Here is a 55,652-nt window from a genome sequence, read left to right as displayed (position 1 = left end):
ATGTCAATCACCGTTGTTTGTGTGTTTTCTTTTTTCTTCTTAAACAAAAAAGTGAGAAAACAGAAAATTCAATCAAAATTTATGCGACGGTAGTGGTAAGTTTTATATAAAATAAACTTTTTTTCCCCTTCCACACGTCTAGTAGTTGTATACAATTTGAAAATGTTAAAAAGGAGCTTCTTTGGACATGAAAACAAGAAATGCATTTCAACACGAAGAGGTGTTTGTCCAGTTTATTCGCGAACAGAAAGAACGTTTTTATTTGCTCGCGTATAGCTATACGAAAAATGAACAGGATGCACTTGATGTTGTACAAGACAGTATTCAAAAAGCAATGCTTTCTCTCGATCGACTAGAAAATGTCGAAAATATAAAAAGCTGGTTTTATAAAATCGTCGTACGTACATCTATAGATTTTTTACGTAAACATAAACGCTTACAGGTAACAGACGATGATACATTGCAATATTTAACACCTGCTCAAGAAGATGTCTATGAAAACGTCGATTTAGAGCATGCATTAGAGGAGCTACCTCAAATGTATCGTGAAGTTGTCATTTTACATTATTTCGAAGATTTAAAGCTCGCTGATGTTGCCAATATCCTTAACATTAAGCTGAGTACAGCCAAATCGCGCCTTTATAAAGCGTTAAAACTATTGAAAATTCAGTTGCAAGATGTGAAGGGAGAAACTGCACATGGATGAAAAACTAAAAGAATTAGAAAAGCAATATAATGAGGTACCCATTCCAAAGGAGCTTGATTTTGTGGTCGAGAACGCACTTAAAGAAGGTAAAAAGAAAAGAAAAAAACAAGCACCAAAATGGTTACTTGGTTCTGCGGCAGCTGCAATGCTTTTTACAGCTGGTTTAAATGTCAGTCCTGCAATGGCGCGTACACTTTCTGAAATTCCTGTTGTTGGTAGCGTCGTAAAGGTATTAACATGGACTGAATATGAAGTAGCAGAAGACACGTACGATGCTAATATTAAAGTACCTTCTATTGAAAACCTAGAAAATAAAGAATTAGCAAATACATTAAATGAAAAATACCGTTCAGAAGGTAAGGCTCTTTATGATGACTTTATTGCTGAAGTTGGTGATTTAAAGGCAAAAGGTGGCGGTCATTTAGGTGTAGATAGTGGCTATGAAATTAAAACAGATAATGACCAAATCTTATCGATTGGCCGTTATGTCGTTAATACAGTTGGATCTTCATCTACAGTAATGCACTACGATACAATTGATAAACAAAATGAAATTCTAATTACACTACCAATGCTGTTTAATGATGATCGTTATATTAATATAATCAGTGAGAACATTAAGGAACAAATGCGTGAACAGGCGGCATCCGATCAGGAAAAAGTGTATTGGGTAAAAGGAGGAGGCCTTTCTGACGATGAGCTTTTTGACGAATTTAAAGCTATTAAAGCGGATCAACAATTCTATATTTCTGATAAGGGTAAACTTGTTATTTCCTTCGATAAATATGAGGTAGCACCTGGCTATATGGGCGTAGTGGAATTCGAAATCCCAACAGATGTCCTTAAAAAGGATCTTGTAAGTATGGAATACATTCATTAAATAATCCTATATACGAGGTATTTGACGATTAATTCGTTAAATGCCTCGTTTTTTTATTCAATAGAAATTTCTTCAAATCTCCCTTTATGAAGAGTCTGTCATGCTTATAATCCTCTCACTTTTTGTCAAAGCTAAAATGTATCAATAAACGTTAGAGGGTATTCATATGAAGGGTTTAGGAGCAATCAGTATTTTACATGTTATTTTCTTATCCATGACTGTCATTGGCTTAAAAAACCACGTGACAATCATTCCAGTGCTACTGGATGTTGCCAAAAGAGATGGCTGGGTTTCTGTGATAATGGCCGCAGCTATTGTATTCTTCTGGCTATTTCTTTTAGTTTATATTCAAAAAAAGACGAATCAGGAACCTATTAGGGACTGGTTAAATGCAAAAATCGGAAAAATAGGCTCTACAATTGTCATTTATATTATAGCTATTTATTTACTCATTCTCGCTGCTTTTACGATGGTTGAAACATTGCAATGGGTAAACACTACTTTTTTACCTAAAACACCAGTCATAATATTATTACTTATTTATACAATTCTTTGTATTTTTCTTGTTACAACAAGTTTACAAACCATGGTTATTTTAAATGTTTTTGTCCTATTTGGCGTATTAGTCTTTGGTTTTTTTGTAGCCTTTGCAAATATACAGGTTAAAGAATACGAGTTATTACGTCCTTTTTTTGAGCATGGATTCAAACCAGTTATCCAAGGGATGCTTTACCCGGCATCAGGATTTATCGAACTAGTAATGCTTTTATTTTTACAGCATCAATTTAAAGAGCGCATTCGTTGGTATCATTTTGGCATTATGCTTGTCATTTTAATGGGGCTTACTTTAGGACCACTCATGGGCGCAATTGCAGAATTTGGTCCAACCGAAGCTGCAAAGCAAAGATATCCTGCCTACGAGGAATGGGGACTAGTATCAATCGGTCGCTATATAGAGCATCTTGACTTTTTCTCTATTTACCAATGGCTTACTGGAACATTTATACGAGTTAGCTTCATCTTATATGTTATGGCAGATTTATTGAAAATGACTGGGGACCCCAAGCAGATATGGAGAATGCTAGCCCCACCCTTTTTCATACTTTGCTTGCCATTAATTATGATGAATGAAAACATATTTTTAAAGGTGAAAGGGAACTATATATTAATATCTACTCTTATTTTCTTTTTTCTGATATCCATTTTTCTCGTACTAGTCGCTTTCTTATCAGATAAAGCATCTAAAAAGAATAAATCTGAAAAACAAGAAATGGAAAGTGGTGAATCATAATGCCTCAGCAGGAGAAGGCTATAGATCTAAACACCTTAAAAAAGTTATTTCAAAAATCAGCAGATATTCAATTCCAGGAATATACATTTAATCAACATAAGGTATATTTCTTTACCTGTGACGCGATGATAGATCAACAATTGCTCAATGAAGTCATTATCCGGCGAGTCCAATTTCTTTTCGATCATTTAACTGAATCATCCTTCGAAGAAAATATTACAATGCAACTTCATATCCCGACTCTTCAAAAAGTTAAAGACAAAGAAGAAGCCATCACCTTTGTATATACTGGCTTCCTATTGCTTTATTTTGAAGAAGAAGATCTTTTATATGCTAGTAATATTGCGAAAAAGCCTAATCGAAATCCTGAAGAGACGAGAATGGAGGTTCTCGTTAAGGGACCAAGGGATAACTTTATTGAAGATATTCGTGTCAACATTGCACTATTGCGAAAACGTTTACCTACAAATTCATTTTGTGTCGAAAAAGTGGAGTTAGGAAAACGCTCAAAAACAACCGTAGCTATTCTTTATTTTGATGATATTGTCGATATGGACATTTTACATGGTATTAAAAAGCAACTGGCAGCCATAGATACAGATATCGTCTTTAGTGGGGATGTATTAATGGAGCGTATCAATAAGAACTCCATGCTTTTCCCAAAATTCGATTATACTGGCCGGCCTGATTATGCCATTCAATCTCTTATTAGAGGGCGCTTCATTATTTTAGTTGATGGTGTAGCTTATGCTGTCGTAACACCGGTTAATTTATTTTTATTACTAAAATCGGCTGAGGATAATGAATATCCTGTCATTTTTAGTTCTGTTGAACGCTTATTAAGGATATTTGGGATTTTAATTGGTTTATTATTACCTGCATTTTGGCTATCCTTGACAACTTATCACCAAAACCAGTTACCATTGCAGCTTTTAGCAACAGTAGTCCAATCCAAAACGGGTCTACCACTCCCCTCTTCTCTAGAAATGCTACTCATGCTACTCATGTTTGAGCTGTTCCGTGAAGCTGGCTTACGACTACCATCCGTTATTGGCGGTACGATAAGTGTCGTTGGAGGGTTAATTATTGGGGACGCTGCCATCCGCGCTGGTGTAACAAGTCCTGAAATGATTGTTGTTATTGCGATTTCTACCATCGCGTCCTTTACACTTGTTAACCAATCTCTTGTCACAACCATGAGTATATTACGCGTTGCTTTTATTTTTGCTAGCGCATTTTTTGGTTTATTTGGATTTTTCATCTCTCTATACTTTACACTTTTGTACTTATGTAACATTCGAATCTACGGTTACTCTTACATGAATCTTGCAACAGATTTAAATTGGTCGACCATTAAAAAGTCTATTTTCCGGTTATCACAAAAGGAATATACGGAGCGCAATAAGGCACTAGCTCCTCAAGATAACACTCGTACATCTAAAAGGAATAAACAATGAAGAAAAAATTTATATTGCTATCAAGTTTAACTGTACTACTGCTTTCAGGATGTTGGGATATTTCTGAACCACAAAGAATGTACTACGTTCATGGCGTTGGCATAGATTATAAAGATGGTCAATACGAGGTCTATATACAAATTATTAACTTCGCAACTGTTGCAAAATCCGAAGTACCTAATCCACAAGCCGTACAATCAGAAGTAGGACGCGCTAAAGGAAAAACGATGGAAGAAGCCTTTTTTAAATTATATCGGTCTATCGATCAAAAATTATTCTGGGGACATTTGACGTACGTTCTTTTTTCTGAGGAGGCCTTAAAAAGTGAGAATGCCATCTCCGTTATTGACAGTTTATTACGGTATAGAGAAACCAGATATCAAATATGGGTCTACTGTACACAAAATCCAATTGATGAAGTCCTTCTGATAACGCCGATATTGAATAAAACCCTAACTGCATCAAAACTAAGTAATCCTTTAAATACAGAAGAACAAGAAACATTCGTAGAGCCCGTTAATTTAAGAAATTTAGTGATTGGCTTAAATGAACCAAGTCACGAAATTGGCATTCCTTACGTAACCATCAATAAAAACTGGGAAACAACAGATGCACCAGCATCGGATACTGACTTAATAGGGGTGGGTGTGCTTTCAAAGGATGGATTTAAAGGCTTTTTAAAGGATAAAGATGCAAGAGGCATGCAGTGGATGACTAATAAAACGAAAAGAGGCGAATTGACCTTTAATTTTGATGGTGACGATAATTACTTAACCGTTACAGCAAAAAAAATAAAAATAGATATCAAGCCAGTCGTTAAAGGTGATCAAGTAACATTTGATATAGATGTAAAACTAGAAGCGACCGTAAATGGCTTCAGAACTAAAGCTTCAGAAAAAGAAATTCGAAAAAAAATAGAAAAAGATGTAAAAAAAGAAATTAGAGAAACGTATAAAGCTGCATTAGAAAAAGACATTGATATCTATCGCCTTTCAGAACATCTATATCGAAAAAACGTGAAGGATTGGAAAAAATTACAAAAGAGTGGAAAGGTCGAATTAACTCCAGATTCTATTGGTAAATTAGATGTACAGGTAAGAGTAAATTCTGGACGTAAAACCTTTGCAGAGACAGTTAATGAATAGCCAAAGTAGTATTCCCTTTTTTGCTTCACTTAAATTTTGAAGTGGTAGATCAACTGCCCCTTTATGCAGGATAAAAAACATTAAAAAGCGCGAGAAATCAACGTTTCTAAAATTGATTTCTCGCGCTTTTCTGATGTTATTTTTGCTTTTTTTAAATTTACTTATGTCCCCTACCTCTATTTTTTACGTTAATTCTACATGCTCTTGCAAAGATCGTTCCCCTTGCCCCTTACGAAACTGTATATGATGGAGCTTAGCAAAAATGCCGTTTTGGGCAACAAGTTCATCATATGTTCCATCTTCTTCAATTCCATTTGGCGTAACTACTAGGACCCGGTCAGCATTACGAATTGTCGCAAGTCGATGCGCAATCACTAGGGTTGTTCGATTTTCAGCAAGTTCTGTTAATGATTGTTGAATAATCATTTCAGTTTCTGTATCTAAAGCAGAGGTTGCTTCATCTAAAATTAATATCGGTGGGTTTTTGAGGAACATCCGAGCAATGGCAATACGTTGCTTTTGTCCACCAGAAAGCTTTAAGCCACGTTCCCCTATTTGAGTTTCATAGCCTTCTGGAAGCTCTGCAATAAACGCCTCTAAATGTGCCTTTTTAGCTGCCTCTCGAATTTCTCCCTCACTAGCATCTAATTTTCCATAGGCGATATTTTCGCGAATCGTCCCGGTAAATAAGAAAACATCCTGCTGAACGATACCAATTTGTGAGCGTAATGAAGACTGTGTTATATCACGAATATCTATACCATCAATCGTAATAGCACCACTACTAACATCATAAAATCTTGGAATCAAGGAACAAATGGTAGTTTTCCCAGCTCCAGAAGGACCGACAAACGCAATAGTTTGTCCAGCACGAACATCGAACGAAATATCCGTTAAAACCGTTTTGGATGTATCATAATTAAAATGAACATTGGATGTATCATAATTAAAATGAACATTGTTAAATGAAATATCTCCGTAAAGGTTGGTAACAGCCTTGGCTCCTTCAGTATCTTGAATTTCAGGCTCCTGCTCGATTAATTCACGGAAACGTTTAAAACCTGCCATACCTTTTGGATAAAGTTCCAGTAATGCGCTAATTTTATCAATTGGTTTAATAAGAACGTTTGTATATAAAATAAAGCTTACTAATTCTCCAGGAGAAAGCTTGCTATTATAGCTTAGCCATGATCCAACTACAAGCACTACAAGCGTTAACAAACGGGTCATCATATAAATACTTGAATGCGTTCCTGCCATAATTTTATAAGCATACAATTTGGCAGAGCGGAAGAAGCCGTTTTGCTCCTGAAAACGTTCCATTTCAAACTCTTCATTTGTAAAGGATTTTACAACACGAACGCCAGATACACTATCTTCTACTCGACCATTCACATCGGCTATTTTCCCATACATTGTTTTCCATGCTTTGTTCATTTTTATATTGCTATAAGTAACAAGCCATGTTAAAAATGGCACCATGATTGCAGCAATTAACGCGAGTGTTGGATTGACATTAAACATAATAGCAAAGGCACCAACAAAAGTCATGAGGGCAATAAATAAATCCTCTGGCCCATGATGTGCAAACTCGCCTATATCAAATAAATCATTCGTGATGCGGCTCATAATATGGCCTGTTTTCGTATTATCAAAAAATCGGAATGATTGCCGCTGAACATGATTAAATAATTCCTGGCGCATATCAGTTTCGATATTAATACCAAGTTTATGTCCTAAATAATTGACGATAAAATTAAGCACTGTGCTAAGTGCATAGACAAGCAGTAATAACACACTTACTTTGACGATCATACCCCAGTCACCTGTAGGTAAAAGCTCGTCAATAAACCACTGCACAGCTAGCGGAAATGCAAGCTCTAGAATGGCCACTATGATGGCACTCGAAAAGTCGATGACAAACAATCGTTTATGTGGTTTGTAATATGAAAAAAACTTTCTATACATAACTGTCTCCTCTCTAAGTTGCTAAAAAATTTTCACTTATCTCCAATAATACCACTTGCTAGAACAATTCGAAAAAATATTGTTTCACCCTATCTTCACGTTTTCATTTGCAATTTATAATAAACATGCTATAATCCATGTATAAAGAATTGAATAGCTTTTGACAATTATGTCAAAGGGGAGTAGCTAGCAGATGTGAACGATACATCTGATTTCACATTCGTCATTACATGGTCATGTGCCATCGGGTGTGAAGGCATATCTTATCATACAAGATATTTTTCTGTGGAGTTAACAGTTAATTGCTTAGCGAGACCTTTGCCTATTTTTTAGGCAGAGGTCTTTTTATTTTGCCTAAAAATGCAAAGAATAGGTTAAAAGCAAGTCATTCATTTCTATCCCAAGAATAAAGGAGGAAATAAATTTGGAAGCAATTTTACTAGAATACGCATGGGTACTCGTCGTACTAATTGTTCTTGAAGGTTTATTGGCTGCTGATAATGCCGTCGTTATGGCAGTTATGGTGAAACATTTACCAAAGGCACAACAGCAAAAAGCACTATTATATGGTTTAGTGGGAGCATTTATTTTCCGCTTCGCTGCACTATTTCTTATTACAACACTTGTTAACTATTGGCAAATTCAGGCTCTAGGTGCTGCCTATTTATTATTCATGTCTACTAAGCATATTTATGATTCGCGGAAAGCCGCGCAAAATTCAGAAGAGATCCAAGAGTCTAAAAAGGAATCCGGCTTCTGGATGACCGTACTGAAAGTAGAATTTGCGGACATTGCCTTTGCAGTAGATTCAATCTTAGCAGCAGTCGCAATCGCAGTAACGCTGCCACATATCGGAAATTATGACATCGGTGGCATTAATGCAGGTCAATTCGCAGTGATGTTCCTAGGTGGTATTATCGGTGTTGTCATGATGCGATTTGCAGCTCGTTGGTTCGTGCGAATTCTCGATAAATTTCCATCCCTTGAAACTGCAGCCTTCCTCATCGTCGGCTGGGTTGGTGTAAAGCTTGCTGTTCTCACTTTAGCACATGAAAAACTAGGTGTTATTCCACACGAGTTCCCACACTCGACAATTTGGAAGTCTATTTTCTGGATAGTCTTAGTCGGTATCGCCCTTGGTGGTTATTTAGTTGGTGTAAAAAATAGCAAAAAAGATGCGAAATGATCTAAAAAATCGCCTGGATATACATCTTGGCGATTTTTTTAGTTCGATCATATTTGTACAATTTAAGATGGCAGTAATCCCCGACACTTTTGCCAAGGACAAGGCAGTGTCTGTGTAGCCAAATCCTAGGTTAGTTTCAGATATTGATGGCTTTAAATCTTTATTTAGTTTTTATCAATTTATTAATCAATCTTTTAGAAGAAATTTGGCGTTAAAAAATGAATTTGATTAAATCTTCTAATTGAGAACAAATATCAATCATTTTTTGCAACAATTACAATGAAAAATCATTTTTTTGTATGTCTGTCTTTCTTCGCTGTATACTATAAGAGAACCTAAGGTATTTACTGCAAAGGGAGGAAAACTTTTATGTTATCTGAAAAACTACACACAGCACTAAACGAACAAATGAATTTTGAATTTTACTCTGCACATGCCTATATGGCGATGGCCGCGTACTGTACAGATCAAGACTATGATGGCTTTGCCAACTTCTTTTTAGTACAGGCTGAAGAAGAACGCTTCCATGCCATGAAATTTTATAATTTCTTAAGTGATATGGGCTACCGCGCAACAATCCATGGCTTTGACAGCCCAGACAATCATTTCGAGTCTATTTTACATGCCTTCAAAACTGCCCTTTCACATGAAAAAGAAGTGACTCGTCGTATTTATAATCTATCGGATATTGCTTTAGATGAACGCGAGCACGCAACAATGGCATTTTTGAAATGGTTCATTGATGAGCAAGTAGAAGAAGAGTCAACATTCGATACATTAATTCGCAAAATTGAACGCATTGAAAATGACTCAAACGCTATCTTTATGCTTGATGCTGAATTAGCTACACGTTCATTTACACCTGATGCTGAAGCATAAAATTTAATATTAAATTGAGTCATTTTTTATTCCTCCTCAATGTCTTAGTCGTACTTAACATTTACCCAGGAAGAATAAAAATGACTCTTTTTTTACATATTATATGGACTTAATCAAAATGGCCACTATAGCTAAGAAACCCTATTTCTTCGTTTGGTTTTAAAAGTAATAGTTGATCTGTACCCTTTAAGTAAAATAACGGCGCTTCATCATTGACATATGGTTCTCCTAAATCTTTATACCATTTTTCATTCATTTGTATAGGAAAAAATTTAAACGAAATGTCTTCAATCTTATCGCTTATACCTATATAAGAACAATAATGCGTCTCTATATCTTTTCCTGTACTATCTTTCAGGTAATAAATATTACAGTCTATATCACCATATGCACTTTGGAACTGTTTCCTCTTAGCTGGGTTTCCTAACTTATTAACTACATCTTTTCTCGAATTACCTAAAGCAATCCCATTTACCATAAAAACATTCTTTTGTTTATCAATCTTAATCACAAATTTATCTTGCTCAAATAATTCCACCAATGATTTATTATACTTTTCAGCTATCTCTTGTGCTGAGTCCCCATTACTATTAACCGTATTGATATCCGCCTTTTTATTAATTAGTTCTTCAATAGTTTTTTTATCCCCATTTATTATCGCTAAATATAATGGTGTTTGACCTTTTTCATTAAGTCCATTTATATCTGTTCCCTTTTTTATTAATTCTGCTAGAAAAGTCAGATTATCTTTTTTATGATTAAGGAGAACATGGATTGCATTATTTCCAAATTTATCAACCTTATTAAGGTCTAGTCCTTTATCTATAAATATTTGAACTATCTCTTTATTTTGAGTAAGAATAGCCGTTTCGTAAGTATTTTGACCGCCTATATTCACTCTCTTTAAATCAATGTCCAGGTTCAATAATTCCTTGATTAATGCTGTATTGTTTAATTGCTGTAATAAGGCAACTTGTACAATATTGTTTCCTTCATTATCCACTTCCTGAATACCTACTTTAATTTCATTAATAAGGTATTCAATCATTTCTCTATTCCCTTTTCTCATTGCAGAATACAGAACGGTATGTCCCATCTCATTCTTTACGTCCATATCAACTCCGAATTTGTGAAGTTCTTTTAGTATTTCATATTGTTCATTGTTGATGGCAATATGCGCAAGAGTGTCCTTTTCTTTTCCAACTTTGATTCTTCCCATTCCTTTATTCATTAAAGAAATAGCTAATTTTTTATTTGGTAATTTGATGGCTTCACTTATTGAATTTTCGCCATCCTTGTTTACAAAATTAACATTGGCCCCGTTTTCAATCAAAAAATTTATATCATTGATATTTTGGCTTTTTACTGCTTCAATTAAAGAGTTATCCTTATCTTTTAATAAAAGATAATTTTCCCATGAAAATGTAAACTTTGTTATAAAGCCATAACCTGCAATAGCAATAAGCAATAAGAGACTGATCAACATAGAACTATATTTAAAGATCTTCTTTACTTTTTTCTTATATATTTCATGTTGACGTTCTTTTTCTAATAGCTCTTTCTTTTTATTCTCTTCCAACTGTTTTTCATATAATTTGATATGTTCATTAATCGTTTTTTCATTACTATAAATTGAAAGAACATGATCTTTTTCTCTTTTGCACCGCTTACATGTTTCCATATTCTCTAAGTTAAGACGTCCACATACACATGTCCATTTATCATTCATTATTTGTGAATAATATTTTGCATCTTTTCCTTCATTTGTTTTTACAAACGCTAATTGCCTTGGGTTATTAATTTCTTTTAGTTCTACTTTTTCTAGCTCTGTTTCAGTTTTAGTCCATGTAGTTTCATCACTAAAAAGTACTTTCTCAATGACTATATCGATGTTTCTTGCATGTGGAAAATTATCTAATGGAATTTTTTCATTGTCACCAAATGCTTGGTTAGGGCCTATTGATTCAGTTAGATGAAATTTATATTCAAAGCTATTTGATTCCCACCCAACTGGCTCACCAAATTGATCAAAACAATAAATAGTAGTATTAAAGCCTTTAATTCTTTTTTCTGAAATATTATTAAATCTAAATGAACAATAAACCTTGCCAGTATTTTTACTTCTATACAGCTGATACTCAAGCAATTCAATTGGACAATTAATATCAACTAACATACGATTCCTCCGATTAATTTAACAACTCAAATTCTTCTTCTTGAGGCTTTCTATTAACCTTTAAACTTATATCTTGGAGTAAAGAAATAATTTTCGCTATTGCTAGGAAGAATACCCCTGTTAATACTATAGATATTACCGATACTAAAGTCGTAGTAAGATGAGAAGTATAAATATCTTTTAACACATAATATTTTTCTTCTATAAGGTTATTATCATAATGTTTATGAGCCGCTTCTTCCCAATATTTCATATCCTTCCTTTCTTCTTTTAAACTTGAGATTTGAGTTAAAGCAAAAATTATAGCGGTAACAATTAAAATTATACTTGTTATTTGTAGTACAAGTTTCACCAGCATATCCTCCATATATTGAAAATAATTAATATTATATACTAATTACCTATTATTTACTACGTACTCTAGCATACCTTTCGGGAGAATAATCATCTCCGGATTTTGCAGCTTGTTCAATCGAACTGTTTATTATCAAAAAAAGGTTCTAAAAGTTTAAAAAACCTTTTAGAACCTTTTTATCATTTATTCTTCATATTGAATATCTAATTTTCTCGGAATTTCTGGTATATCGTTAGATTTTACATCCGTTTCTGTTAAGGATAACACATGTAATGGATATTTTTCTTGAACTTCGAAAGGAATTTCAATGCTTTGCATTTTATTATTCATCTGGCTACGTGCAAGCAGACCATTATTTGACAAATCAATGTTCATAATACTGTTGATGGTTTCTTTAAGCATGTCAATATCCTTCACTTTAAGTGGCATTTGCTCGTCCATTAAAAATGGTTGAATATTTTCCTTTATAAACCCTTGAGCTTCGATTAAACAAGAAAATTCATTTAATTTCTCTGCATATAATTTTAATTGACGCTTCTCTTTTGCACGCTGTTGATTTAACTCTTGTACTTTATTCACAATACGCGCTAAACGTTTTTTCGATAAATCCATCAGATAATTTTGGATGGGATGAATGGACTGAAGCATCAATGCCTCCGCTTCTTGCACTTTCTCAAATTGCGCAATACAAACCACTTGCTGCTCATTCAACTTGTTAACACGTTCCTTGAAAAATTCATTTTGTGTATGCTGACCAAAGATGGCCTTCATAAGACCTTTTCCGTGAATTTTTTTATGTTGTGCATCCAATCGATCGTATTCACGTTTGTATTCGCTATGCATATTGCGGTAATCCCGTAACATTTGTTGATAAAGAACAGCCTTTTCTGTAAAGTTTTCCACTACTTTATCTTGTAAATAATCATTTTGTGAAATGGTTTGTAGAAGCAGATAAAGCGTTTGAACATTTTTAAATACATCGGCAACCTGTTCGTATTCTTGCTCATATTCAGTCACAATCGCTAGATCGCGTTGATAGCGTGAAAATTCGTATTGTGTATCGCCAGCATACTTTTCAATGTTTTCAACAGCAGATTGGAATGGATCACGTTGTGGAATAACAGTTAATTCGAAGCGGAATCGTTCCAGCCATTGCAAGAAGCGAATTAGAATGGCATACGTTTTCTTATCACTATTTTCTGCAACTCGGTGAATTTGTGCAATTAAATGCTCATAGTTACTTTTTTGCCAAAGCTCATCATTGTTAGTCTGTTTAGATTCAAGTGCATCTGATGCAGAGATAGCAACAAAATCACTCATTAAATGTCCAATCCGTTCTCTTTCAGAGCTGATAAACTCTTTCGTATTGTCATTTGCATCAATACCATTGATCACACAAAGAGGCTCAACACCTTTATTTTTTAATGTTTCCATCAATAATCTTTCTGCATCAATGGCCATTGAGCCGGAGCGTAGTACCCAAAAGATTTCATCAACTCGGTTTATCATTGATTCTGAGAAGTAAGCCATTTCTCCTCCTCCAGCTTCTAACGAAACAGAGTCAATGATTGTCACTGATTTTAATAAATCATTTTTCAAATATACTTCAAGATAATCTAAATGTTCTCGTAATATTTGGGAAGCAAAGGTATCGCCAGTTGTCAGTAATTCCAGCTTACTCATATCGAATACCGCTACAACACCATCTAGAAAATACGCCTTTATTTCCTCATGCTCACCATATCGTAAGAATGTATTCACCCCTGTTGGGCGCTGGTCACTAATAGGCAAAACTTGGCGTCCTAAAAGTCCATTTACAAGCGTTGTTTTTCCAACACGTTCTTTCCCAACAATAAGAATCATCGTTTGGTTGTTAGCATCCTGTATGATACGATTTAAATGCTTAGCTGTATCCTTTACATATGTATTTTGCTCAATGATGCCATGCAATTGTCGTAAACGATCAACAAACTGTGGCAAAATATTATTCGCTGAGGTTGTATTTTCGATTGGCATATTGTCAATGTTCGTCATCCTCAAAACCTCTTTTCGTATGTATCTATAATCTTATTATAAATGAAACTATTCCATTTCTAATACATAGTACTATAAAATAACGACAAAAAAGGACAATATACCCACTTCCTGTTGTCACAATTAGGAAATCACTCTTATTTCACGAAGTATTCTACCCCAGACATTTTCCTCATTCAGAGTATATATATTACAAAGTTAATAGAAGAGTAGACCTCTCTTCCCTGCTCTATCTTCTTAAAGATTCTACCTGCTAACTGAGCATGTAAAAAACCTCTCTACCATTGAATGTAGAGAGGTTAGATATCAATTAAGATTATTTTTTAATTAATTCAAGTTCAACTGGAATACTTGCTTCAACAGTTTCACCCTTTAAATGTTTGATTGCTGTTTCAATTGCAATTGAACCAATTTCATCTGGTTTTTGTGCAACAGTAGCCGCCATTTTACCTGCTTTAACAGCCGCTTTAGCATCGTCTGTTGCATCAAATCCTACAATTTTAATATCTTTTCCAGCTGCTTCAATTGCTTCAAGAGCACCAAGTGCCATTTCGTCATTATGCGCAAATACACCAACAACATCTGGATTTGCTTGTAAGATATTTTCCATAACTGTTAAGCCTTCTGCACGGTTAAAATTAGCTGTTTGTTTTGCTACAACATTCAATTTACCATCAATAGCTTTATTAAAACCTTCGCCACGGTCACGTGCAGCTGATGAACCTGCAACACCTTCAAGCTCTACAACTTTAGCATCTTTACCAACTAGTTCAGTTAAATACTGTCCTGCTAATTCTCCACCTGCAACGTTATCTGATGCGATATGAGAAACAACTTCACCGCCTTCAGAAGAACGGTCAACTGTAATAACTGGAATACCTGCTGCATTTGCTGCTTCAACCGCTGATGCTACAGCAGCTGAGTCAACTGGATTGATAAGAAGTAAATCAACACCTTGTTGAATTAAATCTTCAACGTCGCTAGCTTGTTTTGATGCATTATCTTGAGCATCAGCTACTGTTAATTTTGCACCAAGTTCATCTGCTTTCGCTTGTGCACCTTCATTTAATGTTACAAAGAATGGGTTATTTAATGTTGAAATTGATAACCCAATTGTGAATGAATCTTTCGTTGTTTTATCCCCTTCTTTAGAGGAAGTACCTTCTTTTGAAGAGCTACCATTGTCTAATGAACAAGCAGCAAGTACAAATACTAAGGCTAAAGCTGTAAAAAATAAACTAAACTTTTTCATCCAAAATCCCTCTTTCCTATACAGTTTTTTTACGGTCAATTAACACCGCAATTAATATAACAGCACCCTTCACAACTTGTTGGAAGAATGATGATACCCCAATTAAATTCAAACCATTATTTAGAACACCAATAATTAAAGCACCAACTAATGTACCGAAAATCCAACCGCGCCCACCAGTTAAACTAGTTCCACCAAGTACTACCGCAGCAATAGCATCTAATTCATAGGATGTTCCAGCTGTCGGTTGAGCAGAATTCAGACGTGATGTTAAAATAAGTGCTGACAAAGCAGCAAGTGTACCAGTTAATGAATAGACAGCAATTTTCACGCGGTCCACATTTATACCTGATAAGCGAGATGCATCTTCATTACCACCTACTGCATATACACGTCGACCAAATGTTGTTTTGTGCATAATGAAATATAAGATTCCAAATGCAAATGCGGTTGTTACAACTGGTACAGGTATCCCTAAAAAGTAGCCTTTCCCAAGCATTTGGAATGATAAGGAATTACCCAATCCAGAAATGGGACGACCTTCTGTAAAAACGAGGGTTAACCCCCTATAAATAGTCATTGTTGCTAATGTTGCAATGAACGGTGCCACTTTCCCTTTGGCAATAATAATCCCGTTAATTGCCCCTAGAATTGTTCCTAGGATTAGCGCGACGAACATCGTTAAAATTGGGTCTAAACCACTTGCTAACATACTTGCAGCAATTGCTCCAGTTAGTGCAAGTGTAGAACCAACAGATAAGTCAATTCCACCAGTTAAAATAATAAAAGTCATACCAAAGGCAATAAGGGCACTTATTGATACTTGGCGTAATACGTTCAAAATATTAGAAGCAGTCGCAAAGCTGGGATTTAAAATCGTCACAATAATAACGATTAATAATAATCCTAATAATGGACCAAGCTTGGATAACAGTACTTTAGAATTAGTTTTGAACACCTTTTTCCCCTCCTGTTGCATAATGCATGATTGTTTCTTGCGTCAATTCATCTTTATTTAAAATAGCGGTTTGCTTGCCTTCATGCATAACAAGTACGCGATCTGCCATACCAATGATTTCTGGTAGTTCAGATGAAATCATAATGATTGTTACACCCTGCTCGGCCAACTCATTAATAATTGAATAAATTTCTTTTTTTGCACCAATGTCTACACCACGTGTTGGTTCATCTAAAATAAGAATTTCAGGTTCAGTCCCTAACCATTTGGCAATTACGACCTTTTGCTGATTCCCACCACTAAGTGATTTGGCAGTTTGTTCGCCACCTGATGTGCGGATTCGAAGCTGTTCAATGTAGTTTTGGCAAATTTCTGACTCTTTTGCCCTATTAACAATACCTACTTTCGAAATCTTCTGTAAATTTGTTAGCATCATATTATCTTTAATAGAGAAATCTAACACTAAACCTTCTGATTTTCGGTCTTCTGTCACAAATGCAATGCGATGATTCATGGCTTGAATTGGGTTATTAATTTGAACCTTTTGTCCATCTATGAAAATATCACCAGTACTTTTTTTACGATATCCGAAAATAGCCTGTGCAACTTCTGTCCGACCTGCTCCCATCAAACCCGCGATTGCCATCACTTCACCTTTTCTGACAGTAAAATTGATATCATGACATACATTCTCACAGCTTAAATTTTTCACTTCCATCTTGATGTTGCCAATTGTTGCTTGTCGCTCTGGGAAACGTTCACCTAGTTCACGGCCAACCATCATTTGTACAATCTCATCAAAATTAGTGTCTCGAATAGTACGAACCCCAACATATTGCCCATCACGTAAAATGGTAATGCGATCACAAATCGCAAAAATTTCTTCCATGCGGTGTGAAATATAAACAAAGGAAATACCTTTTTCTTTCAGCTCTCGAATTGTCTCAAAAAGCGTTGTAATTTCACGATCAGTAAGTGCTGCTGTCGGTTCATCCATCACGATATATTTCGCATCACTTGCAATCGCTTTCGCAATTTCAATGATTTGTTGTTTACCTACAGACAACTCACCAGCTAATTGACGCACATCTAAATCCAGACCTAGCTTGGATAATACCCGCGTCGCTTCTTTATTCATCTCACGAGTTTTTAGAATACCTGTTTTTCCATATGTTTTTTCTTTACCTAAAAATAAATTCTCAGCTACGCTTAAATCAGGCAAAATATTTAATTCTTGGTGAATAACAGCTATCCCTAAAGCCTCTGCCTCTTTAGGCGAATGAAACACTACAGGTTGACCATCTACTTTGACTTCGCCTGTATCACGCGTGTAAATCCCCGTTAAAATTTTCATTAGTGTAGATTTACCGGCTCCGTTTTCACCCATTAGCGCATGAATTTCACCATCTGCAATCGAAAATTGCACATCTCGTAATACAACATTTCCGCTAAAAGCTTTTGAAATACCTGACATTTCAATCATGCCTACCACACCTACTTTCTAAAAAATAACACCACTTTGTAAAATTACATTCGCGTATGGCGTGATTTCACCAGTACGAATAATCACTTTTGCATTTTTTGTTTGTTCCTTAAATTGTTCATGAGTAATATAAGTAATATTGGATAATTGCTGTTGTATTGCTGTATGAAGAGCTGGATTTTCGCTTATTACTTCTGTTGCTAAAAATGCTTGTTCAACTTTCAAGTCATCAAGAACAGCTTCTAAAATACTAAAAAAACTTGGTTTTCCTAATGTATAAGACAAATCGATGCAGATGGTATCCTTTGGAATCGGTAAACCACAGTCCGCAATCACAATTTGATCTGTATGACCGAGCTTAGCAAAAATTCCAGCGAGTTCTCGATTCAAAATTCCTAATTTCTTCATTCCTCAAAGCCTCCTAGGCGTGCATACACTGCATTTAGTGTTGGCATGCCTCCTTGCGCACCAAATTTTTCAACAGAAAGTGAACCAGCAATATTCGCAAAATATACAGCCTCATCTAGTGATTGACCGTCCACTAAAGCATGTGCCAATGCACCATTAAAAGTATCACCAGCACCAGTTGTATCAACGGCTGTCGTCATATAACCTGGTACATGGATATGATGTTCTCCATCATAGAATCTTGCACCATCACTTCCGAGCGTAATAATCATTTTATTTGGATATTGCTTGAGTAATTGTTCAAAGTCTTCTCCAAATAATTGAGAACATTCCGTTTCATTCGGTGTAATGTACGAAATATAATCCATCCACTCTTTCTTAAAATTTGTTGCTGGAGCCGGATTGAAAAGTACTGGCACATTGGCAGCTTTACACATTTTCAAAGCATATTCTGTTGTTTCAACAGGTATTTCAAGCTGCATTATAACCATCTGACTATTTTTAATCTGTTCTTTTACCAAATCAATATGGAATGGTTTTAATTCATAGTTTGCTCCTGGAACAACTATAATACGATTATCATTCTCATGAACTAAGATATTCGCTATTCCAGTCGGGACACTGACCTTATTTACTGCGTCAACATTAACTTGCTCCTGCTGTAAAATAGATCGCATTGTGTCACCGAAGCTATCTTCACCAACACAACCTACCATGGTCACTTGACTACCTAAGCGAGCCGCAGCTACTGCTTGATTTGCACCTTTACCACCAGGAATTGTTTTAAATAACTCTCCTAAAACCGTCTCACCTTGAGTCGGAAAAACATTCATTTGTACGGCTAAATCCATATTTAAACTGCCAATGACTGTAATCATTTCGCTATTCCCCTCTTGTTGTCCCGCGCACAACTAATTCTGCGGAAATATTAATATTTTTTTCTAGTAATTCTTGACCTTCAATCATTTTTATAAGCATTTTTGTTGCATAGGCACCCATTTCATAAATATCTTGCGCGACGGTTGTTAAACTAGGTGATACCATTTTTCCCATTTGCACACCATCAAAGCCTACAATTTGTAAGTCATTTGGAACATCTCTACCCATAGCCTGAGCCATTTTTAAAGCAGCAATTGCAGACGTATCACTACTAGCAAAAATCCCGTCTACTTCTGGGAACTCTTTTAAAAATTTCTCAGCAACCTTTTCAGAAGGCTCAAAATAAAATGGACTCTCTATGATATGGGTTTGTATATCTTTACCTTCAGTAGCTTGTAAAAACCCTTTTAAACGATCATCTGCCGGACCTAAACCTACTGGACCACGCATACAAACAATATTAGTAGCACCACAATCTAGTAGATACTGCGTACCAATCCTTGCTCCTTCAACATTATCAGTTGTAACAGTTGGAATTGAAGGATGAATCGCACGGTCAAGCGCTACAATTGGCACATCTATATCATAATGCGGTGATGTTAATTGATTTGAAGAAACAATAAAGCCGGCAATATATTTTTGTGTCAGCATATTAATATATTGTTCTTCTTTCTCTGGATTTTCATCAGAATTACAAAGCACAACCGTATAATCAAACGATAAAGCAATATCTTCAACAGCACGAGCAAGTTCTGGAAAGAATGGGTTCGTTATATCAGGTACAATAAGACCAATTAGATTTGATTGTTTTGTACTTAGTGAACGTGCAACATGATTGGGTCTGTAATTCAGTTCAGCGATAGCCATCTCAATATTTTCCTTTGCTGTTTCACTAACATACCCTTTTTTATTTAAGAATCTAGAAACAGTCGCGACTGAAACACCTGCGTTCTTTGCAACTTCTTTTATATTCGCCATTTTCATCATCCCTCATAATTTATCACGCAATGTGTAATCGGTTACACATCGTTACAATTTCCATTTTATAGATAAAATTAGTATAACTCAATGATGAATAATATATAAAATATTATGTAATCGGTTACACAAAATATAAATGACTATTTTAAAATTGTCAATAAAAAATGATACACATATTTCATTATACAAACTGTTTTATAACAATATGCATATTTATTAGATCAATTTCGCATTGGCGTAATTGCGTCCGGATTTTGAATTGTGCTCGCAATTCAAAATCCGTGACATCCGCCGGAGGATTTGGGCCAACAGATGTTTTTGCGCGAAAGCGAAGCGACAGCAGCATGATGTTGGTCACTCAGTCGTTGCCACAGGACGTGGCGTTCTTAGACTGAGTTCCTCTATTTCAGTAGGTGTATGGACACCCACTGAAAAAGTAATCAAAATCGCATTCACCTCAACCTAAAGAGGTGGGGGTCTTCTGTATCTGCCGCTACGCTTTCGATACAAAAACATTTGTTGCTGTCGCTTTGCTTTCGCACAGTAAAGAATTGCTGAATGAAGATAAATAAAAAGCTATCTATTTAGTCATCACTTGACTAGAAATAGATAGCTTTCTCTATTTAGTATGCTACTCTTTTTGCTTCGTATGCTGCGATTTGCTCTTCGTATTTGAATGTCAAAGCAATCTCATCCCAGCCATTTAGTAATGTTTCCTTATAGTAAGGATCGATATTAAAGCTATACACTTTACCATCCTCACCCGTTACTGTTTGTGCTTCTAGGCTGACTTCCATCGTGTACGGCTTTTCTAAGCCCTTTGCTAAAATCTCATCACATTCTGCTTCTGTTAGCTTGATTGGTAAAATTCCATTTTTGTAGCAGTTATTATGGAAAATGTCCGCAAATGATGGTGCAATTACTACATTGAAACCGTAGTCTAAGATTGCCCAAGGTGCATGTTCACGAGAAGAACCACAGCCGAAGTTATCTTGTGCCACTATAATTTTGGAGTCTTTAAATTCAGGTTTGTTTAATACAAAGTCTTTAATTTCATTACCCTGAGCATCAAAGCGCCAATGGTAAAATAAAAACTGACCAAAGCCTGTGCGTTCAATGCGCTTTAAAAACTCTTTCGAAATAATTTGGTCTGTATCGACATTTTTACGATCAAGTGGTGTGATCACACTATTAACGATATTAATTGGTTCCATTTTCAATCATCCCTTTCGTGTAAATCGACAATCAATTATGCCTCGGCATAATTGCGTCCGGAATCGGCTTTGTGCTTGCACAAAGAACTCCTTTCCGATTCCGTGACATCCGCCGGAGGCTTTAACTTCTTTCAGCGGATGTTTGGACACCCGCTGAAAAGTGACTTAAAACCGCATTCATCTCACCACCTATAGAGGCGGGAGACATTTGCTGAAAGAAGTTACACAGTTTCCTTTACGAATTCACGCACATCTACAAAGTGACCTGCAATTGCTGCTGCTGCTGCCATTGGTGGTGATACTAAGTGTGTACGAGAACCAGCTCCCTGGCGTCCTTCAAAGTTTCGATTAGATGTTGATGCACAGCGTTCACCAGCTGGTACTACATCATCATTCATTGCTAGACACATCGAGCAACCTGACTCACGCCACTCAAAGCCCGCATCCGTAAAGATTTTATCTAATCCTTCAGCTTCCGCTTGTTTTTTCGTCGTATGGGAACCTGGTACAACGATTGCTGTTACATTTTCATGCACCTTACGTCCTTGAATAACACTTGCTGCTGCACGTAAATCACTGATACGTGAGTTTGTGCAAGAGCCGATAAATACGTGTTGGATATCGATTGAAGTTAATGGTTGACCTTCTTCTAAGCCCATGTAAGCCAGTGCTTTACGCAGAGCCGCTTTATCTGATTCATCCTCATAATCTGCTTGAGTTGGTACAATACCTGAGACACCTGTACCCATTGAAGGATTTGTTCCCCAAGTGATGATTGGCTCAATTTCTTCCGCTTTGATGATACGAACTGTATCGTAAGTTGCGTCTTCATCTGAAGCTAAGCTTAACCAATATGCAGCTGCTTCCTCAAATTTTTCTCCTTGTGGTGCATATTTGCGTCCACGGATATAGTCAACAGTCGTTTGATCAGGAGAAATAAGCCCCGCCTTTGCACCTGCTTCAATTGACATGTTACAAATCGTCATTCGTTCTTCCATGGAAAGTTTGTGGATAGCCTCTCCAGTGAATTCCACAATATGTCCTGTACCCACACCAATACCAAATTTAGCAATGATTGCTAAAATAATATCTTTTGCAGCTACGCCTACAGCTAGCTCACCTTCTACACGAATCTCCATTGTTTTAGGCTTGTTTTGCCACAATGATTGTGTTGATAATACATGTTCTACCTCAGATGTACCAATACCAAAGGCAATTGCACCAAATGCACCATGTGTAGAAGTGTGGGAGTCCCCACAGACAATTGTTTTACCTGGCTGTGTTAAGCCAAGTTCTGGTCCGATAACGTGGACAATCCCTTGATCTGGATGACCCATTCCTGCAAGCTTAACGCCAAATTCTGCCGCGTTTTTTGCCAACGTTTCAATTTGGTTTCGTGCAATAGGATCATTTATGGTTGGTAGATTTTTTGTAGGCACATTATGATCCATTGTCGCAAAACTTAAATCTGGACGGCGCACTTTACGCCCGTTCATACGTAGACCTTCAAAAGCTTGCGGAGAAGTTACTTCATGAATTAAATGAAGATCAATATATAACAGGTCCGGTTTGCCCTCTTCCTGATAAACAACATGTTTATCCCAAATCTTTTCAATTATATTTTTGCCCATTATCTTCACCTATTTCTTAAATGTATGTTGTCATAATACTTTGTGAGACAAAGCTTGTATCAATCTCGTTAATTACTTTATCTGTCCATTCATTCGTCGATAGTACACGACTGCCATCATGTGCAAGATCTGCTGTGAAATAACCATCATCAAATACTGCGCTAACAGCACGTTCAATTTCTGCTGCCTCTTCCTTAAGACCAAATGAATATTGTAGCATCATGGCAACCGAAAGAATTGTCGCTGCTGGATTTGCTACACCTTGACCAGCAATTTCTGGAGCGGAGCCATGCACTGGTTCATATAGACCAAAATTATCTCCGCGAATGGATGCAGATGGTAATACACCTAAAGATCCTGTAATAACAGATGCTTCATCACTTAAAATATCTCCAAACATATTTTCAGTTACTACCACATCATAGTGTCCAGGATTTGTAATTAATTTCATCGCGACTGAGTCTACTAAATTGTGCTCCACTTGTACATCTGGATAATCTTTTTTCTTTGCTTCCACAACTTCGCGCCATAATCGACTTGTTTCAAGTACATTTGCTTTATCAACAGAGCATAATTTGCCTCCACGTAAACGTGCTAACTCAAAGGCATTTTCAACGATTCTTTCAACTTCTGCAGTTGAGTATACTGTTGTATCAATCGCGCCATTCTCAGTACGCATACGTGGTTCCCCGAAGTATACGCCGCCTGTTAGCTCACGTACAATCATTAAATCGACGTTTTCGGCTACTTCACGCTTTAATGGTGAAGCATCTAGTAAACTCGGGAACGCCTTTACTGGACGTAGATTTGCGAATAAGTCAAAGTGCTTGCGAATACGTAATAATCCTTTTTCTGGACGTAATTCAGGTGGGTTCTGATCCCATTTCGGACCACCAACGGCTCCAAGTAAAACTGCGTCACTATTTTCACACATCTCAATTGTTTCATCTGGTAGTGGATTATTGTGTTGGTCGATGGCAGCGCCTCCGATTGTTGCATATCCTAAATGGAATGTATGGTTGAATCGCTTACCAATCACTTGTAATACACGTACAGCAGAAGCAACAACCTCTGGCCCAATTCCGTCACCAGGAAGTACTGTAATTTTTTTCTCCATCGTCAAAACACCTTTCTTTATATAGCGTTGACATACGCTATTTTAGTAAAGACCCTTACCTATATTTATAGGTAAGAGTCAACAATTACGCCCTGGCATAATTGCGTATTCCAGAGGCTTGATAATCAATTAACTCACAGGCTGGGCACGAAGGCTTGCTTGAATTAAATGGCGGTTAATTGCATTTAAATAAGCTTTTGCGGATGCTTCTAATACATCCTGTGATGAATTTCTGCCAGTGGTTGATAAACCTTCATAGCGAATATTAATGACGGCTTCACCAAGAGCATCTCGCCCTTTACCGACAGATTTTACGCGGTAATCAATAACATGAATATCTCCTTGAACAAGTTGCTCAAGCGTATTGAAAATTGCTTCCACGGAGCCTGAACCTGTTGCAACAACTGTCTTTTCTAGACCTTCTGGTGTTACAACAATCGCTATTGCAGTTGGAATATTTTCTGTACTATATTGCACCTGCACCGTCTTTAATTCAAAGAGTGGAACATCTTCTATTTGAACTTGTTGTTCAGTTAAAAGCGTTAGTAAATCCTCTTCCGTAATTTCTTTTTTACGGTCAGCTAGTTTTTTAAATTCAGTAAATGCCTTATTAAGCTTGTCATCTGAAAGGTTGAAGCCCATTGTTTCTGCACGATCACGGAATGCTGCACGACCTGAATGTTTACCAAGAACGAGAGGTACTTCCCCTTCACCAATAAGGGCAGGTGAAATAATTTCATACGTTTCTGGATTCTTTAACACACCATCTTGATGGATACCAGATTCGTGTGCAAATGCATTTTTACCAACAATCGCCTTATTCGGTTGAATAACCACATTCGTCAATTTACTGACTAATTGAGATGTACGTTTAATTTCTTGTAGATGAATACCCGTTTCTACAGGGTAAATATCCTTACGAATATGAAGAGCAACTGCAATCTCTTCCAGCGCAACATTTCCTGCACGCTCTCCGATACCATTAATCGTACCCTCTACTTGTGAGGCACCATTTTCAATAGCGGCTATTGTGTTGGCAGTTGCCATCCCTAAGTCATCGTGGCAATGGGCAGAAAATTTTACGTTTTCAGCACCTTTCACATTTTCAAGGAGGAATTTAAATAATGCACCATATTCTTGTGGAGATGCATATCCTACAGTGTCAGGTACGTTAATTGTCGTCGCCCCTGCTGCAACAACTTCATTCATAATACGAACTAAAAATTCACGATCAGAGCGAAATGCATCCTCAGCAGACCATTGCACAAGCGGGAAGAATTTTTTCGCGTATTTTACAGCTTCCACCGCTTGTTCCACCACTTGATCCGGTGATTTTTTTAGCTTGTATTCCATATGAATTGGAGAAGTTGCTAAGAAAATATGAATATGCGGCTGCTCGGCTACTTTAATCGCTTCCCATGTTGTGTCGATATCCTTTTGTACACAGCGAGCTAAACCTGTAACAATGGAATTTTTCACTGTGCCTGCAATGCGATTTACCGCATCAAAGTCACCAGGTGACGAAGCAGGAAAACCTGCTTCAATAATTGTCACCCCTAGGCGCTCTAGTTGCTTGGCAATTTCAATTTTTTCTGCTGTGTTTAGATTAATACCAGCAGATTGCTCACCATCGCGAAGTGTTGTATCGAAAATATCAATTTTTCGCACTTGTAGCCACTTCTCTCACGACTTTTTCTTTACCTTCGTTAATGAATGGCATCATAGCACGTAATTTAGCACCAACTTCTTCGATTTGGTGGTTTGCGCCTGCTTCTTTGAATTTTGTATATTCTGGACGGCCATTTTCGTTTTCTTGAATCCAGCGACGAGCAAATGTACCATCTTGGATATCTGTTAATACTTCTTTCATACGACCTTTTACTGAGTCGTCGATAATACGTGGTCCTGCAACATAGTCACCCCACTCAGCTGTATCTGATACTGAGTAACGCATTGTTGCCATACCACCTTCGAACATAAGGTCAACAATTAGTTTTAATTCGTGAAGTGTTTCAAAGTATGCTAATTCTGGTTGGTAACCAGCTTCAACTAATGTTTCGAAACCTGCTCTTACTAATTGTGTAGCGCCTCCACAAAGTACTGCTTGCTCACCGAATAGGTCCGTTTCAGTTTCTTCTTTAAATGTTGTTTCAAGTAAACCGCCACGTGCTGCGCCGATTCCTTTACCGTATGCAAGTGCTAGATCTTTTGCTTGACCAGTTGCATTTTGATGGATTGCGAATAAACCTGGTACACCAGCCCCTTCTTGGAATTGACGGCGTACTAAATGTCCTGGGCCTTTTGGTGCAACTAAGAACACGTCAACATCTGCTGGTGGTGTAATTTGACCGAAGTGAATGTTGAAGCCATGTGCAAACATTAGTGCTTTACCTGCTTCAAGATGAGGAGCAATTTCAGCCTCGTATACAGCTTTTTGGCGCTCATCTGGAAGTAAAATTTGGATAACATCTGCTTCTTGCGCTGCTTCAGCAACAGTTTTCACGTCTAATCCGTCAGCTTTTGCTGCATCGAATGATCCACCTGGACGAACACCAACTACTACATCATAACCTGATTCTTTAAGGTTTAATGCATGTGCGTGACCTTGTGAGCCGTACCCGATGATTGCGATTTTTTTCCCTTTTAATACTTCCTCGTTGATGTTTTGTTCATAGTACATAGTAGCCATTGTTTGTTTCCTCCTAAATTTGGGTTTGTTTTTTTAATTTTAGATGCATGATACGTAAAAAGTACTTTGCACCTAAAGCTATCAATTTTATATGCAAACTATTTTAAAATAGAGAGCTGCGTATTCGAGATCTTTTGTGTTTCACGAACAGATGCAGTGGCACCTGTGCGCGTTAATTCTTTAATACCATATGGTCGAATGAGTTCAATAAAGGCGTCAATTTTATCTGGATGTCCTACTACTTGATATGTGACAACGTTTTTCGCTGTATCAATAATTTGTGGACGGAATGGTTCAACAATTGAATTCATTTCCAATCGTAAGTTTGGTGGCGAAATGACCTTCACAAGTGCTAATTCACGAAGCACAATCGATTTATCTGTAATATCATTGACCTTTAACACATCAATTTGCTTTGATAATTGCTTCACTAGCTGTTCAATTTTCTGCTCATCCTCTACGTTTACAACGAATGTCATTTTCGAAAAGTTTGGCTGTTCAGTATGACCAACTGTGATTGATTCAATATTGAATTGACGCTTCATCAGTAAGCCTGTTACACGGTTTAACACACCGCTTTGGTTAATCACTGTTACTGTAATTACTCGTTTCAATTCTTTTTCACCCCAATCATTTCATGTAAGCCTTTGCCTGGTGCTACCATTGGGTAAACACATTCAAGCTGTTTAACGCGACAATCAATCAACACTGGATCATCCGAAAGCAATGCCTCCCGGAAAATACTTTCCGCTTCGTCGATTGTGTTAATTCGATAGCCTTTAATGTCATATGCATCGGCTAACTTCACAAAATCTGGTTGGATTGGCATTAGTGAAGATGAATAACGCTCCTCGTAGAATGTTTCTTGCCATTGGCGTACCATACCAAGACAGCTGTTATTTAAAATCACAATTTTTACTGGTAAGTTGAATTCTTGTAGTAGAGAAAGCTCTTGTGCAGTCATTTGGAATCCTGCATCTCCAACAATCGAAACAACTTTTTTGTCTGGCTTCGCAAACTGGGCGCCAATTGCGGCTGGGAAGCCGAAGCCCATCGTACCAAGTCCACCAGACGTTACCCATCCATGATCGTTATTTAGGCGATAATATTGAGCAGACCACATTTGATGCTGACCAACATCTGTAGTGACAATTGCGTTACCTTCTGTAATTTTATGCACTAGCTCTAATGCTTCCTGCGGTAAAATTTCTTTATCGCCAGGCTCCTTGCTGTACCATAATGGATACTCAATTGCATTATTTTTTAAGAATGCTAACCAATCTGTTGTATCTGGACCCTCAAAGTCTTTTTTCAACAATGCTTGTAAAGCTTGCTTTGCATCTGCAACGATTGGAATATCTGTCGGCACATTTTTTCCAATTTCCGCTGGATCAATATCGATGTGTATAATTGTCGCATTTGGAGCAAATGTTGCTAAATTCCCTGTTAAACGGTCATCAAAACGGGCACCGATATTTAACAATAAATCTGATTTTGTAATAGCTGTATTCGCAGTTACAGTGCCATGCATACCAGCCATCCCCATAAATAATTCATGGTCTCCATGGATAGAACCAAGTCCTAGTAATGTGTTTGTTACTGGAATACGATATTTTTCAGCAAATGCTGTTAATTCCTCTTTGGCATCTGCAAAGAGCACTCCAGCACCAGCTAAAATTACTGGATTTTTTGCCAACGAAATTGCCTGAATGGCTTTTTGAACTTGTAAATAGTTCGGTTTGTATGTTGGCTGATATCCCGGTAAATAAATTTCTTCAGGAGCTTTCGGTGGGTTCTCTACATCAAACAACATTTGTGAAACATTTTTCGGGAAATCCACTACAACTGGACCTTTTCGACCAGTGCTTGCGATATGGAAAGCTTCTTGGACGATGCGTGGGATATCATTGACATCCTGCACCTGATAATTGTGTTTCGTAATTGGTGTCGTAATCCCCATAATGTCCGCTTCTTGGAAAGCATCTGTTCCAATCACAGATGTTGCAACTTGACCTGTAAAAATAACTAAAGGAATAGAATCAATCATTGCATCAGCAATACCAGTTACAAGGTTTGTTGCTCCTGGACCACTTGTTGCAATGACAACACCTGGCTTACCAGAAACACGCGCATAACCTTCTGCTGCATGAATTGCGCCTTGCTCATGCCTTGTTAAAATATGACGTAACGGATTCTTATACATTGCATCGTAGATTGGTAGTACTGCCCCACCTGGGTAACCAAAAATAATTTCGACACCTTGATCATGCAATGCCTGCACTAATACGTCAGCACCATCTTTCGCTTGATAGGTTTGTTCAGCTTTTGCTGTTGTAGCTAATTCTTCTCTTTCATTGATAGAAACATTCGCACTCATCAAATATGCCTCCTTTTTATCATTTCATTTCACATTAGTGATGCGCATCAGTGAAGTTTTACTAGCTGGCTCTCCCCTTGAAAAGAGATTAAAAAATAATAAAAAGCCCTTTTCTCCACACGCAAAGAATTACCTTACGTAGGGATGAAAAAGACTTTCCATGGTACCACCCTTTTTTATAGCAAATAACCGCTACCTCGCGAATAAATGAAAGCATTTATGGACCAATGCAAGAAAACTCGCATCCAATACGGCGTCATAAATCATTTATTCATTAATAACGAGCACTTTCGATTATGCCCGGAGCTATCTAATGGCGACTGCGCGTTTAATAGCTCACTCCGAGGGGATGTCGGATCTAGTTGTATCGCCGGCTTCCAGCACGACCGGCTCTCTGGTAGATACAAGGCTCTAGAACCTTTAACCTCATCAACGTTTTAAGTTATTAAATTTTCATAACGCCACCTGTAGAAGCGTTTGTTACTAATTTTGAATATCTTGCTAACCAACCACGTTTGATTTTTGGTTCAAATGCTGGTAGGTTTGCTCGACGCTCAGCTAATACTTCATCTGATACTTCTAAATTAATAGTACGATTTGGTAGATCAATTATGATCGTATCACCATTCTCTACTAAAGCGATTGGACCGCCTTCTGCTGCTTCTGGTGAAATGTGTCCGATTGAAATACCACGAGATGCACCTGAGAAACGACCATCCGTAATTAATGCGACCTTTGTACCGAGACCACGACCTTGAATCGCAGACGTTGGTGCAAGCATTTCAGGCATCCCTGGGCCACCTTTAGGTCCTTCATAGCGAATGACGACTACATGGCCCTCTTTAACAGTTCCATTATCAATATTTTCTTGCGCCGCTTCCTGTGAATCAAAGACAATTGCTTCTCCTTTGAATACTTTAATAGAAGGGTCTACAGCTCCTACTTTAATAACAGAACCATCTGGCGCGATATTACCAAATAAAACGGATAAACCACCAACTGGGCTATATGGATTGTCTTTCGTACGAATAACTTCAGCATTTGTAATATGATAATCCTTTACAAGCTCACCCATTGTGACACCTGCCACTGTTGGACGGTCTGGATGAATTGCTCCTGGAATTGATACTAATTCATTAATGATGGCACTAACGCCACCTGCTTTATTAATATCATCCATCGAAATATCTGACGCAGGCATAATTTTTGCTAGGTATGGAACACGCTCTGCTACTTTATTAATATCTTCAATGTTATAATCAATTTCAGCTTCATTAGCGATTGCTAACGTGTGGAGGACAGTGTTTGTCGAACCACCCATCGCCATATCAAGTGCAAAAGCATCATCAATTGCTTCTTTTGTAATAATGTCACGTGGCTTGATGTCTTCTTTAATCATACGAACTAATTGTTTAGCAGCTTCTTTAATAAGCTTATGACGCTCTTCAGAGGTAGCGACGATTGTGCCATTACCCGGTAATGCTACGCCAAGCATTTCCATTAAGCAGTTCATAGAGTTTGCTGTAAACATTCCTGAACATGAGCCACATGTTGGACATGCATTGTTTTCAATATCTAACAGCTCATCAGCTGACATTTTTCCTGATTTAAGAGCCCCTACACCTTCAAAAACTGAAGTTAATGAAAGTTGCTTACCTGTAGCAGAAGTACCAGCCTCCATTGGACCTCCAGAAACGAAGATTGATGGTACGTTAGTACGAACTGCTGCCATTAACATTCCAGGTGTAATTTTGTCACAGTTTGGAATGTAGAATACACCGTCAAACCAATGTGCGTTAATAACAGTCTCAGCAGAGTCTGCAATAATTTCGCGACTTGGTAATGAATAACGCATACCAATATGACCCATTGCAATACCATCATCTACACCGATTGTATTAAATTCGAATGGAATACCACCCGCTTCAATAATGGCTTCTTTGACAACATCAGCAAATGTACGTAAATGAACGTGACCTGGTATTATGTCGATATAAGAATTACAAACCCCTATAAATGGCTTGCCTAAATCTTTTGCTTTTACTTTGCCTGTTGCATATAAAAGACTTCGATGTGGCGCACGATCTACGCCTACTTTAATCATGTCACTTCTCATTTTAAACGCCCCTCATTTATTGCTATGTTCGTTGCTATATACAAAATGTTCTGTCTATTTTAATTTTGTGTATATGTTAATTGCCTGTAAGACAACTAACTGCTGTAACGAACGTGTTAAATTGTTGTTATCATAGTACGAAAAAAAGGTCACGTCAACAGTATTTTTTGAATTGTTTAAACAATTTAAATAATTCGTCAAATTTGAAATCGTTTTCATGCTGATTAAGCATCACTTTTATCTCGTTTCGTTAAATATTTTGACATTTCGTTCAAATTTAAATTTTTCAACTATTTTTTGCGTAATTTTTCTAAAACCTTTAAAAGTGAGTGGATAGTATTACAGTGAGATAGCACTTACAATGAAAATAATTTTCTTAAATATCCTGTAAAAAATACATTATCGGGATCATATTGACTACGAATGGCTAAAAATTTTTCAATATCAGGATATAGCTCATACACATATTTAGCAGTTAAATGGCTTTGTTTGCCCCAATGTGGTCGTCCCTTATATTTTTTCATCAAGGTATGGACCCATTCAAAATAAGGTTCTTCTGGCATTCCTTTATACATATGAAACGCAATAAATGCTGATTCTTGCCCCTGTGTAGGACTTAAATAACCTGCTTCTCCTGCCGTTGACCGGCATTCTAATGGGAAATGCACATTAAAAGTTTCTTTTTTAAAGGTTGCATGTATTTCTTCCATACATGCTTCAAATTGCGTTAATGGAATAGCATATTCACTTTCTTGGAACTTCACGCTACGTGGAGAAGGATAAATTTCATAACTTATCCCTGTTTTCTCACCTTCTACAACATTGGCTGCTGCCAATTTACTCATAGCCCCACTTAACGACGGCTTCCATTTACAAAGCTCTGACATAGCATAAAAAGCACCATTCTCTACTATTTGAAGTTTCAATGTTTCTATTCTCTTGCTCCAATTACTCTGATATACAGGCTCTACCGCGTTCATGCGTTTTACTTGAATCGTCTCACTTCCGGGGAAATAAAACCATTCAACATGTCGATGCTGGCGAATATCCTCAGCAAATATTGTCAGTCCATTTGCTAAAGTATCTCTTGTGCCTACATAATGTAAACTGTACAGAGGCATTACCTTAATCGTTACTTTCACAAGCACTCCGAGCATACCAAGTGAAACATGTAAAGCTTCGGATAAATCATCCAATCCTCTAGTATGCTCTCGATAAGTACCTGTGCCATCAACAAATCCCCATCTCATGACAGTTGACGACAACGAGCCAAGTGTTACACCTGTTCCATGGGTGCCTGTGGAGACAGCTCCTGCGATCGTTTGCTCCTGAATATCCCCCATATTGATAAGAGCAAAGCCATGTTTCGCAAGCAGTGGCCCTATTTCATATAAATACGTTCCAGCCCAAAGTGTCGCTTCTTGCTTTTCCTCATTCACTGCTATAAGCCCACGCATATTATGTAAAGAAAGTGCAATATGCTCAGGCATTGCAACTGCGCTAAAAGAGTGAGCTGCACCTGTTACGCGAATCGTTTTTCTTGTTTCACGTGCATGCATCACGATATTTGCCACCTCTTCAATCGATCGGGGTAAATACATCTCGCTCGGGTAAGAGATTACATTACCAGCCCAATTCGTCCACTTCTCACCATTTTTCCACTTATCTATAGAAAACATTGTCCATCCCCCCTATAGGTTGTATAAGCTCCTACATACTTGTCCCCTCTTATTGCATATAGTACTTGAAATCTTTCACAAAGCTCACCAGCCTTCGCATGTCGAAAATACAACGTGTCTCCTACATTCACTTTTTTACGCTTTACCTTAATGGGTGTCTGAACTTCTCCTGCTCCTTCTAAGCTCAGATATGAAAAAAAAGCGGGCTCATAGAAAACCGGCAATCGATCGGCAGCGATTGCTCCAGAGGCCGTGTAACCGCCACCATGACAAACAACAATATTTTTTTCTGGCTTTCTTGTCACACGTAAAGCAAATCCAGCAGCCTTTTCAAGCTGTAAATGTGTAAACTGATCAAACAATGCTGGTGCATAAAACGCTGAGCCAACCGTTATTTCCGTTACTTCTTTTTGCTGTGCTGTGTATGCCATACTTCCAGTGCCTCCACCATTCACAAAGAGCAAGTTTGGAAAATATGCTTTTATGTGAGCAATTGCTAATCTACGAAACTGGGTAACTTGCTTTTTGGCTTGCAATTGCATCACTTCTATTATCCTTCCTTTAATAGCGTTTGCAGGACGATTACCTACCCCTGCAATTTGAGCCTCATAGCCCATAGCCCCTACCACCTCAATAGATGGCTGTTTTTTAATATATTGTAAAAATGGTGTTAGTGATTCAAGTGAATGAAGCGAAGAGCGTTTAGTTCCGAAATAAAGCACTTTAAAATCATTGGACACATTTATATCAATACATACCTGCACACGAACACCAAGCTCTTGCCCTAACTTTGCCAAAAGTTTGACATGCTCCTGCTTATCCACCATAAAAGTGACGGTTTTTCCTGCTTTGACAAAGTACAATAACTGACGAACAACTTCTTCTTCCATCACTGGGTATCCAAGCAGTACATCGTCAAAATGCTGTTGTAATAGAAAAATTGTTTCGGCGGCTGTAAATGTCATATATCCGGTAATATTGGCAAGATTTTTTTGTAAATAACGTAGTACCTCTACAGAACGAATCGATTTCGTAGCAATACGGATTTTTTTCTCACCACAAGCGTTGTGCACTGTTGCTATATTTTTGTCCAATGCATCAAAGTCCAACCAAGCAAATGGATGTTCTAATCCACGAAACGCCTGATTAAATCTTGTTGTCATCCTATCACTCCTTTGTTTGTACTGTGTATTTGAGATTTATCCCCCAAAATTTTCTATGCAAATCTATCAAGCAAATAAAAAACAACCGTGGACATATTATCTAAAGTCTTCACGGTTGTTTTAGTATTGGACAAGCATTTAACTCACCTTTCTATATTATTTTACGAGAGAGATTACGAGGCGAATAAAAACTCTGCTGCAAAATTCAACATTACTAGCAGATGTAAGCCTGCAATAAGAAGTCCTTGACGGTTTAAACGTTTCATAGCTGTCATATTCATATAGAACACTCTCCTTTTTTTCACATTATACTCGCAGAAAAATCAATTTTCAAACTATTCATAATATTAAAATGTATTCATTTTTCTGACAAACAGGCCCAAATATGGCATGATAAAAGTGAGAATATGCCTATAGGGAGAGTGGAAAAATTGAAAAAAGCTTTATTAGTAATTGATTACACGTATGATTTTGTAGCTTCTGACGGAAAACTAACATGTGGCGAGCCAGGTCAAGCATTAGATATAAAAATTTCATCTTTGATTAACGAATTTATTGCTGATCAAGAGTTTGTTGTTTTTGCAAATGATTTACATGAGGAAAATGATCCATTCCATCCTGAAACAAAGCTATTTCCTCCTCATAATATTCGCGGTACTAAGGGACGCCAATTATATGGGCAAGTTGGTGAAATGTATAACCTTCATAAAGAAGAAGTATTGTGGCTTGATAAAACGCGTTATAGTGCATTTGCCGGAACAAATTTATCGATTTTACTGAACGAACGGGGTATCACAGAAATTCATTTAGTTGGCGTTTGTACTGATATTTGCATTTTACATACCGCAGTTGATGCTTATAATTTGGGCATTTCAACGGTCATTTATGCAGATGGTGTAGCAAGCTTTGATGCTGCAGGACATGAATGGGCATTGCGTCATTTTGAACATACATTAGGCGCAACAGTTATGAAGTAATCATCCTTTAAGTAAGCGAGAATTTGTAATAATTACTAAAGAAGCTAGATGCGTTTAATATGTTCCTTTCAGGGTATAACTAAGTAATCGCCATTATATCTTAAGTTTAAGGAGATGAAAAAATGATTAGTTTCATTTGGTATTTAATCATCGGCGGGATTTTAGGTTGGTTAGCTGGCGTCATTTTAGGTAAAGATGTACCTGGTGGCATCATTGGAAATATTGTTGCAGGGATTGTCGGTTCTTGGATTGGTAGTATGGTTCTTGGCAACTGGGGTTGGCGAGTTAGTAATTTTTACGTATTCCCAGCATTAATTGGTGCTGTCGTGCTGATCTTCATTGTCAGCATTATTTTAAAAAGTATGCGTAAAGCAACCTAAATATGTAAAGAAAGAGCCATCAAAAAAAGATGGCTTTTTCTTTACTTTTCCATATTTAAAAGAACTGCTTTCTTTAACTCATCATGATAGTCATTATATAAGTTGAAATAATATAACACCTTTTCCACATATTCATCACTATGATTGTATTTAAAAACAGCTTGTTTGATATCACCTTGTGCTGCACCATTTTTGGATAAATAATTCGCTGCACTAAATACAGCATCCTCAATATCATATGGATCCGCTATGCCATCTCCATTTGCATCTACGCCATATCCACCATATTTTTTTATCACTTCTAGATTCATTAATTCTGCCTTTGATATATTCCCTTTTCCTAATCCTGTACAAGAGGGATGTTGCCAGCCTACGAACGTACAGGGCATAAAGTAGAGTAAGAACCCAGCGCCTTGGCATATTTCTATGCTAGGTTTCCAAGAACTCCTCCCCGAACCGTACGTACACCTCTCAGCGTATACGGCTCTCCACCTATCAGTCTAATTTACCGTTGTGTAAATCAACGTGGCATTTCTTGCATAGTGCCATCGTTTTACGGTTTCTTTCAATCATACGCTTTTCCCATCGTTTTTTGCCTTCGAGGTCTTTTAACTTCTTAATGTGATGAATTTCTAAATCCACATCTGTGGCATGACACCATTCACATTCCTTTGCTACGAGCCTTTCAATGAGACCTGTTCGGTTGTAAATAATGTTTCTAGTCTTAGAAATAACATCAATATCGGCATACGAAGATGGTAATAATTTCTTTTTAAATCCATCTTTATAGAAGAATGCGATTTTACTACCATTTGCAGTTTCATATCTCACCGCAAAATCTCCGTTGATACTGTATTTTCTGTGGATTTTTCTTACGCTTGATTTATATTTGTTTGCGAATGTTTTATACATGCTATATTCCATGATGAATTTAAATCCATCTAGTTTATAGACATTATTCGCTAATTTGTAATAATTATATAAACCTCTGATTTCTGCATTGTAAATCATCAATATTTCAAGGTCATCGTTTTGCAGAAGATGCGCCCGATGAATAGACTTCCATTTTTGTGTTTTTTCGTCTATTTCTAACGCTTTGTATTCGATTAATTTATTTCGCCATACTTCATGTGGCAAAAGAAGTTCACAGCTCATTGTGCGTGTACGTTGTTTATGTCCGCTTGCTGTGTATTTTGTCGTCTTATTATCATGACTAATTTTAATATCATATCCAAGAAATCTTGCCCTCTTGCTAGAATGCGTTATGAGCGTCTTTTCTTGTGATAATTCAATTTTCAATTCTTCGCTTAAGAAAGTGCTGATGTCATGTTTTATTTGCTGACAATCTTCTTTACTACCAATTACACCGATTAGGAAATCGTCGGCATATCGCACATACTGTATTCGCTTGTAGTTATCGTCCATAGGGTCTTTAAAGGGTAATTCCATCATGTGATTTTTCAACTCGTCCAAGTGTTGAAGTGCTTGTTCTTTTTCTTCCTCGTTCATTTCTTCCCATTTTTCCTTATACCTTGCGTTTGCTCGGTGTAGTCTAGATTCTCTAGTACGGTATTCCGTTAGGCGTTTTCGTCCTTTTCCTTTATCAAATTTATCTTTGTAAGCTAATACAAAGTTATCTAACTCATTTAGATAGATATTTGAAAGGATGGGACTGATGATTCCACCTTGGGGTGTACCACTATATGTTTTGTGATATTGCCAGTCCTCTAGGAAACCTGCTTTAAGAAATTTCCAAATTAAGTCGATGAATTTATCATCATTAATTCTTCTTTTCAAAATCTCAATTAGTTTGTGATGATCAATGTTATCAAAGAATCCTTTAATATCACCTTCCACAAACCATTTAGCTCCAGTAAATCTGTCTTTTACTTGCATAAGTGCAGTATGACAGCTTTTTTCTGGTCTGAATCCATGAGAGTGTATCGAGAAAGTTTTTTCGTACATAGCTTCAAATAAACTTCTTACTACCTCTTGAACTAATTTATCTTCGAAAGATGGTATACCTAGTGGTCTTTTACCACCGTTCTTTTTTGGAATGTAAACCCTTTTGGACGGTCTTGGTTGATAACTACAATCTTTTAGGCTTTCAATTAATCTTTCAATACGTTGTAGACTCATACCATCAATGGTTTGTCCATCAACACCTTGTGTCATATTGCCTTCTTTCGCATAAATCTTAGCGTAAGCCATTAAATAGAATTCCACATTATACAAGTTTCGATAGATTCGTTCGAATTTGTAATTTTCGCGTGTTGATTGTTTCGTTAGACTGTCTAACACAGTGTTTGGACTTCTCATAGAGCCTCACGCTCCTTTCCAATTTTAGTTAGACTTGATAAGCTGTTCCCCTTCGCCATGTGATGGGCTTTCCCCACCTCAGACTACTACGAGAACTCCGTTACCATATCAGATATTCAGATACATTTTATCATAGCTTTTTATTTAAGCGTTCTGACGTAGGTAATCACCATTTAGCACATATAAGAACAAGCACGATGTAATGTCGGATATGACGTTCGCCCTTTACTATTTACTATAGTTGGTCAGCGATAGACTACGCACTTTTGACACGCAATTCATCAAAGTGTATTCAGAGATGGCTTCCAATTAACCATTCTGTTTCGCTGTATGACGTAAATAATCATCTTCCGTCATAGGTGGACCAATAACCCCCTCGGACTGTCATTCAGGCAGTTTAGCTTTTATCCTCGTTTACATCTTTTCATTTTGCTACTCAGTCGTATCGTGATGATTCGATAACTTATAGCTTTCCCAACATGCTACACTCCCCTATATTGGTTTCCCTCACGGATAAGTTGGGTAATGATAGGCATTGTAGTCTTGCCTACTCCTTGCTAGTGGAGATTTCTTACATGACCTTATGGTCGCACTTGCAAATGTCCTTCAGCCCCAGCTGGTGAAACGAGTGATTTCATCGAAGAAAAACGAGTTTCTATTCGATGATGGGCTGCAAGTAAAGTCCAAGGCACGCCGTATTTCTCTTCTGCTGCCACATAAATAGGAATATATTGCTCTGGAATGTTCATATCAAAATTTTGTTGAATTTCCTCTATCGCCTTTTGTTGTGCTAGCTTCTCAAAAATCGGTAATGTTTGTAGTTCTCTCCACGCAAAAAAAGCGAGTACATACACCGTTATTGCTATTGGTATTAATAAAGCTATCAGGCCCAATTGAACAGAAGGTGATAGAACTGGTTTTTTCTTCTTTTTATTTGCCATATGTCACACCTATCTTTTATTCTCTTTCCATTTTACCAAATTTGTCGTTTTTTGTAGTATTTTTTTCAGCATTTAATTACCACTACCATAACAGTTGAAAATATAGGGAAAAATATAGTAAAATATAATTCGATTAATTTTTATGGATAAAAATAGGAGGAATTTGTTTTGTGGAAAGACTTTAAAGAGTTTGCTATGAAAGGCAATATTGTCGATCTAGCAGTGGCAGTAGTAATTGGTGGTGCTTTCGGTAAAATTGTTACCTCCTTAGTTGCAAATATCATCATGCCATTAGTCGGCGTATTAACTGGTGGTATTGATTTAACAGAAAGCTTTGTGTTTGGCTCAGGTGATGCGAAAGTTAAATTAGGTGAATTTTTACAGTCGATTATAGACTTTTTAATAATTGCATTTGCAATATTCATGGCATTAAGACTTATGACAAAGCTAACTCGTAAAAAAGAAGAGGCTGTTGTAGAGGAACCAACACCAGAATTGGATGCTAAAGAAGAGCTATTGAAGGAAATTCGAGATTTATTAAAAAAAGAACAAGCCTAATAGCAAACAGGAATCTGTCTAATTTCCTTGGTCAAACTAAGGAAACAGGCAGATTCTTTTTTTTGTAGATTAAAGCCAGCAGCTATTTTAAACCAGTCTTTATGGGCGCAAGTTCCATGGCTCAAATACACCCACATGTTTTTCTGTAAGTCCTTGGTTAATCGCTTCAATAATTCCCTGTGCAATTTCATCATTCGTCAGCCATCTAGAAGAGTTATTAGCTTCTACGACAAACCCTAGTTTAACCTCGTGATAAATGATATTTGTAGGCATAAAATTTCTAGTCTGATCATCCTGTAAATAAGAACTACTTCCCTTGATATGGTACAAAATCACATTTTTTGTGTTAGGAGTTGCTTGTATAAGGGACTCCCAAACTCTTTTATCGGAGCCATGAATCCAAGCGATAATGCAATCAAAAGATCCATTAGTTTGCTGAGACTCTATTAGTGCCGTTGTAAAACGAGAATAATTTGTATAATCAACTATTAAAGGTGTTAATTGTGAAATATTATCAGCATTATTCATCAATACCTGCATTTTCTCCTGTTGTCTTCCAATAACGGAAACATGATATCTTTGCTTTATTAGCCATAAGGAAACATCCTTTAGCATACCTGTCCCTCCAATTATGAGACAATGCTTCATTTGATTCCCCCTCCTTTATTTCTCTAAAGTTTTAGCATATCCTACTATTCCTAGGTGATTTATCTTAAATAATCTAGCTAATTTTCTGAAATCATCTTGTTCTTCTTTCATATACATGTTAAATTGGTAACAATTATTAAGAATATGGTAAAAAGAGAGTCTAGTTTTTCAGATATTTTGGCTCTTTCCATGATTATGACAAGAAAAGAGTGACGACATGACAAACAACAGAAGTATTGAAACGAAACTTGTACAACTTGGGAATTTAAGTGATCCTAGCACAGGCGCTGTTAGCCCTCCTATTCATTTATCGACAGCTTATAAACATACAGGTATCGGTGAATCCACTGGTTTTGACTATACACGTACAAAAAATCCAACTCGTGCCCTATTAGAAGCAGGAATCGCTGATTTAGAGGGTGGAGACATGGGCTTTGCCTGTAGCTCTGGTATGGCAGCCATTCAACTAATTCTATCATTATTTAAACCTGGTGATGAATTAGTGGTACCAGATGATCTATATGGAGGTACATATAGACTTTTTAATTTCTTTGAAGAGACATATAACATTAAACCTGTATACTCAAAGTTCGAATCCATTGAACAGGTAGAAACTTTAATCAATGACAATACGCGTGCCCTATTCATTGAAACTCCGACAAATCCACTAATGCAGGAATTTGATTTACAAGTGTATGCTGAATTAGCCCATAAGCATGGTGCCTGGTTAATTGTTGATAACACGTTTTATACACCGTACTTCCAACGCCCAATCGAATTAGGTGCAGATATTGTCATTCATTCGGCTACTAAATATATTGGCGGACATAATGATGTGTTAGCTGGTTTAGTTGTTGCAAAAGGTGCAGATTTAGTAGAACGTATCGGCTTTATTCATAATGGTAGCGGTATGGTGTTAGGTGCGATGGATTCGTGGTTGCTTATTCGCGGCTTAAAAACAATGCATCTTCGCTTAAAGCAGCATGATGCGAATGCCAAAGCAATTGCTGCCTATTTAGAGGAAGAAGAACTGGTAACAGATGTGCTATATACAGGAAAAGGTGGTATGCTGTCCTTCCGCTTGAAGCAGGCGGAGTGGGTTGATCCATTCCTTCGTAACTTAAAATTAATTACGTTTGCTGAAAGCCTTGGTGGAGTTGAAAGTTTTATTACATATCCTGCTACGCAAACACATGCAGATATGCCTTATGAGGAACGTATTGAACGTGGTGTATGTGACAGATTACTACGCTTCTCAGTTGGCGTTGAAGAGGCTGAAGATTTAATTGCTGATTTAAAGCAAGTATTCGATATCCTTAGAAAAGAGGCTTAAACATGAAACAACATATTGAAACAAGCCTAATCCACGCTGGCGTTCGTGACGGCTATGAAAATAAAAAAGGTGCAGTCAATGTACCAATGTATCTCTCCTCAACTTTCCATCAGGAGAGTATCGATGAATTCGGCGAATATGATTATGCACGTTCTGGTAATCCGACACGTGATGCATTAGAAAAGGCAATTGCAGAGCTTGAAGGTGGTGTTCGCGCCCACGCATTTTCTTCTGGCATTGCCGCTGTTTCAGCAGCACTAATGTTATTATCTCAGGGCGACCATATGGTGATTACAGAGGATGTTTATGGTGGAACATACCGTTTTGTTTCCAAGGTTTTACCTCGTTTCGGTATCACTCATTCTTTCGTTGATTTCACAGATTTAGCAGCAGTAGAGGCAGCTATTACACCCGCTACTAAACTGTTATATATGGAAACACCGTCGAATCCAACACTTGGTATCACGGATATTCGTAGCGTAGTTACCCTAGCCAAACAACATAATTGCTTAACGTTTTTAGACAATACATTTATGACACCTTTACACCAACGTCCACTCGAGCTAGGTGTCGATGTTGTCATTCATAGTGCTACAAAGTTTTTATCTGGGCACTCTGATATTATTGCAGGATTGACAGTCACTGCGGACGAAAAACTAGGTCAGGAGCTATACTTTATCCAAAATTCATTTGGCAATATACTAGGTGTTCAGGATTCCTTTACACTATTGCAAAATATCAAGACGACTGATGTACGCTTTAGTCGTTCAGCTGAATCGGCACAAAAGATTGCTGAGTTTTTAGCCGCAAATCCACTTGTCGAGCAAGTATATTACCCAGGTCTTGAATCCCATCCTGGCTTCGATATTCATCGTAATCAGTGCACGAGTGCAGGTGCCGTTCTATCCTTCCGCCTGCCAAGCTATAAAGCTGCCAAAGCGCTTGTAGAAGCGATGAAAATCCCAGTTTTCGCTGTTTCTCTTGGTGGCGTAGAATCGATTTTATCCTATCCTGCCAAAATGAGTCATGCAGCAATGGAGCCTGAGGAACGCGCAAAACGCGGTATTACCGACGGACTATTACGTTTCTCAGTAGGACTAGAGCATGTTGAGGATTTAATTGCTGATTTCGCCCAAGCCTTAGAAATTGCTGCGAAGGCTTAAAGATATTTTACAAAACAACCGCGTTTCTAAATTATAGAAACGCGGTTGTTTTCAAATAAATGTAACTTTTAATTGTTGACTCGAACCAGCACTCGATATAAATAATCTCCATGCCCATGTGCTAATGTCACTTCCTGCTCATCAGTTATCCAGTAAAACGAGAATACTAGATCTGACTCGTTTAAACCTGTAGGATGATGCTGCCATGTATCTCGTTTTTCATTTGTCGTTAAATGATAAAAATAACGTTTTTGTAAAACCCCAGAATGATGATTAAAATAATCTTGGGCAATTAACCCTTTAACTATTAAATAGGATAAGCCTGTCTCCTCAAACATCTCTCGGGTCACAGCTTCTAGTGGTGTTTCCCCTTCCTCTACCGTGCCTTTAGGAATTTGTATGCCTGCTCCTTCTGTATTTTGCTCAAATACAAGCACTTGTAACTGTCCCTCATGCTCTCTCGTAATATAACCAAATGCCTTTTCAACAACTTGCATGAAGTCATCCCCTCTCGTATGAATTAATGTTACAATAAATAGAAAAATTGGAATTGCTGGTGAAAAGTGTTGTCATTAATTATACGATAGATGCAAGAGAATGACATCATTTTCGTACAAGAAATTGCCAAGAGAAGCTGACATCATACATACGAAAGTATCATCCCACTGATGTTCAGGATCATTTTCTACAAGTTGCTTATAGTAGGGATTGCTTAAAAGAACCTCTAGAAAACAGTCTATTTTTAGTTGCAGCAATTGATGAGGTAATAATAGGCTTTGGTAGATGGTGAGGCAGAACTTTTCCAATATACTTACTTCCTGAAACTCAAGGTAATGGTATTGGCACAGGCCTTATTACAGGAAAGAATCAACATGCTTCCTTCTCTACACTTATAGTTTGCGTAGAGAAGGAAAATGCGATTGGCATGAACTTATATCAAGCGAAGGGTTTTAAAGTGCTGTAATTATAAAATATTAGTATAGTACAGTTTTTAAAAATTATTTATATTCTACAATCATTCGACTACCGAATACAGTGAATCCGTCCATACCAGTATCTTGCATTAGGATAGTTCCTTCTATTTGGATAAACCATAAACTACTAGCTTCTTCACCTGCAAAAGCTGTTGTTTTGCTTGTAGATGTAGGTGTATTAGTTTTTTGGAATTTAACAGTAGCTGTAGAGCCAGCGCCATTTTTAACAAGGTAATTGTCAATGCTTGTATATTTTGATTGTGTCACAGATACATCAGTTGGACAATAAATAGTAACACTAACAACTTTTGAATCTTTAGGAATTACTTTGCTTAAATCAATATATTGTCCAACAGACTTAATTTTACCTGTTTGTCCTGTAGATGTAGCAAAATCCTTAGTTAGTGTACTTGTTGTAGATTGATTAATTGCATACGTTGAGAAATCTTCTAATACATTTACTAAAGGTACTTCAACAGTTTTTAATTCTACTGTACCATCTGTTGGAATATTTTCTTTCGCAAGAGTAGCAGGAGTACCCGTGGATAATACCATAGCTGCTGTTAATCCAGCGTATAAAAGTTTTTTCAAATTCAATCCCACCTTTGTTAATTTTCAAATATTTTACAATTTACATATTATCATATTAGGGATATTTTTTAAAATAGATTCAAGTATATAAATTACCAAAAATGTATTGTTACTGTTGGTCAGATAAGTTTTTTAACTCAATCTTCGCTTGGTCCACAAACGACCAATATAGATTATAAAATTCATCCTTTTTTTGTTTTTCTACAGGTGTTAAACCGTAATTCCACTCTCCATTAATGCTTGCTAATAATGTATCTCCACCAACAACAACCTCATAGTCATACCCCCCCAGAGAATTTGTCGCTGGTTTGATGATGCCATTAGAAGATATAGCTATATTAGTTTCTATCCCTAAATCTATTTTATTTAGATACGTTACTAGTGACAGTTCTCCTAGAGGTGCTGCTTTCTCTTTTTCTTGGGCTTCAAATTGTTTAATGGCTTTCATTGCCTGCTTATGCAGTGCTTGGCGGTCAGGTGATACAGGTGAAATATATTGTGCACGTAATATGGCAATTTGTCGATTAATGGCATAACTGTCATCACTATTTCCATGTGTAGCATTTGCCGCTTTTGCCGTTCTCATAGCTAGAGCTTTAATTTGCTCTATTAATTCATTCTGTGATGGTACTTGCTTTCCCTTTGTTGGTATTACATCCCAATTAGGTGTTGCTAAATTATTTAGATACATAGAACTCACCTTATTATTAGCTTGTTTACCAACTTCATGTGGTGTGTAGTTCCATAGCGAATTATCAATTTGAGAGCTTTTTGTAGTAGAAGAATATGTTTCAGTTAAATGAGCTGAACTATCTTTTTTCTTATTATCATTTTTCGTTGTATAGACAGGATTAGATTGTATTTGTGAGAAATTTGTAATTTTCATGATTGAACTCTACCGCCTTCGATATAATTGATTTTTTATAAAAGTAACGCTCAATAGATAGAAGAGTTTGATGAGTTGTTTGATGGCCATTTATTGAAAACAGTTAAACTAGGCGCAAAACTAACATAGTGAAACAGAGCTAAACTTACTCCGTTACACATTTTATATGTATCTATGCAAGATTGATTTGGTCGGATTGGATGACAAGTGCTGTTAAGCCTGAATCACTTCCAGATTCATGTGCCTCTCCAGTTTGCCAAAGAACACCTTCCCCTGTCTTTATGATTACTTTTTCTTGATCCTCACCGCAAACCCATCCTTCACCCTGAATCACAATAAATAACTGTGGTACAGGTGCCTCATGCATCCCAACAACACCACCAGGCTCTATATAAATAAAGCCAATATTTGCAGGCTCCACCGTTTTCATGATTTTCCTATAAAAAGCATCTATCGATTGAAAATTATTTATTTGATTGCCCAATTCTTGTGTAAAATTATATATTTTCATGTCTGCATATTTTCCTTTCAAATTTTCACTACCATCTTATACATTAAAACATCGTCTACATAGTCGTTGTCATGTAACTTAATTTCCTTGACTTTTCTGCCTTCCTCAACAAATCCCATCTTTTTATAGAGCGTAATGGCCCTTTCATTTGTTGAAAATACTCCAAGACTAATCTTTTCAATATATGGGTTGCGCTCTGCCCACTTTAGTAGTTCCTCAAGTAAAAGTTTACCAATCCCCATACCACGATATTCATTTAATACCATTATGCCAAAGGAACCTGTATGTGCTAGTCGCTTTCGAGGCGGTGATTGAAACACTAGCCAGCCAACCCTTTTTTCTTGATATTGTGCAATAAAGATTGTTTCCCGTTCATTTGCTATTTTTGCTTGTATCCATTCTTTTTCCTCATCAATCGTTTGCTGTAATTCCTCTATTGTTGTGATTAGGTAATTTTCTTCAGCTAAAACTTCTTTCTGTATTGCCAGTATGTCTTCAGCGTCTTCTTCAATGGCAGCCCTAATTTTGATTTGTTCTGTCAATAAATCCCTCTCCCTTCCTGCACAAAAAGTCCCCTCGGATGGCTATAACATCAAGGAGACTAATTATTTTAATGATTTCTAGTTAAATATCTTTGGAAATCTTTTAAATCCTTTGCTAAAAACTCATTGGATAGCCACTCATTTGACGTCATGATATCATCGATAAAATTGGAGAGAGATGTTTTATCTAATTGACTAAAATGCTTTGAAATCTCTGTATTACTAATGGATTCTTGCCATTTAGCATAGTCTTTTACTTTATTTTGCACGAGATTTGGTTGATTTGTATAAATTGACTTAACCAGTTGATTATATTCCTTGAATGCTTCAACCAGCGCGTCTTTATCCTGATTTTCAGTAGCAGCTAATATTTTATCTCTAAAGCTTTGCCATTTTTCAGGGAAGGCTTCTTTCACTAAATCATCTATATGAATATAATCGTCAGGTGCATGTACTAATGGACCCTTCTCAATTGCATATAAAACAATACCATTGTCATTTTTCACGCCATTAACTGCAAATTTTGCAATCGTTGTCATAGCATCCATGTAATCTTTCGCCTGTTGTCCCTCTAAGTAATTATCTGCAATAAATTGCGCTTTTTCTAAACCAAGTGAAATCATCGCTTGACGTTGTTCCTCCGTCATATTGCCAACGTTATGCACTAAAAAGTTTTGAGATATTGTTGAATATGTAGCATCCAGTACTTGCTGACTTGCTCCCTTTAAGCTATTGACAAGTTTATCATTTGTTTGGATATGTGGGATAATTATAGCAAGAACATTATGTTCAATCTCCTCATCAAGTCGCGCCTGCTGTTCCGCACGAATGGCCAACTGCTCTTCACTTTCGACGAAGTTTAATTTCCCGCCATCCTTAAACATAGATGCTATTTTTTGAGCAATCTCCTCTGGCACATCTTGTAGTTCAATTTGGCTATCGAATAACCTACGCGCTTCCGCTCCAATTGTGACAGCATCCTGATCTTTTTTTAAGGCTTGAGGATTCCCTCCATCCTTAGACTGGGTATTCATAGTTTGAAGAAAATTTACCGTATTCGTATAAGACGTTATCTTCATCATAAGTCCTCTCCCTTTTGTAAGTTAGAGTTTATATCGGATAAATTACAAATAATTGAAGATAGCATAATAATTGGATTCACTTTATAACGTCTAGCCAAATAAAAAAACCCAGAATAATTTCTGGGCTTGATGACACTTACTTTTCTAACATGATTAAAACTGACGGGCTTTTGCTTCACTTCTCAAGAGCCGGTTATGGAGCGTAATCTCCGTTTCACCATTAACTTGAGATTTTGAGCGTTTAATCCTTGACCAGTTGCGGTGGATCTTTTGAGATTTCGGGTCTAATTGTTCAAACCTACTCATTTTACATCCTCCTTATCATTATAGATTTCATAAGTGAAATCTGCTTTAGTATGACCTTGCAATTAAATATTATTCAGTTCTCCTTCACTATTAACCCCAAACTTCTTGCTATGTACTTCTAAATAACATTTTTAATTTTGGGGTAGCTAACATGAAGATTTTTATAGTATGTTGTAAAATGCTTTATTTCTTTATCTAAATACTCATTAATACTTTCAATTCGCGGCTCCATACTTAGTTCTTCATCAGTCATTTTTCTTGTTTTTAAAGGGCATCAGAAATTATTTCATTTAACAATTCCTAAAAATCAATTGGTGGAACCTTTGTTTATACTTTATCCGTTTACATGCTAAAATCGGTCTGAGGACATAGAAATATTTTTTATTTTTACTTCTAATTCCAGTAAATACTCAAGATAATTGTTTTTAGCCATACTCAAATAGTGAATTAAGTTTACATTTGGATAAAACACCCCTCTTTCCAACAATCGTACATTGTCAATAAATGAATATAGTTGGTCATAAACGATATTGCCTCGTTACCATTCTAAAAGAGGTGGCTTACTTTTGCGAAAGAGTCTTAATGCTTTTGTTATTTCTCAGCCACTAATATCCAACAAATCATTAATAGGCACTTTAAGAACATCTCTCTTAGCACCAATTCCTTGAGGGTCGATTGAAAGGTACCAATTGAAGCGTACTTCACAATCACTATCCTTACACGTACATTCATAATTCATGTCTTTCTATTTATATTTTATCCTCTACTTTGAGCCAGCCTTTTATTATAAGTATTGTAGTCGTAGGAACGAGTATGTTCTCCTTCATTCACCTGGATTTTGATAGACACTCCATCTCCTACATTGGTTTTGATAGAAAACTTCCCATTAAAGGCCTGTACCCTCTCTTGCATTCCCCTGATCCCCATTGAATCAGCATGAATAATTTCATCCATATTACATCCTACACCATCGTCAGAATAGTTGATTTCAAAGCCATCTTCTTTTTCTAACAGATGAATTTCTACAGTATCGGCATACGAATGTTTTAAGGCATTGTTTAATAACTCTTGAAAAAGCCGATAAATCATCAAGTTTAAACGCTCATCCTCTAAATATAGACGATCGATTGTGTAGATTAAAACAAATTCAGCGCGTTTATGAACCTTTTGAATAAGTTTCTCAAGCGCTGCATTTAATCCTAATGTATCTAATAATGGAGGTTTTAAATTTTCACAGTAACCTCTTAAATCATTCAACGATGCAACCATATGGTCATGAACTTTAGAAAGGTTCGTTTGGATATTTGTTGTTTTCTTTGCATGAATAACTACATCCATTTCCCTTGCAATATGTAGCTGTTCTTGTAAAATCGTATCGTGTAACTCTTGTGCCAATTGATATTTTTCTTGTTCAAATCGTAGCCAAAGGAGCTTATTGAGCCACGGTAACTGATTATTATCAGCTTCCTTCATATGCTTTAATTGTTCCAATAGTTCTTCAACCATTTTAGTATTTTCTATAAAATTATTTAAATATAGAAGCAATAATTCAAGCCATAATAATTCCTCATCCTTTAGATAGATAGATTTATTATGATCTACGACTAGTATCCTTTTATAATTTACATCTTGGTGTATAAAAGCAATATAAAAATGCTCTGTTTTCTTTATATCCCCCAAGCGTAGTTCTTCTAGTAAAACTTCATCAATTTGATTTTGTGTATATTCTTTTGATTTGCTTAATGAAGTAACTTGATATGTTTGAAAATCATAAGTTAGTACGTCAATATGATTAATCTCAAGATGTAAAGCTACTTCTATAACAAATTTCTCCAATAAGTCTTCAATCTTTATGACCCTTCCGATACTATCAATGGTCGTATACATTTTATGCATATAATCTCCTTTTGTTGAAAAAAGGATTTTTCGCTTATGATAATCTATTTTTTCTTTAATATAGAAAAGGGCTATTAAAGAGAGGAAGGAAAAAAAGAAAATTTCGGTCATTCTTGATATATCTAGATCAGTTATCCAGTAGAGACCCATTAATAGCCAAACTGTAAAAGCAAATGAAAAATTAAAATAATGACGAAAACGAGTTATATAGTACTCCATATCAAATATACGTTCAGTGAGCTGTGTAAATATAAAACTGTATGGTATGAGCATCAAAAATAAGGAGCATATATCCGCTGAGAGTATATATTTATGAAAAATAATTTGCGGTATGGCAAACAAAAAAAGGAATGGTAAGAAAGGGCTAATAATACTTAATAAAAAAATTTTCAATTGAGGGGTTTTATATTTTGAATAGCCTATCCCTAAAATACCAAAAATTAATAATAATAATATAAAAAATAACCACAAGGTAATAATAGAGAGTAAAGGATTCATAGATGGATCAATAATACTGAAAATACTAAGAAAAGCTATAATTAAAGGAATTATATAGATAAATTTAATGTTTCTAATTAATAACCATTTTAACTTCAAGTATAAAAAGTAATTCCTTAAAAAGTGAATCAGAAGAACAAGACAAAGTATCATACTACTTCGATTCACAATTGTTCCAACACTATCTAATCTTCCTGATGCGCCAATACTAACATAAGCTAACGATACTGTAAGAATAAACAGAATAAGTAGATTTATTAAACTCGAATTCTTTTGTTTCTTATATAAGTAGAGAGAAACAATTAAACTTAATAAATAATAACAAGCTGGTAAAACTAATATATAGAAAAATTGTTCAGGAATGTCAAATGGTGCTATTTGTAAATGAATTAACTGTCCATCTTCTTGGTTCACAAACTTTAACTCTTTCGCTTCTCTAATTACAGGATAATATTTTATATTATTCAATTCATTAATATTGTTACCATCCACTTCTAAAATGATGTCCCCTGCTGAAATCCTTTGCTTATTTGACCATTCCTTATAATATGGCTCAACTATTAACCATTGTCCATTCTCTTCTTCCAGTTTAATTCCCAAATAAGGCTTGCTATAAGTAACATATATCAAATAGCTTCCTAATATAAGATAAGTACTTATAACAAGCCAAAGCCAATTATTTTTTAAAGAGCTTAGAACCAAAATCCAGTTTCTAAACATGTCTCTTCATCATCAAAGGATGTTATGATTGCCCTCTGCTCAAGCTCTGTAACACCAACTAGAGAAGCCCTATTTTCTTTTAACAATGTAAGTAGCGACGGATTTTTTTCCAAATACTGAATCATGTTAATCATAATATCTCCTCATTTCATTAGTTTTAATAGTTACACTTTCTGGAGTAGTCTTTTGAGTTTCAGTCTCTATTTATTAGTTATTCAAAAGGTATTAATAACCATAAATGTAACTACACCTACATTATACATTCAATTGGCAATTTATCAACAGAATTTTCTATAAATTGATAAAATTCAATAGATTAGGAATTATTTTTGCTAAAAACAGACTGTACCTCCTTCATTTTGAAACCATTGAGCGTCATTGAGGTAATAATGGTGTAGATTCCACAAAAACAAAGAATAGTGAGGGTACCATAAAAAAATCGATGAAGTTGTTTTGCAGCAATTGAAAAGTTATCGAACAGCTGTTAAGACGTTGTTATTGTCGCCTGGTCAGAAATTCATGACGATATTACAAAAGATATTCCTTTATTTTGATATCACCTAACACTGCTGACTGAGAGAAATGGAATTTATTGAAAATGGGGCTAAAAGTGGGGCTAGTTCATAACTAACCCCTCTCAAACCGCTTTCTACAGCATATAAAATTTTTACTTGATTCTCATTTTCAATATAATTTCCTTCATGTAAATTTCAAAGCATTTGCTTTGCATCAACTATACTTGTATTATCATATACCCTAAGTTGATTTCTGCCGCTTTCTTTTGCAATGTAAAGGGCTTGATCTGCCTTATCGAGTAGCTCGTAAAACGTTGAAATATCCTTAGCTTGACTGTATTCTGCAATACCAATACTAACTGTGACCTCGATTTTTAAATGATCATTAGTATATGGATTTGCTTCTACATTTTTGCGAACTTTTTCTGCTATTTTTACGGCACTCTCTAGCGGCGCATCTGGGGATAAAATGACGAACTCTTCTCCCCCATACCTTGTAACAAGGTCAATTCCCCGCACAGAATTGGAAATGATGTCTGCAACATGCTTTAGCACTTCATCTCCAACCAAATGTCCATATGTATCATTGACCTTTTTGAAAAAATCGATATCAATCGCGATACATGAGCACGCATTTTCTTCCTCTAAACATTTTTGAAAAACTAGCTCCCCTTGCTCAATTAAATAACGTCGATTAAATAGCTTCGTCAATTGACAGGTAATCGATAATTCTTTCAGTAATATCGTGTCTTCCCGTACTTTTGCACTCATCTCATTAAAAGATGAACAAAGCTCTTGAAACTCCTTCGCATAGGGCGCAAGCTGCTGTTCGTTAATTTGATAATCATAGTATCCTTGTTCTACCTTTCCAACACCTGTAAGAAGCTGCTGGATAGGTTCTTCAATTCTTTTAGAAAGTTGTAATATAATTTTAATGGTAAAAAATGAACCGATAACTATACATAAGGCTATCAATAGAAACCTAATGACTACTGGCTTATAGGCATCTATCAGACCAATTTCTGATACGATAAACCATTTCCCATGATTTATAGATTCACTTTTAGCAAGAACCCAATTATCATTTGTATCTTTATAGATATCGAGGGAGTTAGTCGTATTTTTTAACACAAAATTAAGGAAATACTCAGTTAGGTAATTGTCAGAAATCACGTTTTGTGTATTATCATTTACGGACCGCTTTTTTGAAGTAAATTCAGTGAGCATAGTGCCATCCTGATTCACAATATAGGCATGCCCTAAAAAACCGACTCTTGACTCATGTAGCAGTTGATCGATTGTTTTTAAATTTACTGTTCCAAAAACAACCCCATTAAATTGTTGTTGCTCATTAAGAATTGGTGAGGCAAATACGATAATTGGCTGCTTCGTCACTTTACTGGTTAAAATATCTGTGATATATGGTTGTTTCGTTTCTTTAGCAACTTGAAAATACTCACGACCATTCACGTCTACACCAGTACCATTTGTATTGTACTCCGTCACTGTATCAAATTGTACAATCCCCTCTTTATTGACGAATATTAAGTCTGTGAAATCTGTTTTTTCTTTAAAATCCAGAAAAAAGGCTTGCGATTTTTCATAATTATAGTTTTTTACAAAATCTAAATTAGAAATAGTATGTATATTAGTGGATTGTTCTGATAGCCAACTTTCAAAAAAATAGGCCTGAGCATTTAAATAATTGGTCATCTCTTCGTTTTTATATTGAATGGTTTGCCGGTATTCAATATAAAGTGTAGGAATAAAAATACATAGGCCAATGATAAAAGTAATGAGTACTAGCGCTCTACGAAGTTGACTTTTTATCGTGTTTGGCCGTTTTTTAAAAAACTTCAAAATGTCTACCTCCAAAATAAACTATCCATATATTGACTTGCCGTAGGAAAAAATAAGTACGCTATCATTAAAAATACCACAATCGAATGATTGTGGCAGTGAGAAATTTAATAGTTTATCATGTTTATTGCAATAAAATTTGGAGAATTGTAATAAATACAGCAGTGACGATGGGTAATAGTTTCAAAGAAGTATAGCCGACTAAGGATGAACAAATAGGCTCTAATGGATCCTTCGTAGGAGAGGCTAAATACTGGATAAAACGTTGCCAGCGACTTTTCTTATATGTGATTAGCTGCTTGGGAATCTCCACTTTATCATGATCTAAGCTGTCCTTTAGCCATTGCTCCTTGTTAAATTCATTCTTAAGCATCGAAATCCTCCTTTAGCTCTTCCTTTAAAGTCTTTATCGCATTATGTAATCTCGATTTAACGGTACCAAGTGGGATGGACAAGATTTGTGCAATTTCCTCCTGTGGCAAATCATGATAATACACAAGCAAAATAACAGCTCGTTGCTTTTCGGGTAATTGAAGTATAGCTTCTTGTATCGTTAATTTTTCATCAGTCGATAGACGACGACTTTCTGTTGGTACTAAAAACGGAAAAAGTGTGCGCCACTTTTTACGTCGATTTAATTTATTAACCATTAAGCGATAAGCAATTTGAAATAAATATGTCTTCACCGTTCCCTTTTGTTGATCAAAGTCCTGTTTTATATATTGTAAACGCTCAAAGGCATCTTGCACAATATCAATGCTAAGCTGCTCCTCACGAGTATAGCGAAATAAAAAGCAGTACAGAGGCTCATACAAACGACTATAGAGCTGTTCAAAACCCTCAACATCACCATTTTTATAGGCCTCCATCCACTCCTCATTGCTCATCATCTAGCTCATCCCCCCAATGAGCTTTAATGGACTTTAAAGTTATAGAAAGACGTGAAACTAAGTATCCAACTATGACAATGACCCATGCTGACGATTGATTTGCAAAAAACTGCAAATATGGATTTTCGAATGTTTGAGAGGAGGCCAAAAGAAAGAAAACTGCCTGCACACAAAGTATTGTATAAATGGCTAAAACGAGCGTTAAAGTATCAAATACATTCCAACGTAAATAAATTGTTGTTTTTTTATAATTAATTTTTCTATTTTCGCGTACAATATATTTTTTATCCATCGGGATTGTAATTCCCAAAATAATAATAGTCAAAACTCCATTTGCAATTAAAGATACAATAAATCCAATTCCCATAAAATCACCTACTTACTGGTATATACTTTTTTAGCAATAGCCGCTAACACCAAGCTAATCACTGCTAAAATTATACAATATTGATATTGCGGAAGCCATGTGTCGTTAATTAAATTTAAGTACATTTGCAAGCTATCATTTAAATAAAGCATTGGATTCCAACTTAGAAAAATATAATAATCATGTGGGTTTTTCCCCCCAATTGTTAAAAACATCGTTGTCATCGTTACTGAAAACATGAATAAAATCATTATAGGCACTAACATACTTTGAGCCACTTTCTCGTTTTTAAATAGACCTGCTAATATAAAACTCAGTGGGTATAATGCCAGCAAAACAAAATTACTAATCAAAATAATCATAAAATAAGATGAAAGTGAAATATCAATGATGAATGAATAGCCAATGAGAAGTAACACTAAAAATACATTTAATAATGAAAAGACACCGATTCCCATACCCATATAGTAAGTGTGTGGCTTAATGCCTGTTCGTTGTATCCATTGGAACGTTTTATTAGCCTTCATATCAGCCAAATATATAGTAGCGCTAGAAAATGCAAATGAGAAAATTAACATTAAAATTGAAACTGGTAAAAACTGACCTTTAATCAGATAATCAAATGCTTCTTCGGTCATCATGTTTTTACAAATAACTGACATGATCAAAAAAATAAAGGCAGGCGACAAGTTTCCAATAGACATTCCTGCATTTCGTATACTTTCTAACATATAAATTCGTGCAATTTTTTTAATCATCCCGCTCTTCCTCCTAAAATTTGACCTGTCACTTCATAATAAAGACCTTCAATTCCCGGCAACCTTGCGTCAGTATATTTATGATAGAGCTCATCTTGTGTAGCATTTTCAATGATCTTACCCTCTTTAAGGATTACAACATAATCAAATAATGCTTCTAACCCAGCAACCTCATGACTAATAATGATGATCATTCTGTTACGTTGACGAATTTCATGCTGTAAGTAAAACATCAATTGCTTTTTCTTCGTTAAATCTAAATCTGCAAACGGCTCATCTAGTATGATAATTGGTTTATTTAATATAAAAGAAAGGTAAATCGATACTGCTTTTCGCTGGCCGCCTGAAGCATTTTTCATCAATACATGGTCATAAGTCGGTAGCTCTAATATTTCATATAGCTCTTCCAAATCAACCTTAGTGTTTGCCAATGTAGCAAAAAGAGCAATGACTTCACGAATTTTCAGATGCTGGTAACTCGTAAAAAATTGGTATTGCAGAGCTACTTGATTATATACTTGTAGCGACGAATCACTTAATAGAATGGAACCTCCATCTGTTTTTTCATCTCCAGCAATACATTTTGATAATGTAGATTTTCCCGCTCCGTTCTGACCTAATAATAAATAACAATAGCCCATTTTAAATGTGGCCGACACACCATCCAAAACGTTTTCATTATTATATTTTTTCACAATATCTTTCACAATAAGCTCCAAAAAAATCCCTCCCTATTTGTATGTTCACTGACTATACAAACGGGAAGGGTAGAAGGTTCATTTTATTTTAAAAAAAATGAAATAAAATTATATATTTCCATCACTACCGTCGCATAAATTTTGATTGAATTTTCTGTTTTCTCACTTTTTTGTTTAAGAAGAAAAAAGAAAACACACAAACAACGGTGATTGAC

Annotated in this window: 52 protein-coding genes and 1 pseudogene; 12 read left to right on the top strand and 41 right to left on the bottom strand. The window is 36.3% G+C overall.

What is annotated here, in order from left to right:
• Positions 1 to 187: 187 nt before the first annotated feature.
• The 5 genes from ACIQXF_RS17830 (at position 188) to ACIQXF_RS17810 (ending at position 5,479) form a co-directional block, all read left to right on the top strand.
• Positions 188 to 706, top strand: a complete 519-nt coding sequence (locus ACIQXF_RS17830) for an RNA polymerase sigma factor SigV (protein ID WP_402785413.1) — start codon at positions 188 to 190, stop codon at positions 704 to 706.
• The gene (rsiV, locus tag ACIQXF_RS17825) at positions 699 to 1,586 is read left to right on the top strand and encodes an anti-sigma-V factor RsiV (RefSeq protein WP_402785410.1); all 888 of its coding nucleotides are present in this window, start codon (positions 699 to 701) and stop codon (positions 1,584 to 1,586) included. Before ACIQXF_RS17830 ends, rsiV begins: the two co-directional genes overlap by 8 nt.
• A 166-nt stretch (positions 1,587 to 1,752) precedes the next feature.
• Positions 1,753 to 2,877: an endospore germination permease gene (locus ACIQXF_RS17820; protein WP_402785408.1), complete on the top strand. Its 1,125-nt coding sequence runs from the start codon at positions 1,753 to 1,755 to the stop codon at positions 2,875 to 2,877.
• Positions 2,877 to 4,334 (top strand): spore germination protein, encoded by a 1,458-nt coding sequence (locus tag ACIQXF_RS17815; protein WP_402785405.1) that lies wholly within the window; start codon positions 2,877 to 2,879, stop codon positions 4,332 to 4,334. Before ACIQXF_RS17820 ends, ACIQXF_RS17815 begins: the two co-directional genes overlap by 1 nt.
• Positions 4,331 to 5,479, top strand: coding sequence for a Ger(x)C family spore germination protein (locus tag ACIQXF_RS17810; RefSeq protein WP_402785402.1), 1,149 nt, complete (start codon positions 4,331 to 4,333; stop codon positions 5,477 to 5,479). Before ACIQXF_RS17815 ends, ACIQXF_RS17810 begins: the two co-directional genes overlap by 4 nt.
• A 183-nt stretch (positions 5,480 to 5,662) precedes the next feature.
• On the opposite strand, the gene ACIQXF_RS17805 is transcribed toward ACIQXF_RS17810, so the two are convergent.
• Complete coding sequence (locus tag ACIQXF_RS17805; RefSeq protein ID WP_402785399.1) at positions 5,663 to 7,447, bottom strand: ABC transporter ATP-binding protein; 1,785 nt, start codon at positions 7,445 to 7,447, stop codon at positions 5,663 to 5,665.
• A 424-nt stretch (positions 7,448 to 7,871) separates the two neighbouring features.
• Between ACIQXF_RS17805 and ACIQXF_RS17800 the strand changes: the two genes are divergently transcribed.
• Entirely contained in the window at positions 7,872 to 8,633 is a 762-nt protein-coding gene (locus tag ACIQXF_RS17800) for a TerC family protein (RefSeq protein WP_402785396.1), read from the top strand.
• Positions 8,634 to 9,002: 369 nt separating this feature from the next.
• Positions 9,003 to 9,512 carry a ferritin gene (locus ACIQXF_RS17795; RefSeq protein ID WP_248716244.1) on the top strand — a complete coding sequence of 170 codons (510 nt, stop codon included), beginning with the start codon at positions 9,003 to 9,005 and terminating at the stop codon, positions 9,510 to 9,512.
• A 109-nt stretch (positions 9,513 to 9,621) separates the two neighbouring features.
• Here ACIQXF_RS17795 and ACIQXF_RS17790 read toward each other — a convergent pair whose 3' ends face one another.
• The 19 genes from ACIQXF_RS17790 to ACIQXF_RS17700 form a co-directional block, all read right to left on the bottom strand.
• Positions 9,622 to 11,688: an ankyrin repeat domain-containing protein gene (locus ACIQXF_RS17790; RefSeq protein ID WP_402785393.1), complete on the bottom strand. Its 2,067-nt coding sequence runs from the start codon at positions 11,686 to 11,688 to the stop codon at positions 9,622 to 9,624.
• Between the two features lie 13 nt (positions 11,689 to 11,701).
• Positions 11,702 to 12,046, bottom strand: a complete 345-nt coding sequence (locus ACIQXF_RS17785; protein WP_402785422.1) for a hypothetical protein — start codon at positions 12,044 to 12,046, stop codon at positions 11,702 to 11,704.
• Positions 12,047 to 12,226: 180 nt separating this feature from the next.
• The gene (locus ACIQXF_RS17780) at positions 12,227 to 14,077 is read right to left on the bottom strand and encodes a dynamin family protein (protein WP_402785391.1); all 1,851 of its coding nucleotides are present in this window, start codon (positions 14,075 to 14,077) and stop codon (positions 12,227 to 12,229) included.
• A gap of 316 nt (positions 14,078 to 14,393) precedes the next feature.
• Positions 14,394 to 15,329: a ribose ABC transporter substrate-binding protein RbsB gene (gene rbsB, locus ACIQXF_RS17775; protein WP_402785388.1), complete on the bottom strand. Its 936-nt coding sequence runs from the start codon at positions 15,327 to 15,329 to the stop codon at positions 14,394 to 14,396.
• Positions 15,330 to 15,345: 16 nt separating this feature from the next.
• A complete protein-coding gene (locus ACIQXF_RS17770) occupies positions 15,346 to 16,287 on the bottom strand; it encodes an ABC transporter permease subunit (protein ID WP_402785385.1) in 942 nt (313 codons plus the stop codon).
• The gene (locus ACIQXF_RS17765; protein WP_402785382.1) at positions 16,274 to 17,770 is read right to left on the bottom strand and encodes a sugar ABC transporter ATP-binding protein; all 1,497 of its coding nucleotides are present in this window, start codon (positions 17,768 to 17,770) and stop codon (positions 16,274 to 16,276) included. Before ACIQXF_RS17765 ends, ACIQXF_RS17770 begins: the two co-directional genes overlap by 14 nt.
• An 18-nt stretch (positions 17,771 to 17,788) precedes the next feature.
• Positions 17,789 to 18,178: a D-ribose pyranase gene (gene rbsD, locus ACIQXF_RS17760; protein ID WP_402785379.1), complete on the bottom strand. Its 390-nt coding sequence runs from the start codon at positions 18,176 to 18,178 to the stop codon at positions 17,789 to 17,791.
• Positions 18,175 to 19,056 (bottom strand): ribokinase, encoded by an 882-nt coding sequence (gene rbsK / locus ACIQXF_RS17755; RefSeq protein WP_402785376.1) that lies wholly within the window; start codon positions 19,054 to 19,056, stop codon positions 18,175 to 18,177. Before rbsK ends, rbsD begins: the two co-directional genes overlap by 4 nt.
• A gap of 4 nt (positions 19,057 to 19,060) precedes the next feature.
• Positions 19,061 to 20,035, bottom strand: a complete 975-nt coding sequence (locus ACIQXF_RS17750) for a LacI family DNA-binding transcriptional regulator (protein WP_402785373.1) — start codon at positions 20,033 to 20,035, stop codon at positions 19,061 to 19,063.
• A gap of 626 nt (positions 20,036 to 20,661) precedes the next feature.
• Complete coding sequence (leuD, locus tag ACIQXF_RS17745) at positions 20,662 to 21,252, bottom strand: 3-isopropylmalate dehydratase small subunit (protein ID WP_402785370.1); 591 nt, start codon at positions 21,250 to 21,252, stop codon at positions 20,662 to 20,664.
• Positions 21,253 to 21,473: 221 nt separating this feature from the next.
• Entirely contained in the window at positions 21,474 to 22,883 is a 1,410-nt protein-coding gene (gene leuC / locus ACIQXF_RS17740) for a 3-isopropylmalate dehydratase large subunit (protein WP_402785367.1), read from the bottom strand.
• A 16-nt stretch (positions 22,884 to 22,899) separates the two neighbouring features.
• Positions 22,900 to 24,000 (bottom strand): 3-isopropylmalate dehydrogenase, encoded by a 1,101-nt coding sequence (leuB, locus tag ACIQXF_RS17735; protein WP_402785364.1) that lies wholly within the window; start codon positions 23,998 to 24,000, stop codon positions 22,900 to 22,902.
• A 129-nt stretch (positions 24,001 to 24,129) separates the two neighbouring features.
• Positions 24,130 to 25,668: a 2-isopropylmalate synthase gene (locus tag ACIQXF_RS17730; RefSeq protein WP_402785362.1), complete on the bottom strand. Its 1,539-nt coding sequence runs from the start codon at positions 25,666 to 25,668 to the stop codon at positions 24,130 to 24,132.
• Positions 25,655 to 26,689, bottom strand: a complete 1,035-nt coding sequence (ilvC, locus tag ACIQXF_RS17725; RefSeq protein WP_402785359.1) for a ketol-acid reductoisomerase — start codon at positions 26,687 to 26,689, stop codon at positions 25,655 to 25,657. Before ilvC ends, ACIQXF_RS17730 begins: the two co-directional genes overlap by 14 nt.
• A gap of 98 nt (positions 26,690 to 26,787) precedes the next feature.
• A complete protein-coding gene (ilvN, locus tag ACIQXF_RS17720) occupies positions 26,788 to 27,303 on the bottom strand; it encodes an acetolactate synthase small subunit (RefSeq protein ID WP_402785356.1) in 516 nt (171 codons plus the stop codon).
• Positions 27,300 to 29,066 (bottom strand): biosynthetic-type acetolactate synthase large subunit, encoded by a 1,767-nt coding sequence (gene ilvB, locus ACIQXF_RS17715; RefSeq protein WP_402785353.1) that lies wholly within the window; start codon positions 29,064 to 29,066, stop codon positions 27,300 to 27,302. Before ilvB ends, ilvN begins: the two co-directional genes overlap by 4 nt.
• 445 nt (positions 29,067 to 29,511) lie before the next feature.
• Positions 29,512 to 31,182, bottom strand: coding sequence for a dihydroxy-acid dehydratase (gene ilvD / locus ACIQXF_RS17710; RefSeq protein WP_402785350.1), 1,671 nt, complete (start codon positions 31,180 to 31,182; stop codon positions 29,512 to 29,514).
• Positions 31,183 to 31,538: 356 nt separating this feature from the next.
• A complete protein-coding gene (locus ACIQXF_RS17705; protein ID WP_402785347.1) occupies positions 31,539 to 32,861 on the bottom strand; it encodes a D-arabinono-1,4-lactone oxidase in 1,323 nt (440 codons plus the stop codon).
• A complete protein-coding gene (locus tag ACIQXF_RS17700) occupies positions 32,849 to 34,024 on the bottom strand; it encodes an amino acid deaminase/aldolase (protein WP_402785344.1) in 1,176 nt (391 codons plus the stop codon). Before ACIQXF_RS17700 ends, ACIQXF_RS17705 begins: the two co-directional genes overlap by 13 nt.
• 431 nt (positions 34,025 to 34,455) lie before the next feature.
• On the opposite strand from ACIQXF_RS17700, the gene ACIQXF_RS17695 reads away from it, so the two are divergent.
• Positions 34,456 to 35,001, top strand: a complete 546-nt coding sequence (locus ACIQXF_RS17695) for a cysteine hydrolase family protein (RefSeq protein ID WP_402785341.1) — start codon at positions 34,456 to 34,458, stop codon at positions 34,999 to 35,001.
• 122 nt (positions 35,002 to 35,123) lie between these two features.
• Positions 35,124 to 35,381 (top strand): GlsB/YeaQ/YmgE family stress response membrane protein, encoded by a 258-nt coding sequence (locus ACIQXF_RS17690; protein ID WP_402785338.1) that lies wholly within the window; start codon positions 35,124 to 35,126, stop codon positions 35,379 to 35,381.
• Between the two features lie 41 nt (positions 35,382 to 35,422).
• On the opposite strand, the pseudogene ACIQXF_RS17685 reads toward ACIQXF_RS17690, so the two are convergent.
• From ACIQXF_RS17685 to ACIQXF_RS17675, 3 genes and pseudogenes are all read right to left on the bottom strand, one after another.
• Positions 35,423 to 35,776 (bottom strand): annotated as a pseudogene (locus ACIQXF_RS17685) (lytic murein transglycosylase); the annotation flags it as partial.
• 100 nt (positions 35,777 to 35,876) lie between these two features.
• Positions 35,877 to 37,700, bottom strand: a complete 1,824-nt coding sequence (locus tag ACIQXF_RS17680; protein WP_402785335.1) for a reverse transcriptase domain-containing protein — start codon at positions 37,698 to 37,700, stop codon at positions 35,877 to 35,879.
• Positions 37,701 to 38,281: 581 nt separating this feature from the next.
• The gene (locus ACIQXF_RS17675; protein WP_402785332.1) at positions 38,282 to 38,641 is read right to left on the bottom strand and encodes a hypothetical protein; all 360 of its coding nucleotides are present in this window, start codon (positions 38,639 to 38,641) and stop codon (positions 38,282 to 38,284) included.
• A gap of 168 nt (positions 38,642 to 38,809) precedes the next feature.
• Between ACIQXF_RS17675 and mscL the strand changes: the two genes are divergently transcribed.
• On the top strand, positions 38,810 to 39,199 hold the full coding sequence (gene mscL / locus ACIQXF_RS17670; RefSeq protein ID WP_402785329.1) for a large conductance mechanosensitive channel protein MscL: 390 nt from the start codon (positions 38,810 to 38,812) through the stop codon (positions 39,197 to 39,199).
• A gap of 99 nt (positions 39,200 to 39,298) precedes the next feature.
• Here the strand turns inward: mscL and ACIQXF_RS17665 are convergent, their stop codons facing one another.
• Entirely contained in the window at positions 39,299 to 39,847 is a 549-nt protein-coding gene (locus ACIQXF_RS17665) for a Rossmann-fold NAD(P)-binding domain-containing protein (RefSeq protein WP_402785326.1), read from the bottom strand.
• Between the two features lie 217 nt (positions 39,848 to 40,064).
• On the opposite strand from ACIQXF_RS17665, the gene ACIQXF_RS17660 reads away from it, so the two are divergent.
• Both ACIQXF_RS17660 and ACIQXF_RS17655 read left to right on the top strand, forming a co-directional pair.
• Positions 40,065 to 41,180 carry a methionine biosynthesis PLP-dependent protein gene (locus ACIQXF_RS17660; RefSeq protein WP_402785323.1) on the top strand — a complete coding sequence of 372 codons (1,116 nt, stop codon included), beginning with the start codon at positions 40,065 to 40,067 and terminating at the stop codon, positions 41,178 to 41,180.
• A 2-nt stretch (positions 41,181 to 41,182) separates the two neighbouring features.
• On the top strand, positions 41,183 to 42,343 hold the full coding sequence (locus ACIQXF_RS17655; protein ID WP_402785320.1) for an aminotransferase class I/II-fold pyridoxal phosphate-dependent enzyme: 1,161 nt from the start codon (positions 41,183 to 41,185) through the stop codon (positions 42,341 to 42,343).
• Between the two features lie 68 nt (positions 42,344 to 42,411).
• On the opposite strand, the gene ACIQXF_RS17650 is transcribed toward ACIQXF_RS17655, so the two are convergent.
• From ACIQXF_RS17650 to ACIQXF_RS17570, 17 genes are all read right to left on the bottom strand, one after another.
• Complete coding sequence (locus ACIQXF_RS17650; RefSeq protein ID WP_402785317.1) at positions 42,412 to 42,840, bottom strand: NUDIX hydrolase; 429 nt, start codon at positions 42,838 to 42,840, stop codon at positions 42,412 to 42,414.
• Positions 42,841 to 43,341: 501 nt separating this feature from the next.
• A complete protein-coding gene (locus tag ACIQXF_RS17645) occupies positions 43,342 to 43,908 on the bottom strand; it encodes a hypothetical protein (protein WP_402785314.1) in 567 nt (188 codons plus the stop codon).
• Positions 43,909 to 44,017: 109 nt separating this feature from the next.
• A complete protein-coding gene (locus tag ACIQXF_RS17640) occupies positions 44,018 to 44,794 on the bottom strand; it encodes a hypothetical protein (protein ID WP_402785311.1) in 777 nt (258 codons plus the stop codon).
• Between the two features lie 172 nt (positions 44,795 to 44,966).
• Positions 44,967 to 45,305 carry a cupin domain-containing protein gene (locus ACIQXF_RS17635; protein WP_402785308.1) on the bottom strand — a complete coding sequence of 113 codons (339 nt, stop codon included), beginning with the start codon at positions 45,303 to 45,305 and terminating at the stop codon, positions 44,967 to 44,969.
• A 17-nt stretch (positions 45,306 to 45,322) separates the two neighbouring features.
• The gene (locus ACIQXF_RS17630; RefSeq protein ID WP_402785305.1) at positions 45,323 to 45,847 is read right to left on the bottom strand and encodes a GNAT family N-acetyltransferase; all 525 of its coding nucleotides are present in this window, start codon (positions 45,845 to 45,847) and stop codon (positions 45,323 to 45,325) included.
• Between the two features lie 68 nt (positions 45,848 to 45,915).
• Positions 45,916 to 46,929, bottom strand: a complete 1,014-nt coding sequence (locus ACIQXF_RS17625) for a hypothetical protein (protein WP_402785302.1) — start codon at positions 46,927 to 46,929, stop codon at positions 45,916 to 45,918.
• A 153-nt stretch (positions 46,930 to 47,082) separates the two neighbouring features.
• Complete coding sequence (locus ACIQXF_RS17620; RefSeq protein ID WP_004231380.1) at positions 47,083 to 47,235, bottom strand: YpzG family protein; 153 nt, start codon at positions 47,233 to 47,235, stop codon at positions 47,083 to 47,085.
• A gap of 290 nt (positions 47,236 to 47,525) precedes the next feature.
• On the bottom strand, positions 47,526 to 47,633 hold the full coding sequence (locus ACIQXF_RS17615) for a hypothetical protein (RefSeq protein WP_402785419.1): 108 nt from the start codon (positions 47,631 to 47,633) through the stop codon (positions 47,526 to 47,528).
• Between the two features lie 200 nt (positions 47,634 to 47,833).
• Entirely contained in the window at positions 47,834 to 47,974 is a 141-nt protein-coding gene (locus ACIQXF_RS17610) for a hypothetical protein (protein WP_402785286.1), read from the bottom strand.
• Between the two features lie 17 nt (positions 47,975 to 47,991).
• On the bottom strand, positions 47,992 to 50,349 hold the full coding sequence (locus ACIQXF_RS17605) for an ATP-binding protein (RefSeq protein WP_402785283.1): 2,358 nt from the start codon (positions 50,347 to 50,349) through the stop codon (positions 47,992 to 47,994).
• On the bottom strand, positions 50,322 to 50,483 hold the full coding sequence (gene comX / locus ACIQXF_RS17600) for a competence pheromone ComX (protein WP_402785280.1): 162 nt from the start codon (positions 50,481 to 50,483) through the stop codon (positions 50,322 to 50,324). Before comX ends, ACIQXF_RS17605 begins: the two co-directional genes overlap by 28 nt.
• A gap of 576 nt (positions 50,484 to 51,059) precedes the next feature.
• Positions 51,060 to 52,724, bottom strand: coding sequence for a sensor domain-containing diguanylate cyclase (locus ACIQXF_RS17595; RefSeq protein ID WP_402785277.1), 1,665 nt, complete (start codon positions 52,722 to 52,724; stop codon positions 51,060 to 51,062).
• A 124-nt stretch (positions 52,725 to 52,848) separates the two neighbouring features.
• Positions 52,849 to 53,097: a hypothetical protein gene (locus ACIQXF_RS17590; protein ID WP_402785274.1), complete on the bottom strand. Its 249-nt coding sequence runs from the start codon at positions 53,095 to 53,097 to the stop codon at positions 52,849 to 52,851.
• A complete protein-coding gene (locus ACIQXF_RS17585) occupies positions 53,090 to 53,593 on the bottom strand; it encodes an RNA polymerase sigma factor (protein ID WP_402785416.1) in 504 nt (167 codons plus the stop codon). The genes ACIQXF_RS17590 and ACIQXF_RS17585 overlap by 8 nt, the downstream gene beginning before the upstream one ends.
• 7 nt (positions 53,594 to 53,600) lie before the next feature.
• A complete protein-coding gene (locus tag ACIQXF_RS17580; RefSeq protein WP_402785271.1) occupies positions 53,601 to 53,981 on the bottom strand; it encodes a group-specific protein in 381 nt (126 codons plus the stop codon).
• Between the two features lie 8 nt (positions 53,982 to 53,989).
• Positions 53,990 to 54,739: an ABC transporter permease gene (locus tag ACIQXF_RS17575; RefSeq protein WP_402785268.1), complete on the bottom strand. Its 750-nt coding sequence runs from the start codon at positions 54,737 to 54,739 to the stop codon at positions 53,990 to 53,992.
• On the bottom strand, positions 54,736 to 55,458 hold the full coding sequence (locus ACIQXF_RS17570) for an ATP-binding cassette domain-containing protein (protein ID WP_402785265.1): 723 nt from the start codon (positions 55,456 to 55,458) through the stop codon (positions 54,736 to 54,738). The genes ACIQXF_RS17575 and ACIQXF_RS17570 overlap by 4 nt, the downstream gene beginning before the upstream one ends.
• Between the last annotated feature and the right edge of the window lie 194 nt (positions 55,459 to 55,652).

It is taken from the genome of Lysinibacillus sp. NPDC097231, from assembly GCF_044761885.1.
Classification (GTDB): domain Bacteria; phylum Bacillota; class Bacilli; order Bacillales_A; family Planococcaceae; genus Lysinibacillus.
The sequence above is the reverse complement of the archived record's forward strand: the minus strand, read 5'-3'. Positions and strand labels throughout refer to the sequence as shown.

Excerpts from the sequence above, each read along its gene's own strand:
- ilvC (WP_402785359.1), bottom strand. The coding sequence starts at position 26,689 with ATGGCTACTATGTACTATGAACAAAACATCAACGAGGAAGTATTAAAA.
- ACIQXF_RS17750 (WP_402785373.1), bottom strand. The coding sequence starts at position 20,035 with ATGGCGAATATAAAAGAAGTTGCAAAGAACGCAGGTGTTTCAGTCGCG.
- ACIQXF_RS17655 (WP_402785320.1), top strand. The coding sequence starts at position 41,183 with ATGAAACAACATATTGAAACAAGCCTAATCCACGCTGGCGTTCGTGAC.
- leuC (WP_402785367.1), bottom strand. The coding sequence starts at position 22,883 with ATGGGCAAAAATATAATTGAAAAGATTTGGGATAAACATGTTGTTTAT.
- ACIQXF_RS17690 (WP_402785338.1), top strand. The coding sequence starts at position 35,124 with ATGATTAGTTTCATTTGGTATTTAATCATCGGCGGGATTTTAGGTTGG.
- ACIQXF_RS17815 (WP_402785405.1), top strand. The coding sequence starts at position 2,877 with ATGCCTCAGCAGGAGAAGGCTATAGATCTAAACACCTTAAAAAAGTTA.
- ACIQXF_RS17765 (WP_402785382.1), bottom strand. The coding sequence starts at position 17,770 with ATGATTGAAATGTCAGGTATTTCAAAAGCTTTTAGCGGAAATGTTGTA.
- ACIQXF_RS17820 (WP_402785408.1), top strand. The coding sequence starts at position 1,753 with ATGAAGGGTTTAGGAGCAATCAGTATTTTACATGTTATTTTCTTATCC.
- leuB (WP_402785364.1), bottom strand. The coding sequence starts at position 24,000 with ATGGAGAAAAAAATTACAGTACTTCCTGGTGACGGAATTGGGCCAGAG.
- ACIQXF_RS17590 (WP_402785274.1), bottom strand. The coding sequence starts at position 53,097 with ATGCTTAAGAATGAATTTAACAAGGAGCAATGGCTAAAGGACAGCTTA.
- ACIQXF_RS17665 (WP_402785326.1), bottom strand. The coding sequence starts at position 39,847 with ATGAAGCATTGTCTCATAATTGGAGGGACAGGTATGCTAAAGGATGTT.
- ACIQXF_RS17790 (WP_402785393.1), bottom strand. The coding sequence starts at position 11,688 with ATGTTAGTTGATATTAATTGTCCAATTGAATTGCTTGAGTATCAGCTG.
- rbsB (WP_402785388.1), bottom strand. The coding sequence starts at position 15,329 with ATGAAAAAGTTTAGTTTATTTTTTACAGCTTTAGCCTTAGTATTTGTA.
- ACIQXF_RS17780 (WP_402785391.1), bottom strand. The coding sequence starts at position 14,077 with ATGACGAACATTGACAATATGCCAATCGAAAATACAACCTCAGCGAAT.
- ilvD (WP_402785350.1), bottom strand. The coding sequence starts at position 31,182 with ATGAGAAGTGACATGATTAAAGTAGGCGTAGATCGTGCGCCACATCGA.
- ACIQXF_RS17785 (WP_402785422.1), bottom strand. The coding sequence starts at position 12,046 with ATGCTGGTGAAACTTGTACTACAAATAACAAGTATAATTTTAATTGTT.
- ACIQXF_RS17680 (WP_402785335.1), bottom strand. The coding sequence starts at position 37,700 with ATGAGAAGTCCAAACACTGTGTTAGACAGTCTAACGAAACAATCAACA.
- ACIQXF_RS17830 (WP_402785413.1), top strand. The coding sequence starts at position 188 with ATGAAAACAAGAAATGCATTTCAACACGAAGAGGTGTTTGTCCAGTTT.
- ACIQXF_RS17610 (WP_402785286.1), bottom strand. The coding sequence starts at position 47,974 with ATGAATTATGAATGTACGTGTAAGGATAGTGATTGTGAAGTACGCTTC.
- ACIQXF_RS17810 (WP_402785402.1), top strand. The coding sequence starts at position 4,331 with ATGAAGAAAAAATTTATATTGCTATCAAGTTTAACTGTACTACTGCTT.
- ACIQXF_RS17795 (WP_248716244.1), top strand. The coding sequence starts at position 9,003 with ATGTTATCTGAAAAACTACACACAGCACTAAACGAACAAATGAATTTT.
- ACIQXF_RS17585 (WP_402785416.1), bottom strand. The coding sequence starts at position 53,593 with ATGGAGGCCTATAAAAATGGTGATGTTGAGGGTTTTGAACAGCTCTAT.
- ACIQXF_RS17650 (WP_402785317.1), bottom strand. The coding sequence starts at position 42,840 with ATGCAAGTTGTTGAAAAGGCATTTGGTTATATTACGAGAGAGCATGAG.
- ACIQXF_RS17605 (WP_402785283.1), bottom strand. The coding sequence starts at position 50,349 with ATGTTTAGAAACTGGATTTTGGTTCTAAGCTCTTTAAAAAATAATTGG.
- ACIQXF_RS17575 (WP_402785268.1), bottom strand. The coding sequence starts at position 54,739 with ATGATTAAAAAAATTGCACGAATTTATATGTTAGAAAGTATACGAAAT.
- rbsD (WP_402785379.1), bottom strand. The coding sequence starts at position 18,178 with ATGAAGAAATTAGGAATTTTGAATCGAGAACTCGCTGGAATTTTTGCT.
- ilvB (WP_402785353.1), bottom strand. The coding sequence starts at position 29,066 with ATGAGTGCGAATGTTTCTATCAATGAAAGAGAAGAATTAGCTACAACA.
- ACIQXF_RS17620 (WP_004231380.1), bottom strand. The coding sequence starts at position 47,235 with ATGAGTAGGTTTGAACAATTAGACCCGAAATCTCAAAAGATCCACCGC.
- ACIQXF_RS17635 (WP_402785308.1), bottom strand. The coding sequence starts at position 45,305 with ATGAAAATATATAATTTTACACAAGAATTGGGCAATCAAATAAATAAT.
- ACIQXF_RS17640 (WP_402785311.1), bottom strand. The coding sequence starts at position 44,794 with ATGAAAATTACAAATTTCTCACAAATACAATCTAATCCTGTCTATACA.
- rbsK (WP_402785376.1), bottom strand. The coding sequence starts at position 19,056 with ATGATTACAGTCATTGGCAGTTTAAATATGGATTTAGCCGTACAAATG.
- rsiV (WP_402785410.1), top strand. The coding sequence starts at position 699 with ATGGATGAAAAACTAAAAGAATTAGAAAAGCAATATAATGAGGTACCC.
- comX (WP_402785280.1), bottom strand. The coding sequence starts at position 50,483 with ATGATTAACATGATTCAGTATTTGGAAAAAAATCCGTCGCTACTTACA.
- leuD (WP_402785370.1), bottom strand. The coding sequence starts at position 21,252 with ATGGAACCAATTAATATCGTTAATAGTGTGATCACACCACTTGATCGT.
- ACIQXF_RS17660 (WP_402785323.1), top strand. The coding sequence starts at position 40,065 with ATGACAAACAACAGAAGTATTGAAACGAAACTTGTACAACTTGGGAAT.
- ACIQXF_RS17675 (WP_402785332.1), bottom strand. The coding sequence starts at position 38,641 with ATGGCAAATAAAAAGAAGAAAAAACCAGTTCTATCACCTTCTGTTCAA.
- ACIQXF_RS17700 (WP_402785344.1), bottom strand. The coding sequence starts at position 34,024 with ATGACAACAAGATTTAATCAGGCGTTTCGTGGATTAGAACATCCATTT.
- ACIQXF_RS17625 (WP_402785302.1), bottom strand. The coding sequence starts at position 46,929 with ATGATGAAGATAACGTCTTATACGAATACGGTAAATTTTCTTCAAACT.
- ACIQXF_RS17805 (WP_402785399.1), bottom strand. The coding sequence starts at position 7,447 with ATGTATAGAAAGTTTTTTTCATATTACAAACCACATAAACGATTGTTT.
- ACIQXF_RS17705 (WP_402785347.1), bottom strand. The coding sequence starts at position 32,861 with ATGTTTTCTATAGATAAGTGGAAAAATGGTGAGAAGTGGACGAATTGG.
- ACIQXF_RS17580 (WP_402785271.1), bottom strand. The coding sequence starts at position 53,981 with ATGGGAATTGGATTTATTGTATCTTTAATTGCAAATGGAGTTTTGACT.